Origin of the sequence: Providencia sp. PROV210 (assembly GCF_028479445.1) — a bacterium.
GTDB lineage: Bacteria > Pseudomonadota > Gammaproteobacteria > Enterobacterales > Enterobacteriaceae > Providencia > Providencia rustigianii.
Genome location: NZ_JAMPNQ010000024.1, coordinates 1 through 44,530 on the forward strand (window position 1 = coordinate 1; position 44,530 = coordinate 44,530).

Sequence of the window (44,530 nt, forward strand, 5' to 3'; positions counted from 1 at the left end):
GCATTTTTTGATTCAACTGCTGCATTCCACAGCAAAACCCCTATTTATACCGATTTACACACAGAGTTATCCACAATGATGAAAAATAGTTAAAATAGTTCGCGCATTACGCAAACGTTTGCGCTACAATTGGCGCGAAAATTCAGCATTGATTTTATTTTGATGCTCTGAAATTGTTAGTGACTTATATATAGATATTGCTTTCTTTATCCAAATCCAAGGGATCTCTCTCATGCAACAGCTTCGTCCTATTCGTCGTGCCCTGCTCAGTGTCTCTGATAAAACAGGGGTTGTTGAATTCGCTAAGGCGCTTTCTCAGCGTGGTGTTGAACTGCTTTCTACTGGTGGAACCGCAAAGTTATTAGCAGAGCAAGGCCTAAAGGTCACTGAAGTTTCGGATTACACCGGTTTTCCTGAAATGATGGATGGTCGTGTTAAGACTCTGCACCCTAAAGTTCACGGTGGGATCTTAGGTCGTCGTGGTACCGATGACACAATCATGCAAGAACATGATATTGCCCCTATCGATATGGTGGTTGTAAACCTCTATCCTTTTGCTCAAACCGTAGCAAAACCAAACTGCACATTAGAAGATGCCGTTGAGAATATTGATATCGGCGGTCCAACCATGGTTCGCTCCGCCGCTAAGAACCATAAAGACGTTGCCATCGTCGTAAATAGCAATGATTACAATACAGTCATTGAAGAGATGGATAACTACGAAAACTCTTTAAATTGGTCAACACGTTTTGACTTAGCAATTAAAGCATTTGAACATACTGCCGCTTATGACAGCATGATTGCTAACTACTTTGGTGAGCTCGTTGCACCTTACCATGGTGACACTTCTCAGCCATCGGGTCGCTTTCCTCGTACCTTGAATCTTAACTTCATTAAAAAGCAAGATATGCGTTATGGTGAAAACAGCCATCAAGATGCCGCTTTCTATATAGAAGAGAATCCGAAGGAAGCGTCAATCGCTACTGCGACACAAATTCAAGGTAAAGCGCTTTCTTATAATAATATTGCTGATACCGATGCCGCTCTTGAATGTGTCAAATCTTTCGACGAACCAGCCTGCGTAATTGTTAAGCACGCTAACCCTTGTGGCGTAGCAATTGGCGATAATATTCATACCGCTTACGATAAAGCATTCAAAACTGATCCTACCTCCGCATTCGGTGGCATTATTGCGTTTAACCGCCAATTAGATAAAGCGACAGCGGAAGCCATTATTGAACGCCAATTTGTGGAAGTGATTATCGCACCTTCTATTGCTGAAGATGCGCTTCCTTCATTAGCAACAAAACAGAACGTTCGCGTTTTAGTTTGCGGAGAATGGAGCAAGCCAGTTGCAGGCTTAGATTTCAAACGTGTTAACGGTGGCTTATTAGTACAAGACCGTGACTTAGGCATGGTAACCGCCGACGATTTGCGTGTGGTGACTAAACGTCAGCCGACTGAGCGTGAATTAAAAGATGCCCTATTCTGCTGGAAAGTGGCTAAATTCGTGAAGTCGAATGCAATTGTTTATTCTAAGAATGATATGACTATCGGAATTGGCGCAGGGCAAATGAGCCGTGTGTACTCCGCGAAGATCGCAGGCATCAAAGCTGCGGATGAAGGTTTAGAAGTCGCGGGCTGTGCAATGGCATCTGATGCATTCTTCCCATTCCGTGATGGTATTGATGCCGCTGCCGCAGTTGGTGTAACGTGTGTTATCCAACCTGGTGGCTCTATCCGTGATAATGAAATCATCGATGCGGCTAATGAACATGGCATCGCAATGATCTTTACTAACATGCGTCATTTCCGTCATTAATTCTTAGGGGTTTTTATGAATATATTGATTATTGGTGGCGGCGGTCGTGAACATGCTTTAGCGTGGAAAGCAGCACAATCACCTTTAGCAGACAAAGTTTATGTTGCTCCAGGTAATGCAGGAACAGCGATTGAGCCAGCGTTAGAGAATGTTGATATTTCAGCGACGGATATCGATGGACTACTTCAATTTGCCAAGGATAAACAAATTGGCTTGACCATCGTAGGTCCTGAAGCGCCTTTAGTTATTGGTGTTGTTGATGCATTCAAGCAAGCTGGACTCACAATTTTTGGTCCAACTCAAGGTGCTGCACAACTTGAGGGCTCAAAAGCCTTTACCAAAGATTTCTTAGCTCGCCATAATATTCCAACAGCAGCGTATGAAAACTTTACTGAAGTTGAGCCCGCTCTCGCGTACTTAGATAAAGTCGGCGCACCGATTGTTATTAAAGCTGATGGCCTTGCCGCAGGTAAAGGCGTTATCGTTGCGATGACACTGCAAGAAGCTAAAGATGCGGTGCACGATATGCTGGCTGGAAATGCCTTTGGTGACGCGGGTCATCGTATCGTTATCGAGGAGTTTCTCGATGGTGAAGAAGCCAGTTTTATCGTGATGGTTGATGGTGAAAATGTCATTCCAATGGCAACCAGCCAAGATCATAAACGTGTTGGTGACGGTGATACAGGTTTAAATACTGGCGGAATGGGCGCTTATTCTCCAGCACCTGTCGTGACTGATGAAGTTCATCAGCGAGTCATGGAGCAAGTGATTTACCCTACGGTCAAAGGAATGGATCAGGAAGATAATCGTTATCAAGGCTTCTTATATGCAGGTTTGATGATTGATAAAGCCGGAAATCCGAAAGTCATTGAATTTAACTGCCGCTTTGGTGATCCTGAAACTCAGCCAATTATGATGCGCTTGCAGTCTGATTTAGTTGCACTGTGTTTAGCGGGCGCTAAAGGTGAGTTAGCAGGTAAAGATTCCCTATGGGATGAACGCCCTGCTCTAGGCGTTGTTATCGCCGCCGGTGGTTATCCGGGTGATTATCGCAACGGCGATGTCATTTCTGGTTTACCAACCAGCGAGGCTGCTGATAGTAAAGTATTCCACGCGGGTACCAAGTTAAATCAAGCAGGTGAAGTCGTTACTGCCGGTGGGCGCGTTCTATGCGTAACTGCATTAGGTAACGACATCGCAAAAGCCCAAGCTAAAGCTTATGAAGTTGCCAAAACCATCAATTGGTCTGACAGTTTCTATCGTAACGACATCGGCTACCGCGCCATCGCCCGCATTAAGTAATAAAACAAATAATAGAAACAAATAATAGAAACAAATAACCCACAAGCTGATAAGAGAAAACTTTTATCAGCTTTTTGCTTTTCTGTTTCTTGTTTTTGCCTTTGACCTTCACCCAGCCAATGGCTCTAAGTATTTCGAAGCATAGCTAGGCGGCAAGGTTACTTATGCCCAGGAGCATAGATAACTATGTGACTGGGTTAAGTCACCGAAGCCAACAACGCTAGGATTTGAAAGACGACGAGCGGTTATTTATAAACTATCTTTAGAAGGTTGCCAATTGCAGAAGTTAGTATCCGCCACCATCAAAAGCTGATTCCCTTCTGGCGACTCCAACCAAGCTAAATTCAGCTCTTTAGTCCACACTTTCGCGCGGTCATCCAACCATTTTTGTGCATAAGGTTCGAACGTTACTTTTCGTTCTTCGCCGCTACAAGTGGTAATTTTACCTTGCTGCCAGTGACCTTGGTGCAGTTCTACGCCGCCAACAATTAAAGCCGTATTCACATCGAGGATCCGTCCAGCTTCAAAGCGCCAACGGTTAATTTCATCAGGAGAAAGTGGGGATTTGATATTTTTTTGAGCTCGCTGCATAAACACAATTTCATTGTCTTTATTAAATCGCAATTGCTCGGTGATATTGTTGTCGCCTTGGTTTAAGACCTGGCTGCGGATCTGCCAAAGTTGACCATCACGATACTCAAAAAAATTGACTGAAGTGTCAGTTCGTTTAAAGGGGCTATACACCACCATTAAGACCAACGGCTGACTTTTCGCATCGTTGAGTCGCCACATTCGGATCACGCCATCATCGGCAATAAATCCACTCGCGCTAAACTCAGGTAATTGAGGCGAATGAGAAGAACAGGCGCTTAGCATTGAGATAGCTCCCAATACCAGCAACCTTTTGCGAATAAACAAAGGGGATAATGTAATACCCCCTCTGATAACTCTTATAGACAATGTACTTATTTTACAGCGTCTTTCAATGCTTTACCGGCAGAGAAAGCAGGTACAGTTGTCGCAGGAATTTGAATTTCTGCTTTAGTTTGTGGGTTACGACCGGTACGTGCTGCACGGTGGCTAACTTTAAAAGTACCGAAACCGACCAGTTGTACTGCTTCGCCTTTTTTCAGTGAATCTGAAATAGCGCTCAGAGTCGCTTCCAGAGCTGATTTAGCTTGGGTTTTAGTCAGATCTGTAGATTCTGCGATAGCATCAACTAATTCAGTCTTGTTCATAAATTATCCTTACACAGTGTGTTTATCGTTTGCAAAGCATCGAGTGCGTCGGATATGCCAGATTGACAGCCCTGATACACGCCCCCGATAGCCACTTCTTCTCGCCCCTCAATGTAGACCAGAGTAGGGGTAAATGTGAAGTCTTAGTACACAGCATTACTGCTTCAAGTCACGTTTTCACGCATAAAAACGCAAATTTTAGTCTACAGTGATGCCAATGTTGCTGACACCCGCTTCGCGGAGGTCAGATTTTAATCCTTTAATTAATTCTAAGTCCCGTTCTTCGCAAGCTGCCAATAAACGGAAAATATCCCATTGAATGTCCCACTCTTCTTCTACAGCAGGCACATCTTTTAATTCTTCATCAGTCATTTCCCGCCCTGCTTGGGTCATTTCAAGCATGGCAACTGTACGGATGGAGGCTTCACTCACTAAAATTGCGTGCTCAAGCGTTTCGCCACTCAGTTTTGCATGAACGAGTTCACCTAAAGCAATGCAAGCGTCGATAGCGGGATACACACCATACATATCGAAGTCATCAGCTACTGGAATAATTTCTTCTAACTTTTCTAACTGACTGTCGAAATTGACTTTGCTATCTTTGATAACCAAGGTTTCCCAAACTAAATCTAGAATGGAGCGATAAACCTTCGCATCAGCAAATTCAGTTTGCTGACAAAACATCTGATAGTTGGGATACATTCTTTCGCACAGGCATGCCATAAATGTCATATGCTGCCAGGCTTCTAGCTTCTCCAACCTCAAATGAATAGGATTTCTTAACATAATTTCTGACTCATCAATCTTAATACTTCGCAGTTTACCTGAAAATCAGCCAATGCCACATATTTTGCTGATAATTAGCCAATTTTCTCATTCATTCGCTTAAAAAACGTTCGATTCGAAGCGATTCCGTCAGCCATACGGGTGGGTTCTGGTAATCTATACCCTTGAATACACCCTTTTACCCATGCTAGCGAGGAAATAAAACTCACTTTGTGACCCGGTGAAACATATAAAGGATTACAGCGTTTTTTACTCCGATATACCCATCCGAGCTGTTCATCCCCCAACCTTAACATTTGGACACTTTCAGGTTCAGGATCAAGCTCGACGTTATCACCACATAATCGGCTTTTTGCAACCCCAATGGTGGGAACATCCGCAAGTAATCCAAAGTGACACGCCACACCGAAACGCCGAGGATGCGCAATACCTTGCCCATCCACCAGCACTAAATCAGGTTTCTGCTTTATTTGCGACCAAGCCGCCATTAGCCCAGGAACCTCACGAAAAGAGAGTAACCCCGGAATATAAGGCAATTGTGTTGGTATACGTGCGATTTGATACTCAATCAATTTAAGTTCAGGCCATGACAGCACGACAATCACTGCACGAGTGATAGCCCCATCCTGCTCAAATCCAACATCTGCTCCACCAATAAAATGGGGAGTCGCAAAATCATCCTGTAAAATGATGCGTTGTGCTAGCTGGGTTTGCTGTTGCCGTAATTGCTGAGTATCTAAAACCATAGTACGACCGCTGCTTAGTGAGTTTTAATCATAGATGCTAATGGTGTATTTACAACACGCTGTAAATACACCATTCATTTTGAGATGCAAAGTGAGATAGAACCTGCGTTCTATCTACTGATGGTACTGGCGGGAAAAACGGTGCACTGCATCGACAAAAGTACCCGCATGCTCCGGCTGAACGTCTTGATGGATACCATGTCCTAAGTTGAAGACGTGCCCTTCTCCTTGACCGAAGCCTTTTAGAATATGCTGCACTTCTTCTTCAATACGAGCAGGAGGCGCATATAACATTGAAGGATCCATATTACCTTGTAGAGCCACTTTATCCCCAACACGGCGACGGGCATCTGCAATTTCAGTTGTCCAGTCCAGACCGAGTGCATCACAACCTGTTGCTGCCATCTCTTCTAACCATTGACCGCCACCCTTAGTAAATAACGTTACAGGCACACGGCGACCGTCATTTTCACGAATTAAACCATCAACAATTTTATGCATGTAGTGCAGGGAGAATTGCAGATAATCACGCTTGGTCAGCACTCCGCCCCATGTATCAAAAATCATCAGCGATTGTGCACCTGCACGGATTTGTGCGTTCAGATACAAAATCACGCTATCCGCTAACTTATCAAGAAGCAGATGCAGCGTCGTTGGATCTTCATACATCATTTTTTTGATTTTAGTGAATGCTTTACTGCTACCGCCTTCGACCATATAAGTTGCTAATGTCCATGGGCTTCCGGAGAAACCAATCAGCGGGACATCCCCATTCAGTGCCTTACGGATCGCGCGCACCGCATCCATCACATAGCCAAGTTCCATTTCTGGATCGGGAATAGGGATATTTTTAACATCTGCGGCATTCTTGATTGGCTTTTCAAAACGAGGACCTTCCCCAGTTTCGAAATAAAGCCCAAGCCCCATTGCATCAGGGATAGTTAAAATATCAGAGAATAAAATTGCGGCGTCTAATGGAAAACGACGAAGTGGCTGTAACGTGACTTCACACGCTAACTCAGTATTTTTACACAAAGCAATAAAATCACCAGCTTCTGCGCGGGTTGCTTTATATTCTGGTAGGTAACGCCCGGCTTGACGCATCATCCATACTGGGGTTACATCTACAGGCTGACGTAGCAACGCACGTAGATAGCGGTCATTTTTTAACTCAGTCATTATTTACTCCATTATTATTGTGGCCGCCGCAAATGGCTAAGGCGCCGCATTATATCAGCAAAGGGAAACAATATCAGCGATCCTGCCTTTAGCGATTCTCTTCATCATATTGACGGCATAAAACCACAGTATCTTCAATCAAACGCCTTGCGATGGTATCTCCCGGTGGGATCATTGGCAGATCGTTATAGTGATACCAATCGGCACGAATCAGTTCATTCGGATCGACCTTAATATCGCCACTATCATAATCGGCTAAAAAACCCATCATTAATGAATGTGGGAATGGCCAAGGTTGGGAGGAAACATAGCGAATATTACGAACCTTAATATTGCTCTCTTCCATCACTTCACGAGCAACGGCCTCTTCTAGCGTTTCCCCAACTTCGACAAAACCCGCAAGCACTGTAAATAGTGGATTTTGCGAATGACGGCGATGTTGAGCCAGCAAGATATGGTCATCACGGCGGATACCCACAATAATGCAAGGTGCTATTTGTGGATAATAACGTTCATGACAATGGTCACATAAGCATGCCCATTCTGTTGGGCTATGGCGCATTGCGGTACCACAATAACCGCAATAACGGTGTGAACGATAAAACTCAGCCAGCTGTACTCCGCGTCCCGCCAAGCGAAATAAGCCTTCATCTTGAGCGGTTACCATCCGTGGAGATCCCATATCTGCTGGCATTTTTTCTGCTATCAGCCAAACTACTTCGCCTTGCCACTCACCAATTGGCGTTGCCACTTTTCCGGTTAACCCATACTGGTTGGCATTTCCTCTCGGTACATCCCCTTTTGGCAGCCATAAACGACCGGCAAAACAGACAAACCACCAGCCACTTTCCGTTCCTGCTAATGTGAATTTATTCATCGTTAATATCTGTATTAGATCCTTTTGTTGCCGTTAAAGATACGCTTGTTTTATAGATTGTCACATAACCGTTTTATTCGTCATCTTAGTTTGTGCAGTTTGACACTTTTTAGACATTTTAAAGTCACGATGTACAAAAAGTGTCACACAACCGTCAACTCATTGTCACCTTCAAAAATTAGCATGCTAAGCAACCAATACGGCTCCTCTTATAGAGATAAATAAAATGAAAGCTATCGTACCGGCAATTTTACTGTCACTCAGCGCGTCTCAAATGGCTTTTGCAGCAGACAGCGATTTAACCAAACTTATCGAAGCAGCAAAGAAAGAAGGTCAAGTTTATAGCGTGGGGATGCCTGATACATGGGCAAACTGGAAAGGCACATGGCAAGATTTATCCAGCCAGTACGGCTTAAAACACCAAGATACCGATATGAGCTCCGCACAAGAAATCGCGAAATTTGCCGCTGAAAAAAGTAATGCAACGGCAGATATCGGCGATGTCGGTGCCTCTTTTGGTCCCGTAGCGGTACAAAAAGGGGTAACACAACCTTATAAACCGACGACTTGGTCACAAGTTCCTGATTGGGCAAAAGATAAAGATGGCCATTGGGCACTGGCGTATACCGGAACTATCGCTTTTATGATTAACAAAGATTTAGTCAAAGAAGCCCCGGCAAGTTGGGACGACCTGCTAAAAGGCAAATACAAAGTTACTGTGGGTGATGTGGGGATCGCAGCCCAAGCAAATAATGCCGTCTTAGCTGCCGCTTTTGCACGTGGGGGCGATGAAAATAACCTGCAACCTGCCATTGAATTTTTCGGTGAACTCGCAAAACAAAAAAGACTTTCCGTCAATGATCCAACCGTAGCTAACATCGAAAAAGGCGAAGTCGAAGTCGGTATTCTTTGGGATTTCAACGCATTGAATTACCGTGACCAAATCAACCGCGACCGCTTTATCGTCGTGATCCCATCCGATGGTAGCGTCATTTCGGGTTACACCACCATCATCAATAAATACGCCAAAAACCCAAATGCCGCTAAGTTAGCCCGTGAATTTATCTTCAGCGATAAAGGCCAAATCAACCTTGCCGAAGGTTATGCACGTCCAATTCGTGCTCAATACCTTACGCTGCCAGCAGATATTCAAGCCAAACTGTTACCGGATGAGCAATACAAAAATGTTCACCCAATTAAAGATGCGCAAGCGTGGGAAAAATCATCACGTAATTTACCAAAAATGTGGCAGCAACAAGTGCTGATCCACCAGCAATAATTTAGGAAGCAACAGTCTGATGTCTGAGAAAGTCATACTTGTTGTTCTAGACGGTTTAAGTTATTCAGTAGCCCATCAATGCATGGGCTATCTCAATGGTCTTATCAAAACCGGTAGTGCAACACTTTATAAAATGGAGTGTGAGCTCCCATCCATGTCGCGCCCGTTATACGAATGTATTTTAACGGGTGTACCTCCGGTCAAAAGTGGCATCGTCAACAACGAGATTGTGCGCTTATCTCACTTTGACAGTATTTTTTCCCTGGCTCATAAAGCCGGGAAAATCACGGCAGCAGCGGCTTATTATTGGGTCAGCGAATTGTATAATCGAGCTCCTTTTGATGCCAACCGCGACCGCTTTACCCACGATACACAGTTACCGATTCAATATGGCTGCTTTTACCAAGCTGACCATTATCCCGATGACCACCTGTTTATGGATGCAGAGTATTTACGAACCCAGTATTCCCCAGATTTTTTATTAATCCATCCAATGAACATTGACGATACTGGGCACAAATTTGGTTTTGATTCCCCACAATATCGTAATGTGGCCCGTAAAGCTGACGTGACCCTATCCCACTACATACCTGCGTGGATGGAACAAGGTTATCAAATCATAATTACCAGCGATCACGGCATGAATAACGATCGTAGCCATGGTGGAATTTTACCCGAAGAACGCGAAATCCCGTTATTCACCATTGGTAACCATTTTTCCCATCAATCTCATGCTGCAATTGAGCAAACGGCTATTTGCGGCACAATTTGCCAGTTACTTGATGTTCCCCATCCAAACAAAACTGTTTGTGATGACTTACTCACCGAGGTGACTCATGGCTGATATCCCCGCCGACTGCGCACAGACCCATCCAAAAACGGAGGGCATAATAATGACTAAAAAACCATTCGCGCGTTTTCATTGGCAAGCCGCACTGTTAATCGTGCCGTTCATCCTACTGTTTTGCTTATTCCAAATTGCCCCTATGATTTGGGTGCTGTTTAACAGCTTCATTTATGAAGAAGCTTGGTCTTTCGATAATTACTTTGAAATCTTCACTAATGATTTTTATCTGCAAGCTTTTGAAAATACGATTTGGCTATCCTTAATTTGCAGCGTGGTTGGTTTATTGATAGCCAGCATCACCGCTTTTTCCATCTACAAAATGCAGGGAAAAGTACGCAATTTGATGATTTCATTTACGACAATGGCGAGCAACTTTAGTGGCGTACCTCTGGCTTTCGCCTTTATCATCATTTTGGGCTTCAACGGTGCAATTACTCTGCAATTAAAAGCGTGGGGATGGATTGATGATTTTAATATTTATAGCGCCAGTGGGTTAATGCTGCTGTATATCTACTTTCAAATCCCGCTGGGTGTTTTATTGCTATACCCTGCGTTTGATGCCCTTAAACCTGAATGGGAAGATGCCGCCAAAACCATGGGAGCCAGTAAGTTCACGTACTGGATGAAAGTGGGAATTCCGGTGATAGCTCCCGCATTGCTCGGTACTTTTATTATTCTCGTGGCAAATGCGGTGGGGGCTTATGCCAGCACTTACGCATTAACCAGCGGTAACTACAATCTTGTTACCATCCGTATTGCCAGCTTGGTTTCCGGTGATCTTTTCCTCGAACCCAATATGGCTGCGGCAATTTCTGTACTGCTGATTGCTATTCTAGGTTTCATTACGGCTATCCACCATTGGCTATTAAAGCGGAGCTACCATGCTAAGTCCTAATCTCCGTACCTCAAAAACGCCGAGCTTACTGTTTCATAAAATCGTGCTGAGCAGTGTGGCTGCTATCCTCGCCTTGCCAATTATTGCCACGTTTATTTACTCCATTTCGAGTTCGTGGGGTGCGACCATTTTACCTGATGCATTATCCGTAAAATGGTATCTGCAACTGTGGCAAGATCCACGATTTTTAATGGCATTTGGGCGATCGCTACTGATCTGTTTTGGTACGTTATTGATCAGTACCTTAGTGATCTTACCGATGACCTTTGCGGTGTTTTACCGTTTTCCAAAGCTGAAAGGCGTGATGGATTTACTGATCATTTTGCCATTCGCGATCCCTCCGGTGGTTTCTTCGGTGGGTTTATTGCAAATCTTTGCTGATGAGCCGTTCATGTTGGTGGGAACCCCGTGGATTTTAATCGGAACTTATTTCACCATTACGCTGCCTTTTATGTACCGTGCACTGGCGAACAGTTTTCAAGGTATTAATCTTCATGACTTAATGGATGCCGCACATCTGTTAGGTGCCAGTACTTTCAAAGCCTTCTTAATGATTGTGCTACCCAATATCCGAAAAGGATTGTTAGTTTCCCTGCTGATTTCATTCTCATTTCTAATGGGCGAGTTTGTATTTGCCAATATCTTGGTCGGTACCCGTTATGAAACCCTGCAAATTTATCTGTTTAATATGCGCCAAACTAGCGGACACTTTACTTCTGCATTGGTGATGTCCTATTTCATTTTTACGTTGCTGCTCACTTGGTTAGCAACGCGATTAAACCGTGCTGGAGATGAACAATGAGCTACGTCATTGCTGAAAACTTAACAAAATCCTTTGGTCAGAATCAGGTATTCTCTGATATCCAGTTTACGGTCGAAAAAGGGGAGTTTATTACTCTACTCGGTCCAAGTGGCTGTGGAAAATCTACCCTACTGCGCTGCATCGCGGGTCTGGAACAACCCGATAGCGGTGAGCTGTATATTAATCGCCAAAATATTACCCATCAGCCAGCTCAACAGCGCGGTGTCGGAATGGTGTTCCAAAGCTACGCATTGTTCCCCAATATGACCGTTGCGGAGAATATCGCCTTTGGGTTGAAAATGCGCAAAGTCTCTGGGCAAGAAAGAGAAAAAGCCGTTGCGGATGTCATTGAGATGGTGGAACTGCAAGGCAAAGAAAACCAGTATCCTCATCAACTATCTGGTGGTCAGCGCCAACGTGTTGCCCTCGCCCGCGCATTGGTAATGAAGCCGCAAATTTTATTACTTGATGAGCCTTTATCCGCCTTGGATGCCCGTATTCGTAAACATCTGCGTCAGCAAATTCGTGAAATTCAGCGGGAATTAGGTTTAACCACTATTTTCGTTACTCACGACCAAGACGAAGCGATGATTATGTCCGACCGCATTTTTTTAATGAATAAAGGCGCAATTATTCAAAGCGATACTGCAGAAAATATCTATACTCAACCCGCAACGGAATTTGTTGCGCGTTTTATGGGGCATTACAATTTAGTTGATGCAGAAAAAGCCAATGGAATGTTGGGCGTGAATTTAAACGGCACGCTCGCTATTCGCCCTGAGTCTATTTATGTACGGGAAGTTGGACGCCAGTATGGCACTCATATTTCGGCTCCAGTTGATGCCGTTATCCTTGACCATCAATTATTAGGGAATATCATTCGCTACAGCGTGAATACACCTGCAGGAGATATGACCGTGGATTTACTCAATCGTTCTTCTGAACGGTTATTTGAACCGGGCACTCGCCTTGAACTGATGTTTAATAAAAATGAAATTCGTGCTCTAAGTTAGTTAGCCAAAGGAATACCATGCAAAACCAATTAGCCATCTTTGATTTAGACGATACGCTGATCCAAGGAGACAGCAGTGTGCTGTGGACCCAATACCTTTGGGATAAAAAAATCATCAGTGACCCACGTTTTGTCGAAGCAGATAAAGCTATGATGGAGCAGTACAATACTGGCAATTTAGATATGGCGACTTATTTGCAGTTTAACCTGCAAACCCTGAATGGAATTAAGGTAGAGCAAGTTGACCAATGGCTGGATGATTTTGTGGATACCATTATTATTCCTCGTGTTTATCCCGAGGGATTGAGCACGGTAGCCTCTTACCGATCCCAAGGGATCCCGATCATTGTGATCTCGGCAACTGTCTCGTTTATTGTGAAAAAAATCGCCGATCGTCTCGGTGCAGATGTAGCGATGGGGATTGATATCAAGCAATCAAATGGCTGTTACTCCACTGAAATTGACGGTATTCCAACGTTTAAAGAAGGCAAAGTGAAGCGCTTGACTCAATGGCTCGCTCACCAACCAATCACAGATGCCTACATTTATTTCTATACTGATTCTGCCAATGACCTACCAATGTGCCAATTTGCCGACGAAACTTTCATCGTCAACGGCGACCCACGCTTGCTTCAAGCTGCCAATGAAAATCACTGGCCACAATATACGTGGCGTTTGTAAGTTTTAATTTTTATCGATAAAAAACCAAAGGGCAGCTCGATGGCTGCCCTTTGTGATCATGATAAATAATGATTCATTTATATTAATGAATTACCACAGCAAGGCATACAGCGCACATAGAATGACCATAATGATATACGATGCAATATTAAAACCTGCTGATGTTTTAAATGTTTCTGAGGTTAAAATTATTGCGCCTTTACTATCATCCTCTTTTGACGTTGTCAGACTAATCAACCCGATAACTACCGCAGTAAAGAAGAAGGTGTACATCATTTGATCAAGGAATGGCATGCCTAAAGGCATTAATTTCAGGAACAATGCAAATGGAATGGAAAGTAAAACACCGATGATTGCGCCTTTCGCATTGGTTTTTTTCCAAAATAGACCTAATAAGAATACGGCTAAAATACCTGGGCTAACTAACCCTGTATATTCTTGAATATATTGGAAAGCTTGCCCAATGTTGCCTAATAATGGTGCAATAAAGCAAGCCACAATCAGTGCAACAACTGCACTAATACGCCCCACATTCACGAGTTTATGATCTTCCGTTGCAGGTGCAATGTATTCCTTATAGATATCCATCGTGAAAATGGTTGCCACTGAGTTCAGCATCGAAGCCAATGAAGATACTATCGCAGCAGCCAACGCAGCGAATACAATACCTTTTGCGCCAACAGGTAAGAATTGTGTTAACCAAGGATAAGCTTTATCTGCCTGAGCTAATGTAGGCATATGTGCTTGTGCCGTTTCCCCTAAACCTGCCAGTAGCGCAGGATCAGAAACGATAACATAAGCAGCAATACCCGGAACAACCACGAGTATAGGCACAATCAACTTCATAAACGCGGCAAAAACTAACCCTTTTTGTGCTTCACCAATGGATTTAGCCGCTAAAGCACGCTGAATAATATATTGGTTAAAACCCCAATAATACAAGTTAGCAACCCATAACCCACCGATTAGAACAGCAATACCAGGTAAGTTACTAAACTGTGGATTATCCGGACTTAAAATCATTTCAAAGTGAGCTGGCGCTTCATCCGCCATACGACTCATACCGGCAAAAATACCGGCATCACCACCGATATAACTCACCGCCATAATAGTGGTTAAGAACCCACCCAAGATCAAAAAGAATACTTGTACAACGTCTGTCCATGCCACCGCGGACAAACCACCATAAAGAGAATATACCACCGCAAACAAAGCTAACCCCAAAATCGCGTAATGCATTGGGATACCAAGAATAGTTTGCAGAGCCAGAGCCCCAAGATACAGTACAGATGTTAAATTAACAAAGATAAACAGTGCTAACCAGAATACAGCCAAAATGGTTTTTAATGTCCGATTGAAGCGTTTTTCAACAAATTCAGGGATGGTAAAAATACCTTTATCAATAAAGACTGGCATAAAATATTTTGCCACGATGATCAATGTCAGTGCAGCCATCCATTCATATGATGCGATAGCCAACCCGATAGAGAAACCCGAGCCTGACATACCAATAAATTGTTCCGCAGAAATATTCGCTGCAATTAATGAGGAACCTATTGCCCACCAAGGCAAAGTCTTTCCTGCAAGGAAATAATCTTTCGTCCCTTTTTTCTGCCCATTTTTATCTCGGGATACCCAAAGCCCAACGGTGACTATGATTAGCACATACAAGGCAAAAACCCCGTAGTCTAGTGTGCTTAATCCAATACCTGCTGTCTGCATAATAAAATTCCTTAGCCAAATGATAACGGCGCCAGTGTAAACGTTACCACAATAATTAGCCGTTACTTGAATCACATATTAACACTAAATATTTAACACATTTAGATTAACAAAAATAGAACGATAATCTATTTTATCTATTGATTTACAAGGATTTAAATAATATTGATAAGGTTTGGGGTTATTAACTAATGATAAGGTTGTTGAACGCCATCACAAATAAATGATAACGTTTACATTGATAAAAAAGGAGTTAGAGAGGGCGAACAGAATTACGCTGAACTAATGTCGGTGAATAGACTAAATTTTCATCTGGGATCGTTTCTTCCCGAGCCAAAGCCAATGCTAGCTGTGTGGCTCGCTCTGCCATCATTTGAATGGGATAACGAATAGTTGTTAAGCGAGGATGAATATAGCGAGCAATGAGAACGTCATCAAAACCGATAACCGACACTTGTTCTGGCGAAGAAATATCGTTTTCATCTAAAACTGCAATCGCACCCGCGGCCATAAAATCGTTGTAGCCGACCACCGCGGTAATATCTAACGATTTAATCAATAATTTGGTCATAGCGAGTTCACCACCTTCTCCCGACGGCTCACCATATTCCACATAACTTTCTGGTAACTCAACACCGTGATTTTTCAATGCATCTCGATAACCGAGCAAACGCTGAGCGGCATCCTCTATTTGATGATTTGAAGAGATATACGCGATTTTTTTATGACCTTGACGAATAAGGTGCTCCGTCGCCAGATAAGCCCCTTTATAGTTATTCAACGAAATACAGCGATTAGCAATTTTTTCAATGCGTCGGTTGATCAAGACCATACTGGGCACTTCTTTCGCGTATGCTATCAGCTCTTCATCCTCCAGCGCTTTTGAATGAATAATCAAAGCATCACAACGATTGTTGATCAGTAATTCAATCGATTGTCGCTCTTCTTTCGCATTATGGTAACCATTACAAATCAGGATATGTTTACCATTTTTATGCGCTACTGCATCAACGGCTTTGACCATTACACCAAAAAAAGGGTCAGAGACATCGTTAACTAATACACCAATGGTATTTGAGCTTTGGTTCACTAATGCGCGAGCGGCGGCATTGGGCCTATAACCCAGTTTATTCATTGCTTGTTGAACGGATGCTATCGAGGCCTGACTTGCCTTAGGAGATAGGTTGAGCACGCGAGAAACCGTTGCAACAGACACCCCTGCTTCCCGTGCTACATCTTTTATTGTCGCCATTGTACACCTCAATATTCACGATAAGTTTATTAAACAACAGGCTGTATTTAAAAACAATGTGTTAGCGTTTAAACAATGGGCTAAATCATTTTAAATAACGATGGCTAACGTTTCGCGATATAAAAAAATAAAGCACCGTCATATTGCGGTGCTTGGGAATACATCAGCCACTGGCTTATTTATTAGAAAATAAAAAATTAAAAAATAAATTGGTAACGCGTTTGGCTTGTATAAGTTTGATTAGGGTAGGAAATACCACTCCACGGCTCCCCCCACTCTGGATGATTGACTGCATCCGGTGGAAATTGCGTTTCAAATGCAATACCTGAAAAAGGGGTGTATACCTTTGTTTTTCCTGTTACATCAATAAGGTAATTACCCGTATATAGCTGCATAGCAGGCATTGTCGTCATCATATTCATGCGTACATCACCATCTGGAGATAATAACGACGCAGCAACGCTCTTTCCATCAACCACCGAAGGTTCCAATATCAACGTATGGTCATATCCCCCAGCACGTCGTTGGTCTTCATCTTGCAAAAAATCACGGCTAATACGCTTACTTTGCCTAAAGTCAAAATTAGTTTCGGTGACATCGCGCCATTCACCAGTTGGAATCCCCTCTTTATTGGTGGGTAAAAAATGGGTTCCATAGATTTGTAAATCATGCTCTAACACCGTTTTGTCAGAACCTTCTCCTGCCAAATTAAAATAAGCATGATTGGTGAGATTAACAGGGCATAGCTGGTCGACTCGGTGTTGATAATCAATGATGACCTGATTATCATCAGTCAGTTCATAGCTCACCTCAACCCACAGTTTCCCCGGAAATCCTTGGTCGCCATCAGCGGAAGTTAGCGTAAAAATGGCCTGCTGTGAATTTGGCTGTGTAACCGCCCATAGACGGTAGCTAAAATTATCTTTTCCACCATGCAAGCAATGCTCGCCTTGGTTACTCGTCACCGAATACACCTTATCGTTCAAGGTGAATGACCCATTGGCGATACGATTAGCGACACGCCCAACCGTTGCCCCCAAATAAACAGATTGTTCCATTTGTGAAGCTATGTTTGGTGAACCTAAGACAACATCGCGCTTTCCCGTGGAGAGCGGTAATATACAGCTCATCCAGCTAGCACCAAACGTCGTCAATCTAATTTCCATTCCACTTTGATTTATCAGCGTAATTTCTTTTGGTGCATCCGATTCTTTAGAAATCTGCATATTCTTCCAGCCGTAACCTGATTGATGCTTAATAACTTAAAACGTGATTAACTCGCAACGAAAACCCCAGCCCCTGCACTTGGCTGACAGACATAAATATCTTCTTTTAACCCAGTCATAGTCTGGTATTGGGCTTCTACCGCAGCTTTAACTGGCTCAACGAGCTGCTGTTTCATTACCGCAACAACACAGCCGCCAAATCCACCTCCGGTCATGCGTACACCGCCTTGATCGCCTAAAACAGATTTGACGATATCCACTAATATGTCGATTTCTTTAACCGTGATTTCGAAATCATCCCGCATAGAAACATGGGATTCTGCCATGAGCTGGCTCAGTAATAGCAAATTGTTTTCTGTTAATGCTTTTGCAGCCGCCAGTGTACGGGCATTTTCCGTAATAACATGTTTAGCCCGCTTGGCAACTAATGGGTCGAGTTGGTTCTGCTTTTGAGTAAACTCATCCAGCGTAATATCACGTAATGCTTTGACTGAAAACTGCGTTGCGGCAGCTTCACATTGCTGACGACGAGTATTGTATTCACTGTCGACTAAGCCACGTTTTTTATTGGAGTTGATGATCATCACAACCAAATCATCAGGCACGGGAATTGGGTAAACTTCTAAGCTACGGCAATCTATTAGTAAAGCATGCTCTGCATCACCGCTGGCAGAAATGAGTTGGTCCATAATCCCACAGTTGCACCCAACAAATTGGTTTTCAGCTTGTTGACCATTAAGTGCAATCTCTTGTTGGCTAATATCAAGTTGATACAGCTCTTTAATCGTTTGCCCAATAACGACCTCTAAAGAGGCTGAAGAACTGAGCCCAGCACCTTGAGGAACATTGCCACTCACCGCAATGTCACAGCCGCCGAATTCAAAGCCTCTTTGTAATAAAAATTTGATCACGCCTCGAATGTAGTTTGCCCACATTTTTCCCGGTAAAAAAGTGATCTCATCATCCAAGCTAAATTCATCGCCATCGTTAGCATAATCTGCAGCAACCACTCGAATAATTCGGTCATTACGTTTTTTTGCTGCTGTCATGGTTTGATAGTCAATAGCGCAGGGAAGGACAAAACCGTCATTATAATCAGTGTGTTCACCAATAAGATTAACGCGTCCAGGGGCTTGAACATAGGTATCCGGTTGGTACCCAAATACGTATTGAAAAGCATTTTCAACCGTCTTTTGTAATTTATCCATTGAATAGGTTCCTAAATTTTCAAATTATTCGAACTGCTTAAATAAGCTAATAATTATTGATTTTTTAACTGCATTACTGCTGCTTATAATGAATATCACTGACTTCACGTAAGCGCTGTGCCGCCTGCTCAGGCGTCAAGTCACGCTGAGTTTCAGCTAACATTTCATAACCCACCATAAATTTTTTAACGGTAGCTGAACGCAGTAATGGAGGATAAAACAAAGCGTGAAGTTGCCAGTGTTCAATGTCTTTTCCGTGATCAAAAAACGGTGCAAAGTGCCATCCCATAGAATAAGGAAAAGCGCAGTTAAAGAGATTGTCATAGCGGCAAGTCAGCTGTTTTAATGCCAAACTTAAATCGGCGCGAATCGACTCACTCATCTCATCCATGCGTTTAATATGTTTTTTTGGTAATAACATGGTTTCGAATGGCCATGCCGCCCAATAAGGTACCAACGCAATCCAATGCTCCGTTTCAACGACTGTTCGAGCGCCATCTTGCATTTCAGCCTTAACATAATCATTCAATAAATTGCTGCCATGCCGTTGATAATATTCAGCTAAAAAGTGGTCTTTTCGGGCAATTTCGTTGGGTAAAAAATCGCTAGCCCAAATTTGTCCATGGGGATGAGGCTGGGAGCATCCCATGGCTTCCCCTTTATTTTCAAAAACCTGTACCCATAAAAATCGTTCACTTAACTCTGAAATTTGCTGCTGCCAAGTGTCCACCACTTGTCCAATTTCAGGTAGCGTCAGCTCTGGAAGGGTTTTACTGTGATCAGGGGAAAAACAGATAACACGACTAAGACCACTCACAGCTTGAGTTTGAAATAAATCTGACTGATTACTTGGCTGCTCACAGGTTTCGGGTAGCAATGCTGAGTAATCATTTTGGAAAACAAAAGTGCCTTGGTAATCTGGGTTTAACTCCCCAGAAACGCGTTGATTTGTCGGACACAAGTAGCAATGTTGATCATACTTCGCCAATTCAGAAAATGCAGGCTTCTCATCCTGACCACTCCATGGGCGTTTTGAACGGTGAGGAGAGACCAAAACCCACTGCCCCGTTAACGGGTTATAGCGGCGATGAGGGTTTTCTGATGGATTAAATTGCATTTTTGTCATAATCACTTAGCCTCTCTCGCTTTCATATCCATTCGGGTTATGCAGTTGCCAGCGCCATGTATCAGCGGCCATATCATCAATAGTCCGAGTCGCATGCCAGCCTAATTCAGCGGTGGCTTTTGCTGGGCTTGACCAATATTCGGCAATATCACCTGCGCGCCGTGCTTCAAACACATACGGAATAGGCTTGCCAGCTGCTTTTTCAAAAGCATGAAGAACTTGCAGCACACTATTTCCATTCCCTGTGCCTAGATTATAAATATGTAAGCCGGCTTTCTCGCCAAGCTTATTCAGTGCAGCGACATGACCATCCGCAAGATCCATTACATGGATATAGTCACGCACACCCGTTCCATCCACGGTAGGGTAATCGTTTCCATAGACGGTTAATTTTGGACGTCGACCAATAGCGACCTGAGCAATATACGGTGTCAGATTATTGGGGATACCTTGAGGATCTTCCCCCATCAATCCTGATGAATGGGCGCCGACGGGATTAAAATAGCGCAATAGCGAGATTGACCACGCTTTATCGGCTTGATAAAGGTCTGATAAGCAACGCTCAACCATGTATTTACTGGTGCCATAGGGGCTTTGGGTATTTCCTGTCGGAAAGTCTTCAGTGATAGGTAATGATGTGGGTTCCCCATAAACGGTTGCTGAGGAACTAAAGATAAGACTTTTTACGCCAGCATTCTGCATACAGCGGGCTAAAACCAGTGTGCCATTAACATTAACATCATAATATTCAATAGGTTTTTCGACGGATTCCCCCACGGCTTTCAAACCGGCAAAATGAATAACAGAGTGAATATGATGAGTGGAAAAAATAGCCTTTAAGCACTGCTCATCACGGACATCTCCCTGATAAAATACCGGGCGAAAACCCGTCAGTTTTTCAATGCGATTCAGGACTTCCATCTTTGAATTACAAAGATTATCAAGAATAATTGGGGAGATTCCCGCGGCTATCATTTGAACGCAAGTATGGCTACCAATATAGCCAAGCCCGCCTGTTACTAACACTTCAATCTTCTGCATATCCACCTCTGAATCATTTCAAATACGATTTACCGCGTTACCTACCATTTTGCAGGGCAGTATAACAACGACCAGCACCCCAGTTCTGTGATCAATCCCACCTTAGTGTAAACGTTTACACAAAAGTGACAATAACGCTGTAATATTCGTGGCGTTTGTAAAGTCGGTTCTTGGTTGTGGCCTTGGTTTTAACTCACTAGCCTTTCAAAGGTTCCCCTAAATTATTCGAGCTAGAAGAAGGCGGCAAGCGAGGATATCCCCAAGCTAGTTTTAACTTTTAATTATTAATTTCTAGGTTTTTAATTTTTACCTAATACGCTGATTTCCCCTAAATTATTCGAGCTAGAAGAAGGCGGCAAGCGAGGATATCCCTAGGAGCATACACAAGTATGTGACTAGGGTAGCCGAGTGAAGCCAACGCACTTATCGCTTGAAGAATGACGGGGAAACTCTATACTAAACATTCTTGTCGGAGTGCCTAGTATGTGCAAACATCAGGCTGAGACCGTTAATTCGGGATCCGCGGAACCTGATCGGGTTAATACCCGCGAAGGGAACAAGAGTAATCATTCAGCGCAATTTTCGCTTATCCGTTTGGCGAAAAACCAGCCGCAACGTTATTCAATTACTCCTCCGAACTCCAGACAAGCAACTTTCTTTCGATAAACCCGCTATTGGCGCACTACGTCAAATAGCCTGTGACGATGTCAGGAAATTGCTATGTCCAATAATGCTAATAATTCTGTAATACCGACGACTGATTTATCCCCAAAAGCTGCACCGGCACGTACTCGTAAAGCACAACGGGATGCCGCTGAAGATTTTATCAACACCCTCTCTGGCGTTTCATTTCCAAATTCAAAGCGCATTTATCTTCAAGGCTCACGCCAAGATATCCAAGTCCCGATGCGTGAAATCCAACTATCCCCTACCCTGATCGGTGGTGAAAAAGACAATCCTCAATTCGAAGACAACGAAGCAATCCCAATTTACGATACTTCAGGCCCCTACGGCGATCCGGCTTCTGAACTCAATGTTCATAAAGGGCTGAAAAAAATTCGAGCACCATGGATCAGTGAGCGCGCAGATACCATCGCCATTGAGAATTTAAGCTCTGATTTTACTCAACAGCGTCTTGCCGATGCCGGCTTAGATCACCTGCGTTTTAATCATCGCCCCACTCCCCTGAAAGCGCAAAATGGTAAGTGTGTCACCCAACTGCACTATGCTCGCCAAGGGATTATCACCCCAGAAATGGAATTTATCGCCATTCGTGAAAATATGGGTCGCGAACGTATTCGCAGTGAAGTTTTACGTCATCAGCATCCGGGACAAGGTTTCGGGGCGATTTTGCCAGAAAATATTACCCCTGAGTTTGTTCGCCAAGAAGTGGCGGCGGGTCGAGCGATTATCCCTGCCAATATTAACCACCCTGAATCCGAACCGATGATTATCGGGCGAAATTTCTTAGTCAAAGTGAACGCCAATATCGGTAACTCCTCGGTCACTTCCTCCATTGAAGAAGAAGTGGAAAAGCTGATTTGGTCTACCCGCTGGGGCGCCGATACCGTGATGGACTTATCGACAGGTCGCTATATTCATGAAACCCGCGAATGGATTTTACGTAATAGCCCAGTGCCAATCGGTACTGTGCCAATCTATCAAGCCCTCGAAAAAGTCAATGGCGTTGCCGAAAACCTAACGTGGGAAATGTTCCGCGATACGTTGCTAGAACAGGCAGAACAAGGGGTCGACTACTTCACCATTCATGCGGGTGTATTGCTGCGTTATGTGCCAATGACCGCCAAACGCCTGACCGGGATTGTTTCCCGCGGTGGCTCCATCATGGCGAAATGGTGCCTGTCTCATCATCAAGAAAACTTTTTGTATGAGCATTTTCGTGAAATCTGTGAACTCTGCGCGGCTTATGATGTTTCTCTCTCACTCGGTGATGGATTGCGTCCAGGCTCGATTCAAGATGCTAACGATGAAGCCCAATTTTCAGAATTACATACCCTCGGTGAACTGACTAAAATCGCATGGGAATATGATGTTCAAGTGATGATCGAAGGGCCAGGGCATGTGCCAATGCAGATGATCCGCCGTAATATGACCGAAGAATTGGAACATTGTCATGAAGCGCCGTTTTATACATTAGGCCCACTGACTACCGATATCGCACCGGGTTATGACCACTTCACTTCCGGTATTGGTGCCGCCATGATCGGCTGGTTTGGTTGTGCAATGCTGTGCTACGTGACACCAAAAGAGCACCTCGGTTTGCCGAATAAAGACGACGTTAAACAAGGATTAATTACCTATAAAATTGCCGCCCACGCCGCTGACCTTGCTAAAGGCCATCCGGGTGCTCAGATCCGCGATAACGCCATGTCCAAAGCACGTTTTGAATTCCGCTGGGAGGATCAATTCAACCTAGCCCTCGATCCAGAAACTGCGCGTAAATATCACGATGAAACTCTGCCACAGGCCTCTGGAAAAGTAGCGCATTTCTGCTCAATGTGCGGTCCTAAATTCTGCTCAATGAAAATTTCACAAGAAGTTCGCGATTATGCAGCGCAGAAAGAAGCGGCTGAAAAAGAACAAGGTATGGAACAGATGTCAGAGGCATTCCGCTCCCATGGTAGCGAACTTTATCATGGTGCAGAAATTGCTAATGCAGAGGTCATCAGTGATGAACAAAATGCTTAAATTGCCAAATAGTCCATTCCCGCAGACCGAGCCGCACCTCGGTCTTTACCCTGTTGTAGATTCTGTTGAATGGATTGAACGCCTGCTAAATGCGGGTGTTTCCACTCTCCAGCTACGCATCAAAGACAAAGCGGATAGAGAAGTTCGCGATGATATTCAACAGGCTATCTCTCTTGGCAAGCAACATAATGCCCGATTATTTATCAATGATTATTGGCAGCTTGCCGTCGAATTTGGTGCTTATGGTGTCCATCTGGGGCAAGAAGATCTTGAAGCCAGCGATCTTGTAGCAATTCATCAAGCTGGCTTGCGTTTGGGCATATCCACCCACGACCATGAAGAGTTGGCCATTGCTAAATCTGTTCGCCCTTCCTATATCGCTATGGGGCATATTTTCCCAACACAAACCAAGCAGATGCCTTCATCTCCCCAAGGTTTAGAGACGCTCAAACAGATGGTGGATGTAACCCCCGAATACCCCACCGTGGCTATTGGCGGGATCTCCATTGAGCGAGTGCCAGCGGTATTAGCCACAGGCGTTGGCAGTGTAGCCGTGGTCAGTGCCATCACTCAAGCCGATGATTGGCTTGCCGCGACGCAAACGTTGCTGGATTTGGTTAAGCATCATACGCGTTGAGAGGATACCTATCATGTTGAATGACCAAGAATTTATGCGCTATAGCCGCCAACTTCTTCTTGAAGACATAAGCTCGGATGGGCAGCAAAAACTTAAAAATAGCAAAGTATTGATTGTCGGGCTGGGAGGATTAGGTTCCCCAGCCGCTCTCTATCTCACTGGGGCGGGTGTCGGTGAATTATGGATTGCTGATCATGATGAGCTGCATATTTCCAACCTACAACGCCAAGTTCTGTATGCAACCCAAGATATTGAACAGTCAAAAGCGCAGCTTGCTGCACAGCGTTTAAAGCAACTTAATCCATTAATCAAGACGCGAGTTTTTCAGCAAAAATTGGATATCGATAGTTTAATTCCGCTGGTGGCCCAAGTGGATTTGGTACTCGATTGCTGCGACAACATGGCAACTCGCCATGCCGTTAATGCTGCCTGTGTGAAAGGAAATAAGCCCCTTATCAGTGGCAGCGCAGTCGGGTTTGGTGGGCAATTGATGGTCTTAGAACCTCCCTTCCAATCCGGATGTTACGCCTGTCTCTACCCTGACCAAGAAGAACCTCAGCGCAACTGCCGTACCGCAGGTGTGCTAGGTCCAGTGGTTGGCGTGATTGGCACATTGCAAGCTCTCGAAGCGATCAAGTTGCTGGTGGGGCTACCTTCGCCATTAAGTGGCAAATTGCGTTTATTTGATGGTAAGCAGCAGCAATGGAATACCTTGCAACTCACCCCGTCTAAGCAGTGCCCCGTCTGTCGAGAGGAAATATGCTTATCATAATCAACGACCAACCGATGGAAATGACGGAACCAATGACGGTGCTCCAACTATTTGAAAAAATTGAGCATCCCACTGCGGGTTCGGCACTGGCCATCAACCAAGTGATCATTCCTAAAAGTCAGTGGGAAAGCCACTTACTGAATGACCAAGACAATATTTTGCTATTCCAAGCGATTGCTGGAGGCTAATCATGTTAAAAATTGCTGATGTCACTTTTCAATCACGTTTATTTACCGGTACCGGAAAATTCGCTAGTTCAAACGTAATGCAGCAAGCGATTCAAGCTTCGGGTAGCCAACTTGTCACCATGGCGATGAAGCGAGTTAACCTGCGAGGGCAAGATGACGGGATTCTACAACCACTTCAGGAGCTTGGCGTTAGATTACTGCCCAATACCTCGGGGGCTAAAAATGCCCAAGAAGCCATTTTTGCCGCACGGCTCGCTCGAGAAGCGTTAGGTACCCATTGGATTAAATTGGAAATTCATCCGGATATGCAGTATCTACTGCCTGATCCCGTTGAAACCTTGCTAGCCGCTGAACAACTGGTTAAAGAGGGATTTGTGGTATTGCCTTATTGCAGCGCCGATCCGGTACTTTGCCGACGTCTTGAAGAAGTCGGTTGCGCCGCTGTCATGCCGTTAGGTGCACCTATCGGAACGAATAAAGGTTTAGTGACCAAAGAGATGCTGCGTATCATTATTGAGCAAGCTAATGTCCCTGTGGTGATTGATGCAGGTATTGGTGCACCCAGCCATGCTGCTGAAGCGATTGAAATGGGAGCTGATGCTGTACTCGTCAATACCGCCATCGCCGTCGCCAAGCAACCGATTTTGATGGCTCAAGCGTTTAAAATGGCAGTCGAAGCCGCCGAGCTTGCCTATCAAAGTGGCCTCGCCGCTCCCAAACAGCAAGCTCAAGCCTCTAGCCCGCTGACTCAATTTTTGGGGGCGCTACAATGATCAGCCGCTTCCGTGAACGCTGGGAAACGCTGGATTGGGATGACCTCACCTTGCGGATCAATAGCAAAACAGCCGCCGATGTTGAGCAAGCTCTTCATCGTGACATGCTGACTCTCGAGGATTTCATGGCATTGCTTTCCCCTGCCGCGAGTCATTATATTGAACCGATGGCGCAGAAGGCTCAGCAACTCACCCGCCAGCGATTTGGCCATGCGGTGGGTTTCTATGTGCCTCTTTATCTTTCAAATTTGTGTGCCAACGATTGTACTTACTGCGGTTTCTCTATGAGTAACCGAATCAAGCGTAAAACCCTCGATGAGTCTGAAATAATCAATGAGTGTGAAACCATTCGAAAAATAGGTTTCGACAGCCTGTTACTCGTCACTGGTGAGCATCAAACTAAGGTAGGAATGGATTATTTTCGGCGCTATTTACCGATTATTCGTCATTATTTCAGCTCATTGATGATGGAAGTTCAGCCTTTGAGCACTGAAGAGTACCGAGAGCTAAAAATCTTGGGGCTGGATGGCGTCATGGTATATCAAGAAACCTACCATGAGCCGACCTACCAACTTCACCATCTGAAGGGTAAAAAACAGGATTTTCACTGGCGCTTGGAAACCCCTGAGCGCCTAGGTCAAGCCGGTGTTGATAAAATTGGGTTAGGGGCACTAATTGGACTTTCGAGCAGTTGGCGCACTGACTGCTATATGCTGGCGGAACATTTATTGTATTTACAGCAGCATTATTGGCAGAGTCGCTATTCAATTTCATTTCCACGTTTGCGTCCTTGCGCTGGGGGCATTGAACCCGCATCATTGATGAATGATGCTGAACTCGTACAGTTAATCTGTGCCTTTCGGTTATTAGCACCCAATGTTGAGTTATCGCTATCCACTCGTGAATCCCCTTATTTTCGGGATCATGTGGTGCCACTGGCGATTAATAATGTCAGTGCAGGATCAAAAACCCAACCTGGAGGCTATGCCGATTCAAAAGCAGAGTTGGAGCAATTTTCTCCCCATGATAACCGCAGCGCTACTGAAGTGGCGCAAGCACTCATGCAAGCTGGATTACAGCCAGTTTGGAAAGATTGGGATAGATATTTAGGGCGTTAACTAGCTTAAATTGGGAAACATTCTTCGGGGTGTTTCCCATATAATGGAACAATCAAATATCGAGTTTAAACCTGATGAAAATAATATTAATTTGATCACAAAAAACCAATCCATTTTAAAATAAACCAGTTATAACTAAAGATTTAATAAAAATTAAAATTTATTTTAATAATTTTTTAAAGTTAAATTAATTTTTTTAATATAATAGTATCTCAATATTTACGCTTGTCCAGCGTATTAAAGTGTAATTTACGTTAAGGAAGGTTAATATCTGATACTAAATAGGTTAATAGAATCAAATACAAAAATACTAACGATAAATCAATTGATTAAATTATTTTAATACTAATTTTTAAGTCGTACATTCAAGTGAAATTTATTATTAAAGCCACTTTTAATTGAGTTTTTTAATTACTCTGTGTCTTTAATCAAAAAATTAACTGGTCAGATATTTATTTTTCTCTTATTCATGGTAAAAGAATATTGCTATGAAATAAAAAAATGATCTTAGCAACATTGCTCGTATAAAAAATACATCATGATGATGTTGGAGAATGAAAAGAATGAATATTGTTGACCGTTTTATTTCTTATACAAAAATTAACACCACCACCAATAGGGAAAAAGGCGCTGCGGGTATCATGCCATCATCTGAAGGTCAGCGCGTATTAGCTAAACAGCTGGTTCAAGAGCTTGAAGGCTTGGGTCTACAAGATATTAAGCTACGTGACACGGCGATTGTGACGGCAACCTTACCGTCCAACCTTGACTACGATGTTCCTACCGTGGCTTTCTTTGGGCACTTAGATACCAGTGCAGAGCAGACTAACGATACCAAAGCACAAATATTGCCTTATACTGGCGAAGATATTTGTATGAATAAAGAACTCAATATTTATCTGCGTAAAAGTGAGTTCCCTGAGCTCGAAAACTATCTCGGTGATGACATCATAGTGACCGATGGCACCAGCCTACTCGGTGCCGATGATAAAGCGGCTATCGCATCAATTATGGATATGCTGCAATACTTCAAACAAAATCCAGAAATCAAACACGGTACCATCAAAGTCGGTTTCGTTCCTGACGAAGAACAAGGCCTGCGTGGAGCAAAAGTGTTTGATGTCCAAGAATTTGGTGCTGATTTTGCCTACACATTAGATTGCTGCGGTATTGGCGAGTTAGTGTATGAAAACTGGAATGCCGGCGATGTGGAAATCGTCTTTACCGGAAAATCTGCTCACCCGATGTCTGCAAAAGGCAAATTAGTTAACTCCCTGCTGATGGCACAGAAGTTTATCGCCATGTTACCCGGCGGTGAAGCACCAGAGTATACCGAAAATCGTGAAGGTTATTACTGGGTTAAGCAGATGTCAGGTAACAGCGCACGTACCGTTCTTAAAATGGATGTTCGTGACTTTACCGAAGAAGGCTACCGCTCCCGTATGGCATTCTTGAAAAAATTAGCGAGTCACTGTGAAGATCTATGGGGACCAGAAAGTGTCACTTGTACACTGGCTGATCGCTACTCTAACGTTTACAACAGCCTGCAAGGTGAAAACCGCTATCCAATTGATATTGCTCACGCAGCTTACCAAGCTTGTGGAATTACACCAAAAGTAATCCCAATGCGTGGAGGCTATGATGGCGCGGCGTTATCGCAAAATGGGCTACCTTGTCCAAATATTTTCACCGGAGCACATAACTTCCACTCCATCTATGAATACCTGCCAGTGAAATCATTGTACGCCGCAAGTGATGTTCTGAAGCAAGTAGTGCAAATCACTGCTGAGCGTTTCAAGCCAGGAGCTAATGCATGATCCCAATTCTAACGGTTCTGATTGTCGTTGTTTTGGTTGCTCGGTTTATTTTGAAAGGCTACAAGGCTGAACCTGTCTTATTAATTGCAGGTTTAGTCTTGATGATCTGTACCCTCGCTCTTGGCTGGGGTCCAATTCTACCAAAAAGCGTAGCAACCACCGGTATCACTTGGCTTGACCCATTCGAAGTGATGCGAGACCTATTTAGTAGCCGTGCCGCAGACCTTGGTCTGATGATTATGGCGCTGATGGGGTTTGCACACTATATGGATCATATTGGTGCGAACGAAGCCGTTGTTCGTGTTGCCACTAAGCCGCTGAAAAATATGCGCTCACCTTATGTGCTGCTATTTTTCTCTTTCTTGCTTGCCAGTATTTTGCAATTAGCGATCCCTTCCGCAACAGGTTTAGCCGTCTTGTTAATGGGAACCATGTTCCCAATCATGATCGGTTTAGGTCTATCACCCGCTTCAGCGGCTGGGGTCATCGCGACATCCCTTGGTGTGGCCTATACGCCAACGGCGATTGATGCTATCCGTGGTGCGAAAGCCGTCGACATGTCGGTAGTTGAATATGTGCTTTACTACCAAGGGCCTGCGGCGTTAGCCACTGTGCTGGTGGTTGGTATTACCCATATTTTCTGGCAACGTCATTGCGATCGCAAACAAGGTTTTGTGCCGGAAATTGGTAAAGCCGTTCAATCTCATGATAAGGAAAAAGTCGCTAAATCCGTACCGGGTTATTATGCGATTTTACCGATGCTTCCCATCATTATGGCGGTAGGCTCTTCTAACCTGTTTTTTGAAGGTATTCATCTCGATGTTGTGACCATTGTACTGATTGCGATGGCGATCTGTATGGTGCTTGAAACCGTCCGAGTGCGTAATTTCAAACAGGTCTGCAATGGGTTCCAAACGTTTTTAAATGGAATGGGGCACGCGTTCAGTAATGTGGTCGGGTTGCTGGTTGCCGCAGGCGTATTTGCTCACGGTATCAAAGTCAGTGGTGCCATTGACCAACTCATTCTCGGTGCTGAATCCGTTGGTTTACCACCATTTGCGATGGCGATTGTGTTCGCATTAGTCACATTAGCCGCAGCAATTATTATGGGTTCAGGTAATGCGCCATTCTTAGCCTTTGTGGAGTTAATACCACAAATCGCTCACAGTATGGGCGTTAACCCAATCGCAATGATCCTGCCAATGCAGCAGGCTTCTCATATGGGGCGTGGTATGTCACCAGTTTCTGGGGTGATTATTGCAGTATCCAGTGGGGCTAAGCTTCAGCCGTTCGATGTGGTGAAACGAACCGCTGTACCATTAATGGTCGGGTTTGTCGCTCACTGCGCTATCATCGGGATTTTTTACTAACTCTAGCGATAGTGTGTAATTAATGTAGCTTAAAGCTCGTTGCATATAAGGCCCCTATGAATATCGTTGAGGGCCTTATTTCTTTAATAAATCCCATTATTACGTTTTTCGAGTACAGAAAGATCGACAGAAATCATACACGAAAATGAATTATTTTCGTTCTGAAGCACACTCTAATCAACGTCATTACCCAAGATAATAATCTGCTGCCACTCACTTAACATACTCTCGGTGAGCAATAGAATTTCATGCCCATTATTGATAACCACGCCTGGGGTTGATAGCTTCAATTGTAATTTATCAGCAGCTTTGATAGAACTTAGCTGTTTATTCGAGAGTTGGGCATGAAAGATAATACTGTCACCGCTGTAGTAACAGTCACATAGTAGTACTTCTTCCTGTGCGGTATCTGTTTGAAGAAAAGCAGTGGAATGAATATCTCCACAATGATATTCAGCATCGTAATCTAGCCATATCACATCTTCCGTTTTAGAACGATAAGCATCGCTATATATTTCGATTTCATATTCAGGCTTTTCCTTCTCAATTCGGTAGAACATAATGGATGTATTATCATTGAGTCGTGAACTACTGACTAATAAAGCCTGTCCATCCTGTTTTTCTTCGGTAATTGGCGCCAATATATTATCCTCAATAACTTTCAATTAATTCATCAAGTTCAACATTATCTTTCCCACTGTATTCGTTTTTTATAATAGAGACTAGTAAAGGAAATAAATTTGAAGTCCCCTTAGCAACAATAACTTTCGACAAAACCAAATAGATGAAAAATGACGTAGTTTATCGCAATATTTTACTTTTAAACTCCATAACATCCGTTCGGTTATTAAGCCTGCAATTTTAGACCTTCAGGGGTTAGTGCTTACACCGGCAATCTGAATGATGATGCCCACTCTGAACGTCATTTTCACCACAGCAGGCATCAATAGCTTTATTTATAATATTAGCCAGTGAGTTTACTGTGGTAAGGATCGCTGGGAGCTGTTCACACACATTTGCACAATCCGAAGCTTCCCTCAGAGGTTTGCTTGATGGGAGTAGACTATCACAGAGAATTTCTTGCAATACTAGAGAAAAATTAGCAATTCCTGTGGTGTAAATATAGGCACGACCTCCCGTTTTTTCAGCTAATCGAGCATACTCTTTGGTTATACTGTCCCTATCGGTAAGGCTAGGAAAACGGTCAAGGTTTGTAGTGGAATCATCAGGAGTTCCCTGATAAGTATACACTTTAACGTAGGTATTTTGGGCAATGGTAATCGCTTCATTATTTGATAAATCGTGGAGATGCTCACCGTAGTCATTAGAAAATAAATTCGTTGTAATAACAGCTCAAAAATTTATGGATAAAACAAAAAAAAACCGGTGCCTTTCGACACCGGTTTCTATCAAGCTACTTTGCTAAATCAGTGATTAGTTCTGATTATCGCTAGAGAAGCCTGCATTTAACAGTTCTGCTAAGTTCGCTGTTGCTTCGTCTGCGCTAACTTGTGGAGCATCCACAACATCGCTCAGATGACGACGACGAATACGATCTTGGTGATACGCAAAACCAGTACCCGCTGGGATCAGACGCCCAACAATAACGTTCTCTTTCAGACCGCGCAGCTCATCACGTTTACCTGCTACCGCAGCTTCTGTCAGTACGCGAGTCGTTTCTTGGAACGATGCTGCCGAGATAAAGGATTCTGTTGCCAGAGATGCCTTAGTAATACCCAACAGATCACGACCAAAGTTAGCTGGAATCTTACCTTCATTTTCCAGTTTACGGTTCGCAACTTTAACGCGAGAGTACTCAACCTGCTCACCTTCGAGGAATTCAGAGCTTCCTGAATCTTCGATGGTAACTTTACGCAGCATCTGACGAACGATAACTTCAATGTGTTTATCGTTAATCTTAACGCCTTGTAAGCGGTAAACTTCCTGAACTTCGTTGGTGATGTAACGAGTCACAGCATGAACACCACGCAGACGCAGGATGTCATGTGGAGACTCTGGACCATCAGATACTACGTCACCACGTTCAACAATTTCACCTTCGAACACGTTCAGCTGACGCCATTTAGGGATCATCTCTTCGTACGGCTCAGAACCATCTAATGGCGTGATAACCAGACGACGTTTACCTTTGGTTTCTTTACCAAACGAGATAATACCGCTGATTTCTGCCAGGATTGCAGGTTCTTTCGGACGACGTGCTTCGAACAAGTCAGCAACGCGTGGCAGACCACCCGTGATATCTTTAGTACCCACAGATTCTTGTGGAATACGCGCTAAAGTATCACCGGCATTGATAGAGACACCGTCATCTAACTGAACAATTGCGTTACCCGGTAAGAAATACTGAGCAGGCATGTCTGTGTTAGGAATCAGAACATCTTTACCATTTGCATCGATTACACGCAGTGCAGGACGTAAGTCTTTACCAGCACTGGTACGCTCAGCGGTATCCATAACAACGATTGAAGATAGACCGGTTAACTCATCAGTTTGACGAGTCATTGACAGACCTTCAAGCATGTCAGAGAAGCTGATGATACCTGATACTTCACTGACAACTGGCATTGTATGTGGATCCCAGTTTGCAACGGTTTCACCGCCAGTTACTGAAGCTCCATCGCCTTTCGTCAGATGCGCACCGTAAGGAACTTTATAGCTCTCTTTAGTACGACCGAATTCGTCAATCAGACGCAGTTCTGTATTACGAGAAGTAATAACCAGTTTGCCTTCCGTGTTAGTGACGTATTTCGCATTAAACAGTTTCAGGGTACCAGAGTTACGAACTTGGATGCTAGATTCTGCTGCCGCACGAGATGCCGCACCACCGATGTGGAACGTACGCATCGTCAGCTGTGTACCCGGCTCACCGATTGATTGTGCCGCGATAACACCGATAGCTTCACCTTTGTTGATGATATGACCACGAGCAAGGTCACGACCATAACAGTGAGCACACACACCGAAGTCAGTTTCACAACTTACAACGGAACGTACTTTCACGCTGTCAACAGAGTTAGCTTCTAACAGGTCACACAGTTTTTCGTGTAACAGTGTATTACGTGGAACCAGAATATCTGCAGTACCTGGGATCAGGATATCTTCTGCAGTTACACGTCCAAGTACACGTTCACGCAGTGGTTCTTTAACGTCGCCACCCTCGATAACCGGAGTCATCAGGATACCTTCGTGAGTACCACAGTCATCTTCAGTGACGACCAAGTCCTGAGCAACGTCAACTAAACGACGAGTCAGATAACCGGAGTTCGCAGTTTTCAATGCGGTATCCGCAAGACCTTTACGAGCACCGTGAGTAGAAATAAAGTACTGGAGAACGTTCAGACCTTCACGGAAGTTTGCCGTGATTGGTGTTTCGATGATTGAGCCATCTGGCTTAGCCATCAGACCACGCATACCCGCTAGCTGACGAATCTGCGCAGCAGAACCACGAGCACCGGAGTCGGCCATCATAAAGATACTGTTGAATGAAACTTGTTGTTCTTCTTCACCATCACGGTTGATGACAGCTTCAGTAGACAAGTTTTCCATCATCGCTTTAGCAACACGTTCGTTTGCTGCAGCCCAGATATCGATAACTTTGTTATAACGTTCGCCTGCTGTAACCAGACCAGACTGGAACTGTTCCTGAATTTCTGCAACTTCTGCTTCGGCTTCAGCGATGATCCCAGCTTTTTTCTCTGGAATAACCATATCGTCGATACCAACCGATGCACCAGAACGTGCCGCATAGGCAAAACCGGTATACATGATTTGGTCGGCAAAAATAACAGTCGGCTTCAGACCCAGTACGCGGTAACAAGTATTCAGCATTTTAGAGATCGCTTTTTTACCTAACGCCTGGTTAACCAGAGAGTACGGCAGACCTTTCGGTACGATCATCCATAAAATTGCACGACCAACAGTGGTATCAACTAAACCAGTGTTAATCGTAATGTTACCTTCACTGTCTTTAACTTCTTCAGTGATACGAACTTTAACGCGGGCATGCAGTGAAGCATGACCTGAACGGTAAACGCGCTCAGCTTCTTTAGGACCGGCTAATACCATGCCCTCGCCCTTCGCGTTTACGCAGTCACGCGTCATGTAGTAGATACCCAATACAACGTCCTGAGAAGGAACGATGATAGGCTCACCACTTGCAGGTGACAGAATGTTGTTTGTTGACATCATCAACGCACGTGCTTCTAACTGAGCTTCCAGAGTCAGAGGAACGTGTACCGCCATTTGGTCACCATCGAAGTCGGCGTTATATGCCGCACAAACTAATGGGTGCAATTGGATAGCTTTACCTTCGATCAGAATTGGTTCGAAAGCTTGGATACCCAGACGGTGAAGTGTTGGTGCACGGTTCAGCATAACTGGGTGTTCGCGGATAACTTCATCCAAGATATCCCAAACAACCGCTTCTTCGCGCTCAACCATTTTCTTCGCAGCTTTGATGGTTGTTGCCAGACCACGTAATTCTAATTTGCCATAGATAAATGGTTTGAATAATTCAAGAGCCATTTTCTTAGGCAGACCGCACTGATGCAGACGCAGGTATGGACCTACGGTGATTACAGAACGACCAGAATAGTCAACACGCTTACCAAGTAAGTTCTGACGGAAACGACCTTGTTTACCTTTGATCATATCGGCCAAAGATTTCAGAGGACGTTTGTTAGAACCAGTGATTGCGCGACCACGACGACCGTTATCTAACAGTGCATCAACCGCTTCTTGCAGCATACGTTTTTCGTTACGTACGATGATGTCTGGCGCAGCCAGATCCAGAAGACGTTTCAGACGGTTATTACGGTTGATTACGCGGCGATACAGATCGTTCAGATCTGAAGTCGCGAAACGACCGCCATCCAATGGAACTAATGGACGTAAATCTGGTGGTAAAACTGGCAGAACGTTTAAGATCATCCACTCTGGTTTGTTACCAGATTGAATGAACGCTTCTAACAGTTTGATACGCTTAGTCAGCTTTTTACGTTTAGTTTCAGAGTTAGTTTCGTTTAACTCTTCACGCAGCGTTTCACACTCGTTCTCAAGATCGAGGTTTTTCAGCAGACCTTGGATTGCTTCCGCACCCATTTTCGCGTCAAATTCGTCACCGAACTCTTCCAGCGCATCTAAGTATTGCTCTTCTGTCAGAATCTGTGCGCGTTCAAGGCTGGTCATACCGCCTTCAACAACAACATATGATTCAAAATACAGAACGCGTTCGATATCACGCAGTGGCATATCAAGCAGCAAACCGATACGGGATGGCAGTGATTTTAAGAACCAAATATGTGCAGTCGGAGATGCGAGTTCAATATGACCCATACGCTCACGACGGACTTTAGTTTGTGTAACTTCAACGCCACACTTCTCACAAATCACACCACGGTGTTTTAAACGTTTGTACTTACCGCATAAACATTCGTAATCTTTTACTGGCCCGAAAATACGCGCACAGAAAAGACCATCACGCTCAGGTTTGAACGTACGGTAGTTTATGGTTTCTGGCTTTTTAACTTCACCGAATGACCATGAACGGATCATGTCAGGTGATGCCAGAGCAATTTTGATCGCATCAAACTCTTCGGTCTTGGTTTGCGCTTTCAGAAACTTTATTAAGTCTTTCACAAAATGCTCCTGTCGGAGTTAGACCTATTGGGCGAGAGGTCAAGCCACTCTCGCCAAATCCCAGTACTTACATCGGCCGGAAGACTGAAAATCAGACCTTCCGGCGCAAAACGAATTACTCGTCTTCCAGTTCGATGTTGATACCCAGTGAACGGATTTCTTTCAGTAATACGTTGAAAGATTCCGGCATGCCAGGTTCCATCTGATGGCTGCCATCGACGATGTTTTTATACATCTTCGTACGGCCGTTAACGTCATCCGATTTAACAGTAAGCATTTCTTGAAGAGTATAAGCTGCACCGTATGCTTCCAGTGCCCACACTTCCATCTCCCCGAAACGCTGACCACCGAACTGCGCTTTACCACCCAGCGGCTGCTGAGTAACCAAGCTGTAAGAACCAGTTGAACGGGCGTGCATCTTATCGTCAACCAAGTGGTTCAGTTTCAGCATATACATGTAGCCAACCGTAACCTGACGCTCAAACTTCTCACCAGTACGACCGTCGAACAATGTAATCTGACCTGAGGTTGGTAAACCAGCCAGTTTCAGCAGTTCTTTAATTTCTTTCTCTTTTGCACCATCAAATACTGGTGTTGCAATTGGCATACCTTTTTTCAGGTTCTCAGCCAAACGCATAACTTCTTCATCAGAGAAAGTACTTAAGTCAACTTTCTGACGTGGATCATCACCTAAATCATAAGCTTTCTGGATGAACTCACGCAGTTTGGCAACTTCTTGCTGCTGTTTAAGCATAGCATTGATTTTTTCACCAATACCTTTAGCAGCCATACCTAAGTGGGTTTCCAGAATCTGACCGATGTTCATACGTGATGGTACGCCCAGCGGGTTCAGAACGATATCAACTGGGTTACCGTTTTCATCGTAAGGCATGTCTTCAACTGGGTTGATTTTTGAGATAACACCTTTGTTACCATGGCGACCCGCCATTTTATCACCCGGTTGGATCTGACGTTTAACAGCCAGATAAACCTTAACAATTTTCAGTACGCCTGGCGCCAGATCATCACCTTGGGTGATTTTACGACGTTTCGCGTCCAGTTTTTTCTCGAAGTCAGATTTCAGTTCGTCATACTGTTCAGCTAATTGTTCTAACTGGTTCTGTTTCTCTTCGTCCGCTAATGATAATTCTAACCAACGGTCACGAGGCAGTTTGTCCAGTTTCTCAGCTTCAATACCACCGCTGATTAACACAGAACGGATACGAGAGAACAATGCAGATTCAAAAATACGCAGTTCTTCTGTTAAGTCTTTTTTCGCATCACGTAACTGAGTTTCTTCGATTTCCAAAGCACGTTTGTCTTTCTCTACGCCGTCACGGGTAAATACCTGTACATCGATAACTGTACCGGAAACACCGTTAGGAATACGTAAAGAAGAGTCTTTAACGTCTGACGCTTTTTCACCGAAGATAGCACGCAGCAGTTTCTCTTCTGGCGTTAATTGTGTTTCACCTTTAGGGGTTACTTTACCAACCAGAATATCGCCGCCTTTCACTTCTGCACCGATATAAACGATACCGGATTCATCAAGTTTAGACAGTGCTGCTTCACCAACGTTTGGAATATCCGCTGTGATTTCTTCAGGCCCTAATTTAGTGTCACGAGACACACAAGAGAGTTCCTGAATGTGAATAGTTGTGAAACGGTCTTCTTGAACAACACGCTCAGAAACTAAGATGGAGTCTTCGAAGTTATAACCATTCCATGGCATGAATGCCACGCGCATGTTTTGACCAAGAGCCAATTCACCGAGGTCTGTTGAAGGACCATCAGCTAACACGTCACCACGTTCAACTGGTTCACCTAAAGATACGCAAGGCATCTGGTTAATACAGGTGTTCTGGTTAGAACGAGTGTACTTAGTCAGGTTATAGATATCGATTCCAGCTTCGCCCGGATACATCTCATCTTCGTTAACTTTGATAACGATACGAGAAGCATCAACGTATTGGACTGTACCACCACGTCTTGCTACCGCTGTAACACCGGAGTCAACCGCTACTGCACGTTCCATACCAGTACCGACTAATGGTTTGTCAGCACGTAAAGTAGGAACCGCTTGACGTTGCATGTTCGCACCCATCAATGCACGGTTAGCATCATCGTGTTCAAGGAATGGGATCAGAGACGCACCAACAGAAACAACCTGTTGAGTCGAAACGTCCATATATTCAACTTGTTCACGGCTGAATAAGCTTGATTCACCTTTGTTACGACAAGTAATCAGTTCTTCAATGAAACGACCATCGTCACTTAATACGGTGTTTGCCTGAGCAATGATGAAGTTACCTTCTTCAATTGCAGACAGGTAATGGATTTCATCCGTTACGATGCCATCACGAACTAAACGGTAAGGGGTTTCTAAGAAACCGTACTCATTGGTCTGTGCATAAACAGATAATGAGTTGATCAAACCGATGTTTGGACCTTCCGGCGTTTCGATTGGACATACACGACCGTAGTGAGTTGGGTGAACGTCACGTACTTCGAAGCCCGCACGTTCACGAGTCAGACCACCTGGGCCTAACGCAGAGATACGACGTTTGTGCGTGATTTCAGACAGTGGGTTGTTCTGGTCCATAAATTGAGACAGCTGGCTGGAACCAAAGAACTCTTTAACTGCGGCTGAAATTGGCTTAGCGTTGATCATATCCTGTGGCATTAATGCATCAAGGTCGCCCAGAGAAAGACGCTCTTTCACTGCACGCTCAACACGAACCAGACCTACACGGAATTGGTTCTCAGCCATTTCACCAACGGAACGAATACGACGGTTACCTAAGTGGTCGATATCATCCACTTCACCTCTACCGTTACGGATCTCAATGAGTTTTTTCATTACCTCAATGATATCTTCTTTGCTCAGGATGCCTGAACCTTCAATCTCTTCACGGTTTAGTGAACGGTTGAATTTCATGCGACCTACAGCAGATAAATCGTAACGATCTTCAGAGAAGAATAAGTTTTCGAATAGGTTTTCTGCGGCTTCGCGTGTTGGTGGCTCACCAGGACGCATCATACGGTAAATTTCTACCAATGCGCTTAAACGATCGTTAGTTGGGTCGACACGAACCGTTTCAGAGATGTAAGCACCGTGGTCTAAGTCATTAGTAAACAATGTTTCAATTGTTTTATGACCAGACTGGCTCAGACGTGCCAACATATCTAATGAAAGTTCCATGTTTGCTGCACAAATCAGCTCACCAGTGCTTTCATCGATATAATCTCTTGCAACGACTTTGCCTGCGATATATTCAACAGGAACTTCGATGCTATTAACTTCTTCTTTTTCTAACTGACGAATATGACGTGCAGTGATACGACGGCCTTTTTCAACATAGACTTTGCCGTTAGCTTCGATATCAAAAGAAGCAGTTTCACCACGCAGACGCTCTGGAACCAGAGTCATCATCAGTTTGTTATCACGGATTTGGAATACAGTTTTATCGAAGAACAGGTTTAAGATTTCTTCGGTGTTGTAATCCATTGCACGCAGAATAATGGTCGCAGGTAATTTACGGCGACGGTCAATACGTACAAACAGGTTATCTTTCGGGTCGAATTCGAAATCTAGCCATGAACCACGGTAAGGAATAATACGTGCGTTATACAGCACTTTACCTGAAGAGTGTGTTTTACCTTTATCGCTGTCGAAGAATACACCAGGGCTACGGTGTAACTGAGAAACGATAACACGCTCTGTACCGTTGATAACGAAAGTTCCGTTTTCAGTCATGAGTGGAATTTCACCCATGTAGACTTCTTGTTCTTTGATGTCTTTAACGGTGCCTTCAGGAGCTTCTCGCTCATAAACGATCAGGCGCAGTTTTACACGCAGTGGCGCGGAGTAAGTTACACCACGGATCTGGCATTCTTTAACATCAAAGACTGGCTCGCCTAAACGATAGCTGACATATTGCAGTTCAGCATTACCGCTGTAACTCTGAATTGGGAATACAGAACGGAAAGCTGCTTCCAAACCATTCTGGCCGTTAGGATCTTGCTCGATAAACTTCTGGAACGAGTCAAGTTGGATAGAAAGGAGATAAGGTATATCCAGAACTTGTGGACGTTTACCAAAATCCTTACGAATACGTTTTTTCTCGGTATAGGAGTAAACCATTGGTTTCCTCAGCTCGTTGATCATTGACCCAAGTCGTTCGCCCTGTGATTAAGGACAGAACAGGAACGCGTTTTTGAAGAAATGGAAAATGAATATTTTCCTTAATACTTGAAGCTATCACTCTTAAATCATTTCATTGTGTTGTTATCACTACCGAGCTACCCGAGCGGGTCGTAGCTATGAACACAGTATATTAAGTCGTCAATAGAAAGAAGTATTGGAGGGTTGTTGTTAACATTAAAACTGCGTGAAAAGCTGTTAACACCCATCACGCTTTACAGCGCAAAAAGGCTGGTGATTAAATAATCACCAGCCGTCAGCCTAATAAGTTAGGCTGCGAACTTGAATTTGAACTTATTTAAGTTCAGCAGTAGCGCCTGCTTCTTCAAGAACTTTCTTCAGTGCTTCTGCTTCGTCTTTGCTTGCAGCTTCTTTAATAGTTGCTGGAGCTGACTCTACCATGTCTTTAGCTTCTTTCAAGCCAAGACCAGTTGCGCCGCGTACTGCTTTGATGACAGCAACTTTGTTTGCGCCAACAGCAGAAAGAACAACGTCGAACTCAGTTTTTTCTTCAGCAACTTCAGCTGGGCCCGCAGCAACAGCAACAGCTGCAGCAGCAGAAACGCCGAATTTTTCTTCCATCATAGTAATCAGTTCAACAACGTCCATTACAGACATTTCTGCAACTGCATCAAGGATTTGGTCTTTAGTGATAGACATAACAAGTGTTCCTAAAATTCAGAAATAGTTTATACGTTAAAAAGCAACGAAGGAAAGGGCTTATGCAGCTTCTTTCTGATCGCGCAGTGCAGCCAGAGTACGAACCAATTTGCCGGCAGCGGCTTCTTTCATGGTTGCCATCAGGCGTGCGATTGCTTCTTCGTAAGTTGGGAGAGTTGCCAGACGATCGATATCTTTAGCCTGGATTAACTCACCTTCAAAGGCCGCAGCTTTAATCTCAAATGCTGGATTCGCTTTCGCGAACTCTTTGAACAGACGAGCGCCAGCGCCCGGATGTTCGTTAGAGAAAGCAATTAAGGTTGGACCAACAAACGCGTCTTTCAGGACTTCATAAGAAGTACCTTCAACAGCACGACGAATCAAAGTGTTGCGAACAACACGAATGTAAACGCCAGCTTCGCGACCTGCTTTACGCAGTTCAGTCATTTTTGCTACAGTTACGCCGCGTGAATCAGCAACAACTGCAGAAAGCGCGCCTTTGGCTACTTCGCTGACTTCAGCAACAATCGCTTGTTTGTCTTGAAGATTTAGTGCCATTAGCTTCTTGCTCCTGGATTAACCGGGAAAATCCCGGGACTCACTTCACTCGAACACAACATTATGTAAGAGCGCTAAAACACGGTGAGCAGAATAGAAATCCAGAATGAAATTCTAGGTATCTCTGTCACCGTCTACGCAGGTAAATTAAGTAGCTACTAATAACTAATAAACTACACCTGCGGTCTTGGACGGGGTCTGGAAAGGCCAGACTCCATACCGAAATTTGTGGTTTGTTGAGCGTATTTCTACACCCAACAAACTCGAGGCGTCAAATTTTATACAAATTCAACGCAAAGGTAAAGTCTAATTACCAATTAGCCAAAGCTAATGGAATTAAACTGCTGCTGACAGACCAGATTGGTCGATAGCAACACCTGCGCCCATAGTGGTGGACAGGCTGATTTTCTTGATGAAAATACCTTTAGCAGAAGCTGGTTTTGCTTTTTTCAGCGCGATCAGCAGAGACTCAAGGTTTTCTTTCAGTTTGTCAGCATCGAAATCAGCTTTACCGATAGTGGTATGGATGATTCCGTTTTTGTCATTACGGTAACGAACCTGACCAGCTTTAGCATTATTAACTGCTTCAGCAACGTTAGGAGTTACAGTACCAACTTTAGGGTTTGGCATCAGGCCACGTGGACCAAGAACTTGACCTAATTGACCAACAACGCGCATTGCATCTGGAGAAGCAATAACAACGTCAAAGTCCATTTGGCCAGCTTTGATTTTATCAGCCAGATCTTCCATACCTACCAGTTCAGCACCTGCAGCTTTAGCAGCTTCAGCGTTTGCGCCCTGAGCAAATACAGCAACGCGAACTGAACGGCCAGTACCGTGTGGCAGTACAGTTGCACCACGTACGTTCTGATCAGATTTACGAGCATCAATACCAAGATTGATAGCTACGTCAACGCTTTCAACGAATTTAGCAGTTGCTAATTCTTTCAGCAGAGAGATGGCTTCATTGATGTCATACTGTTTAGTTGCATCAACTTTTTCACGAATAGTGCGCATGCGCTTAGTTAGTTTAGCCATTTCTTAGTCCTCCACTACCAGGCCCATGGAACGAGCAGTACCAGCGATTGAACGCATCATCGCGTCAACATCGGCACCAGTCATATCCGCAGCTTTAGTTTCTGCGATTTCGCGAACCTGAGCAGTAGTCACTTTACCTACTTTGTCTTTGTTAGGCTTGCCTGAACCAGACTTAACGCCAGCTGCTTTTTTCAGCAGAACTGCTGCAGGTGGAGTTTTAGTTACGAAAGTGAATGAACGGTCTGCATAAACAGTGATAACAACAGGAATTGGTAAACCTTTTTCCATGCTGTCTGTTTTTGCGTTGAACGCTTTACAGAATTCCATGATGTTCACACCTTGCTGACCCAGTGCTGGACCAACCGGTGGACTTGGGTTTGCCATACCAGCTGCGACTTGCAGCTTAACGTAGGCTTGTACTTTCTTAGCCATGAATATTTCCTCTAAATGGGTAATAGCGCCTTAAATTTTTAAGGCTCCCCGTGATATTAATTGCCTCGCAAAATCACATTTTCACGTCATATTGCCAAGCATAAAAAACAAAAGGCGCGAAATTGTAGTCAAATTTCACGCCTTTTGCAAGCTGGTTTGTCGCTTCGATTAGGCTTTTTCGACCTGACCAAAATCCAATTCGACTGGAGTAGCACGACCAAAAATAGAAACAGAGACTTTTAAGCGGCTCTTTTCATAGTCGATTTCTTCGACAACACCATTAAAGTCAGCAAATGGACCTTCGCTAACACGAACCATTTCACCCGGCTCAAACAGTGTTTTAGGACGTGGTTTATCACCAACTTGTTGTAAGCGATTCATGATCGCATCAACTTCTTTATCACTAATTGGCGCTGGGCGATCTGAGGTTCCACCAATGAAACCCATTACACGCGGAACGCTACGTACTAAGTGCCAAGATTCGTCATTCATGACCATCTGCACTAATACATAACCTGGGAAAAATTTACGCTCGCTCTTACGGCGCTGGCCGCTACGGATCTCAACAACTTCTTCTGTTGGAACCATAACTTCACCAAAATAATCTTCCATCGCATGTAATTTGATGTGTTCACGCAGAGACTGTGCTACGCGACCTTCAAAACCAGAGAATGCCTGAATGACATACCAGCGCTTTTTAGGTGTATCTGACATTTAGAATAACCTCAGGCTTGTAATAAATGAAACTAAACGCACTAGGATACCATCTAATCCCCATAGGATTAATGACATTACAGCCGTTACTGCAGCAACAATCAAAGTCGTTTGTAATGCTTCCTGGCGAGTAGGCCAAATGACTTTTTTTACCTCGATGCGAGCTTCGCGCGCAAATGCCAGAGTTGCTTTACCTTTAGTGGTCCACAAAGCAACGGCACCTGCAATAGCAACTACAGCTACAACTGCAAACGCACGCAGTGCGAGATTATATTGACGGAAGTAATAGTTGCCCACGATAGCAACGATTAATAAGGCACAGACAATCACCCATTTGAAGATGTCTACACTGCGTCCACTTCCTTGAGCTTCGCTATTCGCACTCATAATTCAACCTGTTACCATGAAGTATGTATAAAGCCCGTTTGCCTTACAAATGTAAAACAATCAGAGCACACCAATAGAATATGCCAACATATCCTTTAATTTACTACAAACCGAGCCTGCGAAATCAGAAGGGATATCAATGACATCACCTGCGAATTAAACGTAACGAGCCTATTATAAGGCATCATTTTGCAAAACTGTTTCACAGGTTATTGCGCATACTCAGTAAATTTTTTGACCACTTGATGATAAAAATAAACTTCTTTTCGTGGCAGCGGTAAAATATACCATATCTTCTGAGCAAAACCTTAATAAATCTCATATAACTGTATTGCACTTGCAATACAATCAACAAATCGTTGTTTCAGAGCCTATCTCACCAATAATTATTAAAATGATTGATGAGATAGGTTCTTAAGCTTATAAAGCAAATACTCTAAAAAATTCAGAGTAT

Annotated in this window: 37 protein-coding genes, 1 pseudogene and 1 riboswitch; of the genes and pseudogenes, 16 read left to right on the forward strand and 22 right to left on the reverse strand. The window is 44.0% G+C overall.

Annotated features, from left to right (window positions below):
* Positions 1-232: 232 nt before the first annotated feature.
* Both purH and purD read left to right on the forward strand, forming a co-directional pair.
* A complete protein-coding gene (gene purH / locus PR761_RS16450) occupies positions 233-1,822 on the forward strand; it encodes a bifunctional phosphoribosylaminoimidazolecarboxamide formyltransferase/IMP cyclohydrolase (protein ID WP_039854505.1) in 1,590 nt (529 codons plus the stop codon).
* A 15-nt stretch (positions 1,823-1,837) separates the two neighbouring features.
* Positions 1,838-3,124, forward strand: a complete 1,287-nt coding sequence (gene purD / locus PR761_RS16455) for a phosphoribosylamine--glycine ligase (protein ID WP_154610844.1) — start codon at positions 1,838-1,840, stop codon at positions 3,122-3,124.
* 249 nt (positions 3,125-3,373) lie between these two features.
* On the opposite strand, the gene PR761_RS16460 is transcribed toward purD, so the two are convergent.
* The 6 genes from PR761_RS16460 to nudC form a co-directional block, all read right to left on the reverse strand.
* Positions 3,374-4,000, reverse strand: coding sequence for a DUF1481 domain-containing protein (locus PR761_RS16460; RefSeq protein ID WP_154610845.1), 627 nt, complete (start codon positions 3,998-4,000; stop codon positions 3,374-3,376).
* Between the two features lie 89 nt (positions 4,001-4,089).
* Positions 4,090-4,362 carry an HU family DNA-binding protein gene (locus PR761_RS16465; protein WP_006813653.1) on the reverse strand — a complete coding sequence of 91 codons (273 nt, stop codon included), beginning with the start codon at positions 4,360-4,362 and terminating at the stop codon, positions 4,090-4,092.
* A gap of 198 nt (positions 4,363-4,560) precedes the next feature.
* On the reverse strand, positions 4,561-5,148 hold the full coding sequence (locus PR761_RS16470) for a YjaG family protein (protein WP_006813654.1): 588 nt from the start codon (positions 5,146-5,148) through the stop codon (positions 4,561-4,563).
* A gap of 74 nt (positions 5,149-5,222) precedes the next feature.
* The gene (nfi, locus tag PR761_RS16475; RefSeq protein WP_006813655.1) at positions 5,223-5,894 is read right to left on the reverse strand and encodes a deoxyribonuclease V; all 672 of its coding nucleotides are present in this window, start codon (positions 5,892-5,894) and stop codon (positions 5,223-5,225) included.
* Between the two features lie 114 nt (positions 5,895-6,008).
* Positions 6,009-7,073, reverse strand: coding sequence for a uroporphyrinogen decarboxylase (gene hemE / locus PR761_RS16480; protein ID WP_006813656.1), 1,065 nt, complete (start codon positions 7,071-7,073; stop codon positions 6,009-6,011).
* An 88-nt stretch (positions 7,074-7,161) separates the two neighbouring features.
* Positions 7,162-7,950, reverse strand: a complete 789-nt coding sequence (gene nudC, locus PR761_RS16485; protein WP_006813657.1) for an NAD(+) diphosphatase — start codon at positions 7,948-7,950, stop codon at positions 7,162-7,164.
* A gap of 226 nt (positions 7,951-8,176) precedes the next feature.
* Between nudC and PR761_RS16490 the strand changes: the two genes are divergently transcribed.
* The 6 genes from PR761_RS16490 to PR761_RS16515 are packed head-to-tail and all read left to right on the forward strand — an operon-like array spanning position 8,177 to position 13,466.
* Positions 8,177-9,229, forward strand: coding sequence for an ABC transporter substrate-binding protein (locus PR761_RS16490; RefSeq protein WP_006813658.1), 1,053 nt, complete (start codon positions 8,177-8,179; stop codon positions 9,227-9,229).
* A 19-nt stretch (positions 9,230-9,248) separates the two neighbouring features.
* Positions 9,249-10,073 (forward strand): alkaline phosphatase family protein, encoded by an 825-nt coding sequence (locus tag PR761_RS16495; protein WP_006813659.1) that lies wholly within the window; start codon positions 9,249-9,251, stop codon positions 10,071-10,073.
* The gene (locus PR761_RS16500) at positions 10,066-10,971 is read left to right on the forward strand and encodes an ABC transporter permease (protein WP_154610847.1); all 906 of its coding nucleotides are present in this window, start codon (positions 10,066-10,068) and stop codon (positions 10,969-10,971) included. Before PR761_RS16495 ends, PR761_RS16500 begins: the two co-directional genes overlap by 8 nt.
* The gene (locus PR761_RS16505; protein WP_115163902.1) at positions 10,958-11,773 is read left to right on the forward strand and encodes an ABC transporter permease; all 816 of its coding nucleotides are present in this window, start codon (positions 10,958-10,960) and stop codon (positions 11,771-11,773) included. The genes PR761_RS16500 and PR761_RS16505 overlap by 14 nt, the downstream gene beginning before the upstream one ends.
* Positions 11,770-12,786 carry an ABC transporter ATP-binding protein gene (locus PR761_RS16510; RefSeq protein WP_006813662.1) on the forward strand — a complete coding sequence of 339 codons (1,017 nt, stop codon included), beginning with the start codon at positions 11,770-11,772 and terminating at the stop codon, positions 12,784-12,786. The genes PR761_RS16505 and PR761_RS16510 overlap by 4 nt, the downstream gene beginning before the upstream one ends.
* A gap of 17 nt (positions 12,787-12,803) precedes the next feature.
* A complete protein-coding gene (locus PR761_RS16515; protein ID WP_112836029.1) occupies positions 12,804-13,466 on the forward strand; it encodes an HAD family hydrolase in 663 nt (220 codons plus the stop codon).
* A gap of 90 nt (positions 13,467-13,556) precedes the next feature.
* Here the strand turns inward: PR761_RS16515 and PR761_RS16520 are convergent, their stop codons facing one another.
* The 6 genes from PR761_RS16520 to galE form a co-directional block, all read right to left on the reverse strand.
* Positions 13,557-15,188: a sodium/sugar symporter gene (locus PR761_RS16520; protein WP_154610848.1), complete on the reverse strand. Its 1,632-nt coding sequence runs from the start codon at positions 15,186-15,188 to the stop codon at positions 13,557-13,559.
* Positions 15,189-15,441: 253 nt separating this feature from the next.
* The gene (locus PR761_RS16525; RefSeq protein WP_006813665.1) at positions 15,442-16,440 is read right to left on the reverse strand and encodes a substrate-binding domain-containing protein; all 999 of its coding nucleotides are present in this window, start codon (positions 16,438-16,440) and stop codon (positions 15,442-15,444) included.
* 197 nt (positions 16,441-16,637) lie between these two features.
* Entirely contained in the window at positions 16,638-17,666 is a 1,029-nt protein-coding gene (gene galM, locus PR761_RS16530; RefSeq protein WP_006813666.1) for a galactose-1-epimerase, read from the reverse strand.
* A 47-nt stretch (positions 17,667-17,713) separates the two neighbouring features.
* On the reverse strand, positions 17,714-18,874 hold the full coding sequence (galK, locus tag PR761_RS16535; RefSeq protein WP_006813667.1) for a galactokinase: 1,161 nt from the start codon (positions 18,872-18,874) through the stop codon (positions 17,714-17,716).
* 73 nt (positions 18,875-18,947) lie between these two features.
* Positions 18,948-20,000 carry a UDP-glucose--hexose-1-phosphate uridylyltransferase gene (locus PR761_RS16540; protein WP_039854511.1) on the reverse strand — a complete coding sequence of 351 codons (1,053 nt, stop codon included), beginning with the start codon at positions 19,998-20,000 and terminating at the stop codon, positions 18,948-18,950.
* A gap of 6 nt (positions 20,001-20,006) precedes the next feature.
* Positions 20,007-21,041: a UDP-glucose 4-epimerase GalE gene (gene galE / locus PR761_RS16545; protein WP_006813669.1), complete on the reverse strand. Its 1,035-nt coding sequence runs from the start codon at positions 21,039-21,041 to the stop codon at positions 20,007-20,009.
* A 460-nt stretch (positions 21,042-21,501) separates the two neighbouring features.
* Positions 21,502-21,614: riboswitch (TPP riboswitch) on the forward strand.
* 147 nt (positions 21,615-21,761) lie between these two features.
* On the opposite strand from galE, the gene thiC reads away from it, so the two are divergent.
* From thiC to dcuC, 8 genes are all read left to right on the forward strand, one after another.
* The gene (thiC, locus tag PR761_RS16550) at positions 21,762-23,750 is read left to right on the forward strand and encodes a phosphomethylpyrimidine synthase ThiC (protein WP_115163898.1); all 1,989 of its coding nucleotides are present in this window, start codon (positions 21,762-21,764) and stop codon (positions 23,748-23,750) included.
* The gene (gene thiE / locus PR761_RS16555; RefSeq protein WP_154610849.1) at positions 23,743-24,387 is read left to right on the forward strand and encodes a thiamine phosphate synthase; all 645 of its coding nucleotides are present in this window, start codon (positions 23,743-23,745) and stop codon (positions 24,385-24,387) included. Before thiC ends, thiE begins: the two co-directional genes overlap by 8 nt.
* Positions 24,388-24,400: 13 nt before the next feature.
* Positions 24,401-25,159 (forward strand): HesA/MoeB/ThiF family protein, encoded by a 759-nt coding sequence (locus PR761_RS16560; RefSeq protein ID WP_006813672.1) that lies wholly within the window; start codon positions 24,401-24,403, stop codon positions 25,157-25,159.
* On the forward strand, positions 25,147-25,347 hold the full coding sequence (gene thiS / locus PR761_RS16565; protein ID WP_006813673.1) for a sulfur carrier protein ThiS: 201 nt from the start codon (positions 25,147-25,149) through the stop codon (positions 25,345-25,347). Before PR761_RS16560 ends, thiS begins: the two co-directional genes overlap by 13 nt.
* Positions 25,348-25,349: 2 nt before the next feature.
* A complete protein-coding gene (locus PR761_RS16570) occupies positions 25,350-26,120 on the forward strand; it encodes a thiazole synthase (protein WP_006813674.1) in 771 nt (256 codons plus the stop codon).
* Positions 26,117-27,238, forward strand: a complete 1,122-nt coding sequence (gene thiH / locus PR761_RS16575; RefSeq protein WP_112836008.1) for a 2-iminoacetate synthase ThiH — start codon at positions 26,117-26,119, stop codon at positions 27,236-27,238. The genes PR761_RS16570 and thiH overlap by 4 nt, the downstream gene beginning before the upstream one ends.
* Positions 27,239-27,801: 563 nt before the next feature.
* Positions 27,802-29,055: a peptidase T gene (gene pepT, locus PR761_RS16580; protein ID WP_039854513.1), complete on the forward strand. Its 1,254-nt coding sequence runs from the start codon at positions 27,802-27,804 to the stop codon at positions 29,053-29,055.
* The gene (gene dcuC / locus PR761_RS16585; RefSeq protein ID WP_006813678.1) at positions 29,052-30,425 is read left to right on the forward strand and encodes a C4-dicarboxylate transporter DcuC; all 1,374 of its coding nucleotides are present in this window, start codon (positions 29,052-29,054) and stop codon (positions 30,423-30,425) included. Before pepT ends, dcuC begins: the two co-directional genes overlap by 4 nt.
* A gap of 173 nt (positions 30,426-30,598) precedes the next feature.
* Here the strand turns inward: dcuC and PR761_RS16590 are convergent, their stop codons facing one another.
* From PR761_RS16590 to secE, 10 genes and pseudogenes are all read right to left on the reverse strand, one after another.
* Positions 30,599-31,066, reverse strand: a complete 468-nt coding sequence (locus tag PR761_RS16590) for a hypothetical protein (protein ID WP_112836006.1) — start codon at positions 31,064-31,066, stop codon at positions 30,599-30,601.
* 235 nt (positions 31,067-31,301) lie between these two features.
* Positions 31,302-31,718, reverse strand: a pseudogene (locus PR761_RS16595) (VWA domain-containing protein); the annotation flags it as partial.
* A gap of 141 nt (positions 31,719-31,859) precedes the next feature.
* Positions 31,860-36,083 carry a DNA-directed RNA polymerase subunit beta' gene (gene rpoC / locus PR761_RS16600; protein WP_006813682.1) on the reverse strand — a complete coding sequence of 1,408 codons (4,224 nt, stop codon included), beginning with the start codon at positions 36,081-36,083 and terminating at the stop codon, positions 31,860-31,862.
* 115 nt (positions 36,084-36,198) lie between these two features.
* Entirely contained in the window at positions 36,199-40,227 is a 4,029-nt protein-coding gene (gene rpoB, locus PR761_RS16605; RefSeq protein WP_039854517.1) for a DNA-directed RNA polymerase subunit beta, read from the reverse strand.
* Positions 40,228-40,581: 354 nt separating this feature from the next.
* Entirely contained in the window at positions 40,582-40,947 is a 366-nt protein-coding gene (rplL, locus tag PR761_RS16610) for a 50S ribosomal protein L7/L12 (RefSeq protein WP_006813684.1), read from the reverse strand.
* A 60-nt stretch (positions 40,948-41,007) separates the two neighbouring features.
* Entirely contained in the window at positions 41,008-41,505 is a 498-nt protein-coding gene (gene rplJ, locus PR761_RS16615; RefSeq protein ID WP_006813685.1) for a 50S ribosomal protein L10, read from the reverse strand.
* A 336-nt stretch (positions 41,506-41,841) separates the two neighbouring features.
* A complete protein-coding gene (gene rplA / locus PR761_RS16620) occupies positions 41,842-42,543 on the reverse strand; it encodes a 50S ribosomal protein L1 (RefSeq protein ID WP_006813686.1) in 702 nt (233 codons plus the stop codon).
* 3 nt (positions 42,544-42,546) lie between these two features.
* Entirely contained in the window at positions 42,547-42,975 is a 429-nt protein-coding gene (rplK, locus tag PR761_RS16625) for a 50S ribosomal protein L11 (protein WP_006813687.1), read from the reverse strand.
* 168 nt (positions 42,976-43,143) lie between these two features.
* A complete protein-coding gene (gene nusG / locus PR761_RS16630) occupies positions 43,144-43,689 on the reverse strand; it encodes a transcription termination/antitermination protein NusG (RefSeq protein WP_006813688.1) in 546 nt (181 codons plus the stop codon).
* Complete coding sequence (gene secE, locus PR761_RS16635; RefSeq protein ID WP_006813689.1) at positions 43,690-44,076, reverse strand: preprotein translocase subunit SecE; 387 nt, start codon at positions 44,074-44,076, stop codon at positions 43,690-43,692.
* Positions 44,077-44,530 lie beyond the last annotated feature (454 nt).

Bases quoted from the DNA above. Each gene is read 5' to 3' on its own strand.
- thiH (WP_112836008.1), top strand. From the start codon at position 26,117: ATGATCAGCCGCTTCCGTGAACGCTGGGAAACGCTGGATTGGGATGAC.
- PR761_RS16560 (WP_006813672.1), top strand. From the start codon at position 24,401: ATGTTGAATGACCAAGAATTTATGCGCTATAGCCGCCAACTTCTTCTT.
- PR761_RS16505 (WP_115163902.1), top strand. From the start codon at position 10,958: ATGCTAAGTCCTAATCTCCGTACCTCAAAAACGCCGAGCTTACTGTTT.
- PR761_RS16495 (WP_006813659.1), top strand. From the start codon at position 9,249: ATGTCTGAGAAAGTCATACTTGTTGTTCTAGACGGTTTAAGTTATTCA.
- galM (WP_006813666.1), bottom strand. From the start codon at position 17,666: ATGCAGATTTCTAAAGAATCGGATGCACCAAAAGAAATTACGCTGATA.
- rpoB (WP_039854517.1), bottom strand. From the start codon at position 40,227: ATGGTTTACTCCTATACCGAGAAAAAACGTATTCGTAAGGATTTTGGT.
- PR761_RS16540 (WP_039854511.1), bottom strand. From the start codon at position 20,000: ATGACAAAAATGCAATTTAATCCATCAGAAAACCCTCATCGCCGCTAT.
- rplK (WP_006813687.1), bottom strand. From the start codon at position 42,975: ATGGCTAAGAAAGTACAAGCCTACGTTAAGCTGCAAGTCGCAGCTGGT.
- PR761_RS16525 (WP_006813665.1), bottom strand. From the start codon at position 16,440: ATGGCGACAATAAAAGATGTAGCACGGGAAGCAGGGGTGTCTGTTGCA.
- purH (WP_039854505.1), top strand. From the start codon at position 233: ATGCAACAGCTTCGTCCTATTCGTCGTGCCCTGCTCAGTGTCTCTGAT.
- rplA (WP_006813686.1), bottom strand. From the start codon at position 42,543: ATGGCTAAACTAACTAAGCGCATGCGCACTATTCGTGAAAAAGTTGAT.
- PR761_RS16470 (WP_006813654.1), bottom strand. From the start codon at position 5,148: ATGTTAAGAAATCCTATTCATTTGAGGTTGGAGAAGCTAGAAGCCTGG.
- hemE (WP_006813656.1), bottom strand. From the start codon at position 7,073: ATGACTGAGTTAAAAAATGACCGCTATCTACGTGCGTTGCTACGTCAG.
- PR761_RS16570 (WP_006813674.1), top strand. From the start codon at position 25,350: ATGTTAAAAATTGCTGATGTCACTTTTCAATCACGTTTATTTACCGGT.
- pepT (WP_039854513.1), top strand. From the start codon at position 27,802: ATGAATATTGTTGACCGTTTTATTTCTTATACAAAAATTAACACCACC.
- PR761_RS16460 (WP_154610845.1), bottom strand. From the start codon at position 4,000: ATGCTAAGCGCCTGTTCTTCTCATTCGCCTCAATTACCTGAGTTTAGC.
- galK (WP_006813667.1), bottom strand. From the start codon at position 18,874: ATGGATAAATTACAAAAGACGGTTGAAAATGCTTTTCAATACGTATTT.
- purD (WP_154610844.1), top strand. From the start codon at position 1,838: ATGAATATATTGATTATTGGTGGCGGCGGTCGTGAACATGCTTTAGCG.
- galE (WP_006813669.1), bottom strand. From the start codon at position 21,041: ATGCAGAAGATTGAAGTGTTAGTAACAGGCGGGCTTGGCTATATTGGT.
- rplL (WP_006813684.1), bottom strand. From the start codon at position 40,947: ATGTCTATCACTAAAGACCAAATCCTTGATGCAGTTGCAGAAATGTCT.
- PR761_RS16515 (WP_112836029.1), top strand. From the start codon at position 12,804: ATGCAAAACCAATTAGCCATCTTTGATTTAGACGATACGCTGATCCAA.
- PR761_RS16490 (WP_006813658.1), top strand. From the start codon at position 8,177: ATGAAAGCTATCGTACCGGCAATTTTACTGTCACTCAGCGCGTCTCAA.
- thiE (WP_154610849.1), top strand. From the start codon at position 23,743: ATGCTTAAATTGCCAAATAGTCCATTCCCGCAGACCGAGCCGCACCTC.
- PR761_RS16510 (WP_006813662.1), top strand. From the start codon at position 11,770: ATGAGCTACGTCATTGCTGAAAACTTAACAAAATCCTTTGGTCAGAAT.
- nusG (WP_006813688.1), bottom strand. From the start codon at position 43,689: ATGTCAGATACACCTAAAAAGCGCTGGTATGTCATTCAGGCATTCTCT.
- rplJ (WP_006813685.1), bottom strand. From the start codon at position 41,505: ATGGCACTAAATCTTCAAGACAAACAAGCGATTGTTGCTGAAGTCAGC.
- thiS (WP_006813673.1), top strand. From the start codon at position 25,147: ATGCTTATCATAATCAACGACCAACCGATGGAAATGACGGAACCAATG.
- secE (WP_006813689.1), bottom strand. From the start codon at position 44,076: ATGAGTGCGAATAGCGAAGCTCAAGGAAGTGGACGCAGTGTAGACATC.
- nudC (WP_006813657.1), bottom strand. From the start codon at position 7,950: ATGAATAAATTCACATTAGCAGGAACGGAAAGTGGCTGGTGGTTTGTC.
- nfi (WP_006813655.1), bottom strand. From the start codon at position 5,894: ATGGTTTTAGATACTCAGCAATTACGGCAACAGCAAACCCAGCTAGCA.
- thiC (WP_115163898.1), top strand. From the start codon at position 21,762: ATGTCCAATAATGCTAATAATTCTGTAATACCGACGACTGATTTATCC.
- PR761_RS16465 (WP_006813653.1), bottom strand. From the start codon at position 4,362: ATGAACAAGACTGAATTAGTTGATGCTATCGCAGAATCTACAGATCTG.
- PR761_RS16500 (WP_154610847.1), top strand. From the start codon at position 10,066: ATGGCTGATATCCCCGCCGACTGCGCACAGACCCATCCAAAAACGGAG.
- PR761_RS16520 (WP_154610848.1), bottom strand. From the start codon at position 15,188: ATGCAGACAGCAGGTATTGGATTAAGCACACTAGACTACGGGGTTTTT.
- dcuC (WP_006813678.1), top strand. From the start codon at position 29,052: ATGATCCCAATTCTAACGGTTCTGATTGTCGTTGTTTTGGTTGCTCGG.